At 67.6% G+C, this 41,612-nt stretch carries 38 protein-coding genes, 1 pseudogene and 1 riboswitch (1 of these 40 cut by a window edge); of the genes and pseudogenes, 11 read left to right on the top strand and 28 right to left on the bottom strand.

The features are described 5' to 3' along the window. Together AC1DRO_RS13805 and AC1DRO_RS13800 are read right to left on the bottom strand one after the other, a co-directional pair. Window positions 1–1,330 (bottom strand): annotated as a pseudogene (locus AC1DRO_RS13805) (hypothetical protein); the annotation flags it as partial. 185 nt (window positions 1,331–1,515) lie between these two features. Continuing rightward, complete coding sequence (locus AC1DRO_RS13800; protein WP_476947004.1) at window positions 1,516–1,641, bottom strand: hypothetical protein; 126 nt, start codon at window positions 1,639–1,641, stop codon at window positions 1,516–1,518. A 211-nt stretch (window positions 1,642–1,852) separates the two neighbouring features. On the opposite strand from AC1DRO_RS13800, the gene AC1DRO_RS13795 reads away from it, so the two are divergent. Then, window positions 1,853–2,275 (top strand): HAD domain-containing protein, encoded by a 423-nt coding sequence (locus tag AC1DRO_RS13795; RefSeq protein WP_476951224.1) that lies wholly within the window; start codon window positions 1,853–1,855, stop codon window positions 2,273–2,275. A 245-nt stretch (window positions 2,276–2,520) separates the two neighbouring features. After that, a complete protein-coding gene (locus AC1DRO_RS13790; RefSeq protein ID WP_476951223.1) occupies window positions 2,521–3,594 on the top strand; it encodes a transglycosylase domain-containing protein in 1,074 nt (357 codons plus the stop codon). Between the two features lie 26 nt (window positions 3,595–3,620). Here AC1DRO_RS13790 and AC1DRO_RS13785 read toward each other — a convergent pair whose 3' ends face one another. The 13 genes from AC1DRO_RS13785 to AC1DRO_RS13725 form a co-directional block, all read right to left on the bottom strand. Beyond that, the gene (locus AC1DRO_RS13785; RefSeq protein WP_018773443.1) at window positions 3,621–3,947 is read right to left on the bottom strand and encodes a DUF2469 domain-containing protein; all 327 of its coding nucleotides are present in this window, start codon (window positions 3,945–3,947) and stop codon (window positions 3,621–3,623) included. Between the two features lie 87 nt (window positions 3,948–4,034). Beyond that, window positions 4,035–4,700, bottom strand: coding sequence for a ribonuclease HII (locus tag AC1DRO_RS13780; RefSeq protein WP_476951222.1), 666 nt, complete (start codon window positions 4,698–4,700; stop codon window positions 4,035–4,037). A gap of 10 nt (window positions 4,701–4,710) precedes the next feature. After that, complete coding sequence (lepB, locus tag AC1DRO_RS13775) at window positions 4,711–5,718, bottom strand: signal peptidase I (protein WP_476951221.1); 1,008 nt, start codon at window positions 5,716–5,718, stop codon at window positions 4,711–4,713. Next, window positions 5,719–6,399 carry a signal peptidase I gene (gene lepB / locus AC1DRO_RS13770; protein WP_476951220.1) on the bottom strand — a complete coding sequence of 227 codons (681 nt, stop codon included), beginning with the start codon at window positions 6,397–6,399 and terminating at the stop codon, window positions 5,719–5,721. A gap of 132 nt (window positions 6,400–6,531) precedes the next feature. Further along, complete coding sequence (gene rplS, locus AC1DRO_RS13765) at window positions 6,532–6,891, bottom strand: 50S ribosomal protein L19 (RefSeq protein WP_018773447.1); 360 nt, start codon at window positions 6,889–6,891, stop codon at window positions 6,532–6,534. A gap of 235 nt (window positions 6,892–7,126) precedes the next feature. Continuing rightward, complete coding sequence (gene trmD, locus AC1DRO_RS13760; RefSeq protein ID WP_476951219.1) at window positions 7,127–7,990, bottom strand: tRNA (guanosine(37)-N1)-methyltransferase TrmD; 864 nt, start codon at window positions 7,988–7,990, stop codon at window positions 7,127–7,129. After that, window positions 7,991–8,608 carry a ribosome maturation factor RimM gene (gene rimM, locus AC1DRO_RS13755; RefSeq protein WP_476951218.1) on the bottom strand — a complete coding sequence of 206 codons (618 nt, stop codon included), beginning with the start codon at window positions 8,606–8,608 and terminating at the stop codon, window positions 7,991–7,993. A 123-nt stretch (window positions 8,609–8,731) separates the two neighbouring features. Further along, window positions 8,732–8,974, bottom strand: coding sequence for an RNA-binding protein (locus AC1DRO_RS13750; protein ID WP_018773450.1), 243 nt, complete (start codon window positions 8,972–8,974; stop codon window positions 8,732–8,734). 1 nt (window position 8,975) lies between these two features. Next, window positions 8,976–9,401: a 30S ribosomal protein S16 gene (rpsP, locus tag AC1DRO_RS13745; RefSeq protein ID WP_026266438.1), complete on the bottom strand. Its 426-nt coding sequence runs from the start codon at window positions 9,399–9,401 to the stop codon at window positions 8,976–8,978. A gap of 218 nt (window positions 9,402–9,619) precedes the next feature. After that, window positions 9,620–10,057 (bottom strand): hypothetical protein, encoded by a 438-nt coding sequence (locus tag AC1DRO_RS13740; protein ID WP_459385099.1) that lies wholly within the window; start codon window positions 10,055–10,057, stop codon window positions 9,620–9,622. Window positions 10,058–10,637: 580 nt separating this feature from the next. Continuing rightward, window positions 10,638–11,513 (bottom strand): VOC family protein, encoded by an 876-nt coding sequence (locus AC1DRO_RS13735; RefSeq protein ID WP_476951217.1) that lies wholly within the window; start codon window positions 11,511–11,513, stop codon window positions 10,638–10,640. Between the two features lie 75 nt (window positions 11,514–11,588). Further along, entirely contained in the window at window positions 11,589–12,695 is a 1,107-nt protein-coding gene (locus AC1DRO_RS13730) for an amidohydrolase family protein (protein WP_476951216.1), read from the bottom strand. A gap of 3 nt (window positions 12,696–12,698) precedes the next feature. Continuing rightward, window positions 12,699–13,199 (bottom strand): GNAT family N-acetyltransferase, encoded by a 501-nt coding sequence (locus AC1DRO_RS13725; RefSeq protein ID WP_476951215.1) that lies wholly within the window; start codon window positions 13,197–13,199, stop codon window positions 12,699–12,701. 74 nt (window positions 13,200–13,273) lie between these two features. Next, a riboswitch (TPP riboswitch) is annotated at window positions 13,274–13,381 on the top strand. Between AC1DRO_RS13725 and thiC the strand changes: the two genes are divergently transcribed. Further along, window positions 13,377–15,227, top strand: coding sequence for a phosphomethylpyrimidine synthase ThiC (gene thiC, locus AC1DRO_RS13720; protein WP_476951214.1), 1,851 nt, complete (start codon window positions 13,377–13,379; stop codon window positions 15,225–15,227). It overlaps the preceding riboswitch by 5 nt. Here the strand turns inward: thiC and AC1DRO_RS13715 are convergent. Both AC1DRO_RS13715 and ffh read right to left on the bottom strand, forming a co-directional pair. Further along, window positions 15,224–15,958 (bottom strand): alpha/beta fold hydrolase, encoded by a 735-nt coding sequence (locus tag AC1DRO_RS13715; protein ID WP_229992666.1) that lies wholly within the window; start codon window positions 15,956–15,958, stop codon window positions 15,224–15,226. The genes thiC and AC1DRO_RS13715 overlap by 4 nt on opposite strands. A 71-nt stretch (window positions 15,959–16,029) precedes the next feature. After that, window positions 16,030–17,619 carry a signal recognition particle protein gene (gene ffh / locus AC1DRO_RS13710; RefSeq protein WP_476951213.1) on the bottom strand — a complete coding sequence of 530 codons (1,590 nt, stop codon included), beginning with the start codon at window positions 17,617–17,619 and terminating at the stop codon, window positions 16,030–16,032. Window positions 17,620–17,771: 152 nt separating this feature from the next. Between ffh and AC1DRO_RS13705 the strand changes: the two genes are divergently transcribed. Further along, complete coding sequence (locus tag AC1DRO_RS13705) at window positions 17,772–19,160, top strand: glucose-6-phosphate dehydrogenase (protein WP_028276848.1); 1,389 nt, start codon at window positions 17,772–17,774, stop codon at window positions 19,158–19,160. Between the two features lie 191 nt (window positions 19,161–19,351). Here the strand turns inward: AC1DRO_RS13705 and AC1DRO_RS13700 are convergent, their stop codons facing one another. After that, the gene (locus AC1DRO_RS13700) at window positions 19,352–19,690 is read right to left on the bottom strand and encodes a P-II family nitrogen regulator (RefSeq protein ID WP_028276847.1); all 339 of its coding nucleotides are present in this window, start codon (window positions 19,688–19,690) and stop codon (window positions 19,352–19,354) included. Further along, window positions 19,687–21,069 (bottom strand): ammonium transporter, encoded by a 1,383-nt coding sequence (locus AC1DRO_RS13695; protein WP_243177164.1) that lies wholly within the window; start codon window positions 21,067–21,069, stop codon window positions 19,687–19,689. Before AC1DRO_RS13695 ends, AC1DRO_RS13700 begins: the two co-directional genes overlap by 4 nt. Before the next feature lie 251 nt (window positions 21,070–21,320). Between AC1DRO_RS13695 and AC1DRO_RS13690 the strand changes: the two genes are divergently transcribed. Next, window positions 21,321–22,571 (top strand): MFS transporter, encoded by a 1,251-nt coding sequence (locus AC1DRO_RS13690; RefSeq protein ID WP_476951212.1) that lies wholly within the window; start codon window positions 21,321–21,323, stop codon window positions 22,569–22,571. Between the two features lie 164 nt (window positions 22,572–22,735). Further along, window positions 22,736–24,442 (top strand): hypothetical protein, encoded by a 1,707-nt coding sequence (locus tag AC1DRO_RS13685; protein ID WP_476951211.1) that lies wholly within the window; start codon window positions 22,736–22,738, stop codon window positions 24,440–24,442. Window positions 24,443–24,520: 78 nt separating this feature from the next. Here AC1DRO_RS13685 and ftsY read toward each other — a convergent pair whose 3' ends face one another. Both ftsY and smc read right to left on the bottom strand, forming a co-directional pair. After that, a complete protein-coding gene (ftsY, locus tag AC1DRO_RS13680) occupies window positions 24,521–25,732 on the bottom strand; it encodes a signal recognition particle-docking protein FtsY (protein WP_476951210.1) in 1,212 nt (403 codons plus the stop codon). A gap of 88 nt (window positions 25,733–25,820) precedes the next feature. Continuing rightward, window positions 25,821–29,465 (bottom strand): chromosome segregation protein SMC, encoded by a 3,645-nt coding sequence (gene smc / locus AC1DRO_RS13675; RefSeq protein ID WP_476951209.1) that lies wholly within the window; start codon window positions 29,463–29,465, stop codon window positions 25,821–25,823. Between the two features lie 262 nt (window positions 29,466–29,727). On the opposite strand from smc, the gene AC1DRO_RS13670 reads away from it, so the two are divergent. Genes AC1DRO_RS13670 through AC1DRO_RS13660 form a run of 3 tightly spaced genes read left to right on the top strand, consistent with a single transcriptional unit; the run spans window position 29,728 to window position 34,447 of the window. Further along, window positions 29,728–30,750, top strand: a complete 1,023-nt coding sequence (locus AC1DRO_RS13670) for a 3-oxoacyl-ACP synthase III (RefSeq protein ID WP_476951208.1) — start codon at window positions 29,728–29,730, stop codon at window positions 30,748–30,750. Further along, on the top strand, window positions 30,744–33,479 hold the full coding sequence (locus AC1DRO_RS13665; RefSeq protein WP_476951207.1) for an alpha/beta fold hydrolase: 2,736 nt from the start codon (window positions 30,744–30,746) through the stop codon (window positions 33,477–33,479). Before AC1DRO_RS13670 ends, AC1DRO_RS13665 begins: the two co-directional genes overlap by 7 nt. Then, on the top strand, window positions 33,476–34,447 hold the full coding sequence (locus AC1DRO_RS13660) for an NAD-dependent epimerase/dehydratase family protein (RefSeq protein ID WP_476951206.1): 972 nt from the start codon (window positions 33,476–33,478) through the stop codon (window positions 34,445–34,447). Before AC1DRO_RS13665 ends, AC1DRO_RS13660 begins: the two co-directional genes overlap by 4 nt. Before the next feature lie 16 nt (window positions 34,448–34,463). On the opposite strand, the gene AC1DRO_RS13655 is transcribed toward AC1DRO_RS13660, so the two are convergent. The 7 genes from AC1DRO_RS13655 to coaD all read right to left on the bottom strand — a co-directional run bounded on the left by AC1DRO_RS13655 (window position 34,464) and on the right by coaD (window position 40,252). Next, window positions 34,464–35,597, bottom strand: coding sequence for a TolB family protein (locus AC1DRO_RS13655; protein WP_476951205.1), 1,134 nt, complete (start codon window positions 35,595–35,597; stop codon window positions 34,464–34,466). Then, window positions 35,594–36,793: an MFS transporter gene (locus AC1DRO_RS13650; RefSeq protein WP_476951229.1), complete on the bottom strand. Its 1,200-nt coding sequence runs from the start codon at window positions 36,791–36,793 to the stop codon at window positions 35,594–35,596. Before AC1DRO_RS13650 ends, AC1DRO_RS13655 begins: the two co-directional genes overlap by 4 nt. A gap of 297 nt (window positions 36,794–37,090) precedes the next feature. Further along, entirely contained in the window at window positions 37,091–38,059 is a 969-nt protein-coding gene (gene mutM, locus AC1DRO_RS13645) for a bifunctional DNA-formamidopyrimidine glycosylase/DNA-(apurinic or apyrimidinic site) lyase (RefSeq protein WP_476951204.1), read from the bottom strand. Between the two features lie 9 nt (window positions 38,060–38,068). Further along, window positions 38,069–38,791, bottom strand: coding sequence for a ribonuclease III (gene rnc, locus AC1DRO_RS13640; RefSeq protein WP_243177156.1), 723 nt, complete (start codon window positions 38,789–38,791; stop codon window positions 38,069–38,071). Between the two features lie 21 nt (window positions 38,792–38,812). Then, complete coding sequence (gene rpmF, locus AC1DRO_RS13635) at window positions 38,813–39,016, bottom strand: 50S ribosomal protein L32 (RefSeq protein ID WP_009356569.1); 204 nt, start codon at window positions 39,014–39,016, stop codon at window positions 38,813–38,815. Window positions 39,017–39,052: 36 nt separating this feature from the next. After that, window positions 39,053–39,577, bottom strand: a complete 525-nt coding sequence (locus AC1DRO_RS13630) for a YceD family protein (RefSeq protein WP_079553424.1) — start codon at window positions 39,575–39,577, stop codon at window positions 39,053–39,055. Between the two features lie 174 nt (window positions 39,578–39,751). After that, the gene (gene coaD / locus AC1DRO_RS13625) at window positions 39,752–40,252 is read right to left on the bottom strand and encodes a pantetheine-phosphate adenylyltransferase (RefSeq protein WP_028277957.1); all 501 of its coding nucleotides are present in this window, start codon (window positions 40,250–40,252) and stop codon (window positions 39,752–39,754) included. A gap of 102 nt (window positions 40,253–40,354) precedes the next feature. Here coaD and AC1DRO_RS13620 point away from each other — a divergent pair, with 102 nt between their 5' ends. Further along, entirely contained in the window at window positions 40,355–41,215 is an 861-nt protein-coding gene (locus tag AC1DRO_RS13620; protein WP_476951203.1) for an SDR family NAD(P)-dependent oxidoreductase, read from the top strand. Further along, a protein-coding gene (locus AC1DRO_RS13615) for an aminotransferase class I/II-fold pyridoxal phosphate-dependent enzyme (RefSeq protein WP_476951202.1) crosses the window boundary here: on the top strand, window positions 41,212–41,612 show its 5' end (the start). Its footprint extends 808 nt past the window's final position; the window shows 401 of its 1,209 coding nt (coding positions 1–401); the start codon lies at window positions 41,212–41,214; its stop codon lies beyond the right edge, outside the window. The genes AC1DRO_RS13620 and AC1DRO_RS13615 overlap by 4 nt, the downstream gene beginning before the upstream one ends.

Below are 41,612 nucleotides of genomic sequence, written 5' to 3'. Positions count from 1 at the left end.
TGACGACCCAGGTCCCGGGATACGTACCCGCAGCCACGACTTGCCCGTCCACAAGGTACTCGACACCGGTCGTGGCGGGAACCGTGTAGGTGTCGTCCTTTGTCCCGACCTTGTCAATGAACGTCACTGCCGCGGGAGAGACCGGGAACGGGGTCGCCTTAAACGTCATCGACCACGACGCCAAGGCACCAGGAGCCAGGGCGTAATCGGTTTTCGGCCGCGCTGTTGCCGTGACCTTGCCCATGGCCGGATACTTACCCGCAGCCACGACCCTGCCGCCGACGAGATAGTCGATGCCGGTCGTGGCTGGAACGCTGTAGGTATCCTCGTTCGTCCCGTCCTTGTCCGTGAAAGTGACGGCCGCCGGAGCGACCAGAAATGGGGTGTTCTTGAACCTCATCCACCAGGTTGCTACGGCACCAGGAGCCAGGATGTAATCGGGCTTCGCCCGCGCGCCTGCGAAGAAAATCCCGTCGGTCGAATACGAATACGAATACGAATACGTGCCCGCTGATACAACCTTTTGAAGACCGGCGCCACCGACGAGGTAGTCAATGCCGACCGTCTCGGGGATGGTGTACGTATCGTTAGCCGTGCCGTCCCTGTCCGTCATCACGATAGGGGCAGGAGTCACCTGGACCGGGGTGGCGACGGGCGTTGTGGGCGTGCTGAAACTTTCGTAGGTGACGTAGCCTCGGTTGTACGCCCGCACCCGTGCCACGATGCTGTGCCCGATGTCGGCGGCCCTAGTCATGTAGGTAGGACTACTGCCGATTAGCTGTTGCAGGGAGTCCAGATGCATCCACCCGTACTCGACTCTGGTTGGCTTAGGGTCTAGTGCTGCGAGTTCCATCTTCAACGTAAACCCCACGGAAGGCGGACCTTCTACCTGGAGCTTCGGTGAATTGGAATACTCGCGGAGAGGATCCAACCTGAAATCTAGGCTTGCCCAGTCAATCGCGACTGGGGCGGGATCCTTCATGTCCGACGGGAATTTCTCGACTCTCCCGTCACGCCAGTACACGACACGTTTGTCATCGGGCCATGACCTCACCTCGATGTGAGAGAGCGAGACAGGACCCAGCGGCCATCCATTCAGATCGCCAACTGCTGTGTTTGCATACCCCGCCCCGCACTCATCAAAGCAGACGTCATGTGTGGCGCCGAGGCTGTCTTCGTAGAAGAGGTTGCCGTAACCGATTGCCCCGACCCTGACCACGACTTGGTCTTGGTTTATGTCTTGGTCCGGGTACATCACCGCAGGCGAAAGCATTCTGATATCCGTTAGTGATGGTGACTCGCTAGTATCTACGGCTACAGACGGTGCCACTGAACCAACAATCAATGTCATTGCGGCCGCTAGGACAAATACAGCGGAACGACAGCGCTTAATAGACCTTTTCATTTATCCCCCAGATGATGATGACTAGACCCTACACGCCTCAACGCATCTAAGATCTCCAAACCGGATTCCGGCCGCACCATTAACAGATAGGCGGCAACAACCGGGGATACTCACGGAACAAAGAGTTCGCCATCAATCCCGTCGCGGCCTATCTGTTCAAGACGATGCAGCGCGAGCTGAGCCATATCGTCCACGGTCACACCACTGACGAGAAGTTGGCAGAGTACTGCAACCACCGCGGGATCTTCGAGTTAGAAGCCGAGGGATCGGCCTATCTCATCATGAACGAGCTAGCCGGCCGATCAGTTCGACGCCGACGAGAGCCTGCACCACATCCAGCAGTGGCTAAAGGGGTCACAAGCCAGATGAGAGGGGTATACGCAGCGCGTTCAGCACTGTTGATCGCATAATCAAGGCAGGACGAAAAGAACTGCAGGAGGAACAGGAATGAAAGTACTTTTCGTCGATATTGATGGAGTCGTCAACCGCGTAGGTACGAGACAGCGCTTTCGCAGCTTCATGGGCATCGATCCTTTCCTGGCGTTCAAGGTCAGAAAGATCATCCTCGACACGGACGCAGCCGTTGTTCTAACGTCCACATGGCGGCATATCCAAGGCGGCCGTGAAGAAGTCGACCGGCACGTTTACAAGACCTTTGACGTTACTCCGTCAGCAGACACAGGCTTTCGTGGCGAGGAGGTGAAAATGTGGCTGGACCGGCATCCGGAAGTGACGCGGTATGCAATCGTCGACGACGACACTGACTTCTATGCCGATCAGCCATTGTTCAAAACGAACTGGCAAACCGGGATCTCCGACGAGGTTGCGCAGCAGGTAACCGAATTTCTCAACAGTGGAGATGGCCCATGAGTGCACATCTACCACCGTTGGGAAACTTCGCCGAAGCGCCTGCCGACGCCCCGGAATCCGGGCGGATCCAGGGGGAGCACTGCCGGCGATCAATTCCGTGGCGGCATTGACAGGACGTGTTGATGCGATTGTCAGGCAACGAAACGTAGCCAATGCCCGCACGGCTCACCTAGGCTTTTCCCAACGCCCTCGAACTCCCCGGGGCGTCCGTAGTCTCTCCTGAGGATCGGCCGAAGGATCGGCGTATGGAATATCGAGCGGCCCAGCCGCTGGGAACGCAGCAGCTGACGGAACCAGGTCCGCCCGGCGGGCAGGCGGGCCCCAGCTGGCCCCCACCACCGCGGCCTGAGCCAGGATCCAGGCCCGCACAGCTGCAGCCCGAGCCCGGGCCGTCGTCAGAGCCCCACCCCGCGCCAGAGCCTGAGCCGGCGGCTCCGGCGGGAAAACGTAAGCACCGGGTCCGGCGTCTGCTCGCCAGGATCTTCAAGTTCGCCGTCGCCATGGTGGTCATCACGGAGCTGGCCGCCGTCTCATTCATCTGGTTCGCTCCCCCGCGCACTGCCTACATGCTGCAGACCGGCGGCCCGATCGCATACCAGTACGTGTCCCTGAACCACATCAGCCGCTATGTCATCGCCGCGGCCGTCGCCCACGAGGACCAACAGCTGGGAACGCGTGTTGGCGCGTTCTCCGTCGATGATTTCCGGGACAGGGCCGTCGCCTACCTGCAGGGCAGGGATGACCCGAGCGGTTCCACGGTCCCGCAGCAGCTGGTCAAGAACATCTTCCTGTGGCCTGATGCGAATGCCCTGAGGAAGGGGCTGGAGGCCGGGCTTGCAACCGAGTTCAGCCTCACCCTGACCCCGCAACGGATCATCGAGCTGTATCTGAACTACGCGCAGTTCGGCCCGCAGCTGTACGGCATCTGCGCAGCGAGCTGGTACTACTTCGACGAACCCCCGTGGAACATGTCCGAGTATCAGGCCGCGCAATTGATGGGGGTCCTGCCGCTGCCCACACTCGTCACTAGGGCGGCGGGAGGCGGCATCTATCTCGGCCCGGGGGTCCACCCCAAAGTGTGGGACTACGTCAACGGTGCGGCCAACGTGTGGGTCCCCAAGCAGATCGAGGGGCTCGGCGGATGGAAGGCGGCCGTCGCAACCATCGGCATCGGCGACACAGCGTCCGACCACGCCGCCGAGCGGGGATCCGCGAACCCGGATGGCTGCGGTTCGTATCCGGAGAGTGTGCTGGACCTGCTGCGGCAGCAGGACGTTGCCCTGGACCGCAACGGGAACCCTGCGCCACCCAGGGGCTAGGAAACCCGAAAACTAGGAAGCCAGGGTCAGTTGCCCAGGTCCTCGACCTTGGGCAGGGCGAGTTCCTCGCTGCGGGGCAGTTCCTCGACGTTGACGTCCTTGAACGTGATGACGCGGACGCTCTTGACGAACCGGGCGGAGCGGTAGACATCCCACACCCAGGCGTCCTGCAGGGTCAAGTCGAAGTAGACCTCGCCATCGGCGCTGCGGGCCTGCAGGTCAACATGGTTGGCAAGATAGAAACGCCGCTCGGTCTCGACCACATAGCTGAACAGCCCGACGACGTCGCGGTATTCGCGGTAGAGCTGTAGCTCCATGTCGGTCTCATAGTTTTCAAGGTCCTCGGCACTCATGGTTCCATCTTGCACCATCCGGCGCCGGCCGCGCGCCACAGTGCGCCGGCCGCGCCACCGGCCGCCGCGCCCGAGCGGCCAGAACAGCTAGAGCATCTGCCAGCTGACCCGGTGGTACGGCGTGGGACCGGAGGTCCGCAGCGCCTCCTTGTGCGCTGCGGTGCCGTAGCCCTTGTTCACGTCCCAGCCGTAGGCCGGGTATTGGGTATGCAGCTCGCACATCATCGCATCGCGCTCGACCTTCGCGATGATGCTGGCCGCGGCGACGCTGAGGCACTGCATGTCGGCTTTGACCAGTGTGTGCACCGGGGCATCGCACCCGGGTTCGGCGGGGGCATCGTCAAACAAGGACGGCTGCAGATCCGGCGAGAGCCAGTTGTGGCTTCCGTCCAGCAGGACAACCTCGGGCCTGATTCCGGCGGCGAGCACGGCAAACCAGGCCCTGTTCCCGGCAAGACGGAGCGCCGCGATGATCCCGAGTTCGTCGATCTCGTTCGCGGACGCATGCCCGACGGCGGAGGCGACGCTCCAGTCCCGGACCACCGGCACCAGCCGCTCCCGGTCCGCGACCTTGAGCAGCTTGCTGTCCCGGACATCGGCCAGGAGCTTCTGTTGCTGCAGGTCGACGACGGCGATCCCCACGCTGACGGGACCGGCCAGGGCGCCGCGGCCGACCTCGTCGATGCCCGCGAGGAGCCGCGCGCCGGAGCTGCGGAAGCGGCGTTCGTAGTCGAGGGTGGGGGCTGCTGACATGACGGGCGGCTTACTTTCCGGACGGGGCAGGGACGCTGCGGAAGACGTCCGGGTAGTTGTCCAGGGCCGACATCCTGTTCAACGGCCAAGCGATGACGGCGGCCTTGCCTTCAATGTCGGATTCGTTGACGAAACCGCCGTTGGTGTCCATATGGGCGCGGGAATCCGCGGAGTGGTTGCGGTTGTCGCCCATGACCCAGACCTTGCCCGCGGGCACGACGACGTCAAAGTCGCGGACCTGGGGAATCTCTGCGGAATTGATGTATTTCTCGTCCAGCGGCGCGCCATTGACGGTGAGCTGTCCGCCGGCGTCGCAACAGACCACGTGGTCACCCGGGAGCCCGATGACACGCTTGACCAGGTGCTGTTCCGAGTTGTCCGGCAGCAAACCGACGAACGTCAGCCCGTCCTGCACCCAGGTGAAGGGGCCCTTGGTCTTCGGGGCCGCGGGGGCGAGCCAGCCCTGGCTGTCCCGGAACACCACCACGTCCCCGCGCTGGAGCGCCATGGGCTCGGGCACGAGCAGGTTCACGAAGATGCGGTCGTTCACATCGAGGGTGTTGACCATGGATTCGGACGGGATGTAAAAGGCCCGGAACAGGAAGGTCTTGATCAGGAAGGACAGCACAATCGCCACGACGACCACCGTGGCAACCTCCTTCAGCCACAGGAAGAGCGGGCTGCGCCCTTCACGGGCCTTGGCCTTCCTGGCCCGGCGGGATGTCGGATCGGCGTGGGCGGGTCCGTCGGCCCGCTCCCTCCCGGTCGGCCCAGGCGCGGTCGGCCCAGCCGCGGTCGGGGCAGTCTCCGACCGGGCAGCCTCGATGCGGGCAGCCTGGATACGATCAGCGCGCTGCGCACCGGCGCTGTCGTCCTGCGCCGCAGGAGCCGACGCCGGAGCAGGAGCCTGCGCACCAGCCGGTGGATCCGCCGGCTCGTCCGCGGGGATCGCCGAGGCGGTAACCCGGGGTCGGTCCTGGCCCTGCGGATCAGGAGTGCGCGGTTCGGTCTCGGGCATCTACTGTCCGTTCGTCGTCGTCGTTGTCGCAGCCGGTTCGGGCCGCGCTACTGCTGCAAATCTATCAAGCGGCCAGATGATCTGTACCGGCCTGCCAATGACGCGTTCCAGCGGCACCATGCCCCCGCCAGGGGCGCCCAGGAGGCTCCGGGAGTCGGCGGACATCGAGCGGTGGTCCCCCATGAGCCAGAGCCGCCCGGCAGGCACCTGGACGGCGAACTTCACATCGCTCGGGGTGTCCCCCGGATACACATACGGTTCCGCAACTTGCTGGCCGTTGACTGTGAGCCGGCCGCCGGCATCGCAGCAGACCACACGGTCGCCGGGCAGTCCGATGACGCGCTTGACATACGTGGTGTCGCTGCCCGCCAGGCCAAGCCAGCGTCCGGCTTCGGCGAGGGCATCCACTACGGGGCCGTTGCCACTGTTGAGCGGGGCGAAGGAACCGCGGCCGTCGAAGACGACGACGTCGCCCCGGCCCAAGGGCTCAGCTTGGAAGCCGGTCCGCGCCACCACGATCCGGTCCCCCGTGTGCAGGAGCGGCTCCATGGAGGCGGACGGGATGAAGAAGATGTCCAGCCACAGGGAGCGGACCACGGCGCTGATGGCCACGGCGAGCACAAGGGCCAGCAACGCAAAACGCCAGCCCGGTTTCCTGGGCTGGCGTTTTGGCTGTTCCATGTTCCGTATCCCCTGGCGCTGTCGTGAACTAATGTGCGCTGTTGCGGATAGCTCCGGCGCCGCACTAGCTGACGCACCGGATACGGTCCGTGGATCCGCGGTGGAAGCCTGTCGTGGAAGACGAAAAAAGGCTTACTTGGCGGTCTGGAAGTCGCGCTTTTCCTTGATCTTCGCGGCCTTACCACGCAGGTTACGCATGTAGTAAAGCTTGGCGCGGCGCACGTCACCCTTGGAGACGAGCTCGACCTTGTCGATGATCGGGGAGTGCACCGGGAAGGTACGCTCTACGCCGACACCGAAGGAGACCTTGCGGACGGTGAAGGTTTCGCGGACGCCATCGCCCTGGCGGCCAAGGACGAAGCCTTGGAAGACCTGGACGCGGGAGTTCTTGCCTTCGATGATGTTGACGTGAACCTTGATGGTGTCACCCGCGCGGAACTCGGGAACATCGGTGCGCAGCGAGGCTGCATCTACGGAATCGAGGATATGCATTGATCCACTCCTGGTGAACGCCACAGGTCACTCACGTTGGGTTACGGCGGTCAGGGCCGGTGGCATGCGCCGCCCGGAAATTTCCGCCGAAAGTTTGTCAATCCGGCCCTGTCAGGAGTAGACGGGGCCGGGGTGCCGGGCTGTTGGTAGCGCTCCCCCTGTGGCAGGTTCGCAACCCAGCAGGCACAAGGACTAATTTTGCCACATTTTGTGCGGGTTAGCCCAATCCCGGCGGTTAGGCGTCGGGACGGCGCAGCAGGCGGCCGTCGACGACGTCGTACCCCAGGTCGGAGAAGGCCGTACGGTCCGCGCGCGGCAGCTTGCCGGCGTCGAACTCCACGAGGAGGTCGGGGCGCCGTTCGGCGGTGCGGCGGTACTGCTCGTGCCGGCGCCACTGGGCGATCTTGCCGTGGTTGCCGCTCAGCAGCACAGCCGGGACGTCCCGGTCCCGCCAGCTGGAGGGCTTGGTGTAGACGGGGTATTCGAGGAGCCCGTCCGAGTGGGATTCCTCCACGAGGGACTCGGGGTTGCCGACGACGCCGGGCAGCAGCCGGCCGATGGCTTCGACCATGGCCAGCACGGCGACTTCGCCGCCGTTGAGGACGTAGTCCCCCAGGCTCATCGGGCGCACCGTGAAGTGCTCCGCGGCCCATTCCAGGACCCGTTCATCGATGCCCTCGTAGCGCCCGCAGGCGAACACCAGCTGGTCTTCCTCGGCCAGTTCGTGCGCGGTGGCCTGGGTGAAGCGCTCCCCCGCCGGCGACGGGACGATCAGGACGGGCTTGGCGGCACCGTCCGGGCCGGCAGAGTCTGGGGTGCCGGCGTCGTCAGGGGCGCCTGAGCCGTCAGGTGCGCCGGCGTCCCCGGACCGCCCGGCGGCCACGGCGGTGAGGGCCTGCGCCCAGGGTTCGGGCTTCATGACCATGCCGGCGCCGCCGCCGTAGGGGGTGTCATCGACCGTGCGGTGCCGGTCGGTGGTGAAGTCCCGCAGGTCATGGACCTTGAGGTCCAGCAGGCCGTCCTGGCGGGCCTTGCCGATCAGCGACAGCTCCAGCGGGGCCAGGTACTCCGGAAAGATGCTGACGACGTCGATTCTCATCTACGCGTTGCCCTGCTCTTCGGAGTTCCGGGCCGCGGCACCTTGGGCTTTGGGATCCTGGGCTGCGGGGTTTTGGGCATCGGGGTTTTGGGCCTCGGGCGCCTCGTCCGTGTTGACTTCGAACAGTCCGGGCGGCGGGGTGACGAGGACGTACTTTTCAGCCACGTTAACCTCGGGCACAATCTGCTCGACAAAGGGGATCAGGACTTCCGTGCCGTCGTCCGTGGTGACGACCAGCAGGTCCTGGACGGGCAGCGTGTGCAGCGCCGAGACCTTGCCGACCACATTGCCGCCCACGCGGACCTCCAGGCCCACGAGCTCGTGCTCGTACCAGCCCTCGTCGTCGTCCTCGGCGCCGATGTCTTCAGTTTCGATGAATAGCTTGGCGCCGCGCAGGGTCTCGGCCTCGTTGCGGGTCTCGATCTCGTCAAAGGCCAGCAACAGGATGTCCTTGTTCCAGCGGGCGCTGAACACCGTCAGCGGCCCGGCCGAGGCGGGTTCCACGATGAACTGGGTGCCGGGGACAAAACGGTCGCCGGGCGCGTCGGTGAGCACCTGGACGGTCACTTCGCCGCGGATGCCGTGGGGCTTGCCGATTCGTGCCACCTGGAGCTGCATCTGTTCCTCTGTTCGGGGTTGGTGATTCTGTATTCTCTGGTGCGGAATAACGGGAAAACAGTCCGGCCCCTCCACCATTATCTGGTGAAGGGGCCGGACTCAAGACAAGTAGTGCTGAAAGCGTTACCGGCGGCGGTCGGTGTCGACGACGTCGACCCTGACCGGCTCGCCGTCCGCCAGCGCCGCAACCACAGTGCGCAATGCGCGTGCGGTCCGGCCCTGCCGGCCGATCACCCGTCCGAGGTCGTCCTGATGAACGCGCACCTCGAGGGTTTCCCCGCGGCGGTTGTTCTTCGCACTGACCTTGACGTCCTCGGGGCTGTCAACAATCCCGCGGACCAGGTGTTCGAGCGCTTCTGCCAGCAATTTACTCAGCCTCGGTGGTCTCTGCTTCGGCGGCGTCGGCGGGAGCCTCGGCAGCTTCGTCCTTCTTGGCCTTCTTGGTGATGGCTTCCGGGATGATCACGGAACCCTTTTCCGGGGTAACGAAGGCAGCCTTGGGAGCCTTGGTCTTCAAGGTTCCCTCCTGGCCCGGGAGACCCTTGAACTTCTGCCAGTCACCGGTGATCTTCAGGATCGCGGCAACCTGCTCGGACGGCTGTGCGCCGACGCCGAGCCAGTACTGGGCACGGTCCGTGTCGACCTCGATGTACGAGGGCTCTTCGGTCGGGTGGTACTTGCCGATCTCTTCGATAGCACGGCCATCACGCTTGGAGCGTGAGTCCATGACGACGATGCGGTAGTACGGTGCGCGCATCTTACCGAAGCGCTTAAGGCGAATCTTTACGGCCACTTTTGTGGTCACTCCTGTTTCTGAAACGGGGTCGAGCCCGGCGTTCTGCACCCGTGGGGCGGGCCGTACTTGGGGGTTCTAAAGGACAAGATCCAGACGCGGAGAGAGGGGCCACGCAGATCGAGTACCTGTTCATTGTGCCAGATCACCGGCAGGATTTCGACTTGACACGAGCTTGGCGCACCACCGCGCGGCCTGGAAGCGGCCTCGAGGGCCGGTCAGGACGTCCAGACGAAGAGGCCGGACCTGGTGGCGGGGTCGACGCCGGCGGCGAGCTCGGCAATCCGGCGGACGTAGTCCCGGGCCTCGTCCGGACCGAAGGGCATGTCCTCCTCGGCGGCCCAGTTGGCGGCGACATCCTCCAGGACGTCACCCTCCCCTTCGGTTTCATAGCTGAGCAGTTCCGCCAGCGTGCGGACCATTGCCGCCGGGACGCCGAGCAGCGAGTCGCTGGCCACGTCGACCATGGCCAGTTCATAGTCCGCGCCCGGGGCGTGCACGGCGACGCCGGCGAGGTCCCCCAGCCGCTCCACCTCGAAGTCGCTGATCTCCGGGATGCGGACGGCGCCCGGGGCGGCCGGGCTGCCGCCTTCCAGTGCGCCGGCGCGCTTGAGGGCTTCTTCGTGGGTGGACACAAAGAGTTCGGTGAATCCCATGCAGCTGGTCCTTAGGGTTCGGCGGTCCGCAGACCGCTGTTTTCGACGTCGCTTCAGCCTAGCCGCTTCAGCATGGCCCCGCCCCGCCCGCTGGACATGCCCTCCCCTAACCCTGAGCACTGGACATATGGCAGCTATGTCCATTCGCGACTGCGGGCACTGGGCATGTTCCGAAGTCCCGCCTGGGAACAGTGGACATGTCCCTCGCTGGCCCGGTGAACCCTACCCGGCCCGTGGACATGCCCTCCCCTAACCCTGAGCACTGGACATATGGCAGCTATGTCCATTCGCGACTGCGGGCAATGGACATGTTCCACTGTCCTGCTGGCGAAGAGTGGACATGTCCTTCGCTGGCCCGGGGAAACCGACCAGGGCCCGCTGGGCATGCCCCGTCCTGACAGCAAGGAATGAACATATGGCAGCTACGTCCATTCCCGGCGGCGAGCAATGGACATGTTCCGGAGTCCCGGTCCCGAGCAATGGACATGCCCAGCGGTCCCGCCGGCGAAGAGTGGACATGTCCAGCGGAAAGCTGTGCGCGCTGGACACGCCCAGCGACCAGCTTGCCTAGGGAGAACTTCTAGCGCACGGCGACGCGGATCCGGTTGCGCCACGGATCCTCGAAGCGCAGCTCGGCGCCGGTGTGGTGGGATTCGACGCCGGCAACCTTGAGCCGGTCGGCCAGGGCCGCGACGTCGTCGCCGGAGGGCACCTCGATGAGGACTTCACCCAGGCCCAGCGTGTCGCGCCGGGGACCCGCGCCGCGGCTGTTCCATACGTTCATGGCCATGTGGTGGTGGTAGCCGCCGGCCGAGACGAACAGCGCCTGGCCGTGCCAGCCCGCGGTCTTTTCGAAGCCGAGCGTGCCTACATAGAAATCATGCGCCGACTGGACGTCGCCGACCTGCAGGTGGACGTGCCCGACGCCGGCGGCGCCCTGGCGCTGGCCTGCCACGGACTCCTCGGTCAGGTATTGCTGCAGGTAGCGCTGCGGCGGCAGGGCGAGACTGTCCATGACGACGTTCTTGCCCTCCCAGGACCACGCCGCCCGCGGCCGGTCCCAGTACAGCTCGATGCCGTTGCCTTCGGGGTCGTTGAAGTAGAACGCCTCGCTGACGAGGTGGTCCGCGCTGCCCGTGAAGGACTGGGGCTCGTACTGGGCCGCGGTGGCGATGGTGGCCGCCAGGGAGTGCTGGTCCTCGAAGAGGAGGGCGGTGTGGAAGAGCCCGGCCTCGCCACGGGAAGGAAGAAACAGGTCCGGGGCAGGCGCCAGATGCACCAGCGGCTTCTGCTGGCGCCCAAGGTAGAGCCCGCCGTCCTGTTCGGCCACGGTCTCCAGGCCGAGGGCGCGCTGGTAGTAGTCGGTCATCAGCTTCATGTCGCCGACCTTGAGCATCACGGTGCCCATGGTGAGTTCGGCAGGAAGGAGGTCTTGGGTGCTGGCTTCTGCGGTCATGGCAACGCTCCGTGGATTTGTTAGCCGCCGGCCTTCGGCGACTCTATATAAAGCTAAATTACTTGAAGCTTCAATTTATTCCTCATGACCGCCTGGCGCCCGGTCCACCGGCAGCCCACGCAGCACGATATGCCGGATCTGGCGGAGCGTGGCCGGATTGCTCCGCGGATCCTCGGCGGTGACGAGGACATCAGCACTTGCCCCTTCACCGATGGACTCCGCGCCGAGCCAGGTCCGCGCCGACCAGCTCGCGGAGTCGAGGGCGGCAGCGGCGGTAAGGCCGGCGGCGTGCAGGGCCTGGATCTCGTCCACGATCCTGCCATGGCTGATCACGCTGCCGGCGTCGGTACCGGCGTAGATTGCCACCCCGGCCTCGTGGGCTTCGAGGATCCGCTCTGCCCGGCGCTCCCACAGCGAGCGCATGTGGGCTGCGTAGCGGGGGAACTTGGCCGCCGCCCGGGCGGCGATGTCCGGGAACGTGGCGATGTTGATCAGGGTGGGCACGATCGGAACACCCTGTTCGAGGAAGCGCGGCAGGTGCCGCGGCAGCAGCCCGGTGGCGTGCTCGATGCAGTCGATCCCGGCGTCGAGCATGTCATCGAGGGTGTCTTCGGCGAAGCAGTGTGCGGTGACGCGGGCCCCCTCATCGTGGGCGGCCCGGACGGCGTCCTTGACCGTCCGGGCGGGAAAACTGGCGGCGAGATCGCCGGCGTCGCGGTCGATCCAGTCCCCCACGAGCTTGACCCAGCCGTCGCCCGCGCGGGCCTGCTTCCGCACGGCCTCGACGAGATCCTCCGGCTCGACCTCGACGGCCAGGCCCGGCAGGTAGCGCCGGGTCCTCGCGAGGTGCCGGCCCGAGCGGATGATCCGGGGAAGGTCCACGCGTTGCTGGAGCCAGCGTGTGTTGTGGACGGCGCCGGCGTCGCGGACCAGGAGCGTCCCGGCGTTGCGGTCCGCCAGGGCCTGGAATTCCGCGGTGTCCTCGGTAACGTCCCCGCCCGGGCCGAGGCCGATGTGGCAGTGTGCGTCCACGAGACCGGGCATGACCCAGCCGTCCAGCACGAGCTCCGGCGCGGCCGCGGGCCGGCGAAAGGTCAGCCTGCCCTCCACCGACCACAACCCGTAGCAGACCTGGTCCGCCGCCGTGAGGATGGGCCCGCTGAACTCGATGATGCTGGTCATGGCCTAAAGCCTAATCCGCATGGCAATCCGCGGGCCCAGATCATCGAGCCCCAGCTGCGCTTCGTGGATCCGCAGGGCAGCCAGCGCCTGCCCGGGCCGGGCGATTTCCTCGAACCCGCAGCCCGCGTAAAACGGCGCATTGAACGGGACGCCGGCGAAGGTGCAAAGCGTCATCCATGAATAGCCGCGGCCCCGGGCCGCATCGAGGGCCGCCTCCACCAGGGACCGTCCGATCCCCCGCCTGCCAAAGTCCGGCTGCACGGAGAGTTGCTCCAGATGGGCCTGGCCGCCGAGTTCGTCAACGCGGGCAAAGCCTACGGGCGGAGTTCCGGCGACAAGTATGAACAGCGGCTCGACCGGCGCCGTCAACTGCGGAGCCGGGAGCGGCCGGTTCCCCAGTTCCTCTATGAGGACGGCGTCTGCTGCGGCCTCGAAAGCCGGCAGCGCCGGGAGATCTTCCGGCGTCGCGGTCCGGATGCGGGGCAGCGCCTTGGGCAGAGTCACCGTGCCACGTTAACACCGCGGCCCGCCGCCCGCGTCACACTCGACGGCCGGCCGGAGGTGCGTGGTAGCTTCGTCTACGACCACACGGGTGCCCCTGCAGGGGCTGAGATCGGGCTGACGCAGCCTGCGACCGTTGAACCTGTCCGGGTAATGCCGGCGAAGGAAGTGAGTATTTCCGTGAACTCCCAAGTGACACAGCACAGCCCTGCCCACAATGAGTCAGCCCCCACTGGGCCAGCCCAGCACGGGTCTGCCCCAAGCCAGCCTCCGGCCCCCACACAGTCGCTGAAGTCCCACTCGCTGGCCTTCAGCACGGACCCGGAGCACGGCATCCGCGTGCCGGTGACCGAGATAGCCCTGGAACCCTCCCCGGGCGGCGTCCGGAACCCGCCGTTCCGGGTCTACCGCACTGCCGGCCCGGGCAGCGATCCCGTCCGCGGCCTCGAGCCGTTCCGCACGCCCTGGATTGAAGCCAGGGCGGACACCGAACCCTACGCCGGCCGCGAACGGGAGCTGCTCGACGACGGCAAATCGGCGGTGCGCCGCGGTGCGGCGTCGGCCGAGTGGCGGGGCGGCCGGCCGGTGCCGCGCCGCGCCGTTGAGGGCAGGACCGTCACGCAGATGCGCTACGCCCGGGACGGCGTGATCACCCAGGAAATGCGGTTCGTCGCGCTGCGGGAGAACTGCGATGTGGAGCTGGTGCGCAGCGAGGTGGCCGCGGGCCGCGCGATCATTCCCAACAACGTCAACCACCCCGAATCCGAGCCGATGATCATCGGCAAGGCGTTCCTGGTGAAAATCAACGCCAATATCGGCAACTCCGCCGTGACCAGCTCCATCGCCGAGGAGGTCGACAAACTCCAGTGGGCCACGCAATGGGGCGCGGACACCGTCATGGACCTCTCCACCGGGGACGACATCCACACCACGCGCGAGTGGATCATCCGCAACTCCCCCGTCCCCATCGGAACGGTCCCGATCTACCAGGCGCTGGAGAAGGTCAACGGCGAGGCCAACGCCTTGACCTGGGAGATCTTCCGGGACACCGTGATCGAACAGTGCGAGCAGGGCGTGGACTACATGACCATCCACGCCGGCGTGCTGCTGCGCTACGTGCCGCTGACGGCCAACCGGGTCACCGGCATCGTGTCCCGCGGCGGCTCCATCATGGCCGGCTGGTGCCTGGCGCACCATCAGGAGAATTTCCTCTACACCCACTTCGACGAGCTGTGCGAGATCTTCGCACGCTACGACGTCGCGTTCTCCCTGGGCGACGGGCTGCGGCCCGGCGCGACGGCGGACGCCAACGACGCGGCACAGTTCGCCGAACTGGACACCCTGGCCGAACTCACCCAGCGGGCCTGGGACTTCGATGTGCAGGTCATGGTGGAGGGCCCCGGGCACGTGCCCTTCCACCTCGTCCGGGAAAACGTGGAACGCCAGCAGGAACTCTGCAAGGGCGCCCCGTTCTATACGCTCGGGCCGCTCGTCACGGACATCGCACCGGGCTACGACCACATCACCTCGGCGATCGGCGCCACCGAGATCGCCCGCTACGGCACCGCCATGCTCTGCTACGTCACGCCCAAGGAACACCTCGGGCTGCCGAACAAGGACGATGTGAAGACGGGCGTGATCACTTACAAGATCGCGGCCCATGCCGCGGACCTCGCCAAGGGCCACCCCGGCGCGCACGAACGCGACGATGCGCTGTCCAAGGCGCGGTTTGAGTTCCGTTGGCGGGACCAGTTCGCGCTGTCCCTGGACCCGGTCACGGCCGAGGCCTTCCACGATGAGACGCTTCCCGCGGAGCCGGCCAAGACAGCCCACTTCTGTTCGATGTGTGGTCCGAAGTTCTGCTCCATGCGGATCAGCCAGGATATCCGGGACGAATACGGTTCAGCTGATTCGCAGGCGGCCCTGGCGCAGATGGCGGCCGGAATGCGGGCGAAGAGCAACGAGTTCCTCGCCTCGGGCGGCAAGGTCTACCTGCCGCAGCCCTCGGTGGGAGGACGCGCAGCTTCCTAGGAGGCCCGGGCGTGCTGGTGCCGGCTGACCTCGGCGATGTAGGAGCGGATGGCCCGGTCCCCTTCGGCTGAATCCTGGGGCCGGTGCCCTCCCGGCGCCGTGCGGTGCAGGGCGCCGGTCTCGCGCAGGTAGCCGGCGATTTCCTCATACAGCGGTTCCCAGCCGCCGGTCAGGACCAGGGTCGGCACCCCCGGCACGATCTGCAGCGGGGCTTCCCACGGCGGCGCCTGCAGGCGGAGCCGGCGCGCAGCCCGGAGGGCCTCCGGCGTCGTGGCCCCGGGGGCGTCCGCCGCGAACGCGCGGCGGATGAACTCCCGCTGGAAGTCGTCGTCGCTGAGGTTGTGGCGGACGTCGAAGAGCGGCTGCATCAGGGCCCGGTGCGCGGCGGTGGCCGGGAGCTCCGCGGTCAGGGACAAGCAGGCCGGTTCCACCAGGGTCAGCGACTGGACGAGGTCGGGCCGTTCGACGGCGGCCATCATCGCCGCGATCGCGCCCTGCGAATGGGCCACCACGTGGCCGCCAGCCTCGCCGCGGCCGTCGTCTGCCAGCGAGGCGAGCACGATGGCGGCGTCGGCGGCGAAGTTGGATTCGAGCGGTTCCGCGACGGCGTCAAACCCGTGCCGCCGCAGGAACAGGGCGTCGTAGTCCAGCGCCATTCCGTGCTGTTTTGGCCACGCGGCGGCGCCGAAGCTGCCGTCCCCGTGGACGAAGACTACGCGCTGCTTGAACATTGTCTAACCCTATGGCACTCCAGTGCTGATGCCGCCGGCGACACAGTGCCGGCGGCCGTCAGCACTTATGGCTACTTGCTGCCGCCGAGGAACTTGTCGAAACCCTTGGGCAGGTTCAGCTGGGACGGATCGAAGTCGGCGCCCTGCTGGCCGAACGACGCGCCGGTGGGCAGCGCCTTGGGGCCGGCGGCGCGCCGGGCCTCGGCGTCGCGCAGTTCCTGCGCCGCCTTGGCCGGGTTGCCGGAGCGGGCCTTCTTCTTGGGCGCGGATTTGGCTCCCTTGCGGGCTCCGCCCCCGCCGCCCATGCCGGGCATTCCCGGCATGCCGGGCATCCCGCCGCCGGCGGCCATCTTCTTCATCATCTTCTGGGCCTGGGCAAAACGTTCCAGCAGTCCGTTGACCTCGGAGACGTGCACGCCGGAACCGCGGGCAATACGGGCCCGGCGGGAGCCGTTGATGATCTTCGGAGCCACGCGCTCGTGCGGGGTCATCGAGCGGACAATGGCCTCGACGCGGTCGATCTCGCGCTCGTCGAACTGCTCCAGCTGCTGGCGGATGTTCTGCGCGCCCGGCATCATCATGAGCATTTTCTTCATGGAGCCCATGTTGCGGATCTGCTGCATCTGGGCGAGGAAGTCATCGAGGGTGAAGTCTTCCTGGTCGGCGAACTTCTGCGCCATCCGGGCGGCTTCATCCTTGTCCCAGGACTTCTCGGCCTGCTCGATCAGGGTGAGGACGTCACCCATGTCGAGGATGCGCGAGGCCATGCGGTCCGGGTGGAAGAGCTCGAAGTCGTCCACGCCTTCGCCGGTGGAGGCGAACATGACCGGCTTGCCGGTCACCGACGCGACGGAGAGCGCGGCGCCGCCGCGGGCGTCGCCGTCGAGCTTGGAGAGCACGATGCCGGTGAAGTTGACGCCCTCGTCGAAGGCCAGGGCCGTGTTGACGGCGTCCTGGCCGATCATGGAGTCGATCACGAACAGGACTTCGTTCGGGACGATCGCGCGGCGGATCTGGCGCGCCTGCTCCATCATGTCGGCGTCGACGCCGAGACGGCCGGCGGTGTCCACGATCACGACGTCGTGGAGGGTGCGCTTGGCTTCCTCGACGCCGGCGCGGGCGACGGCGACAGGGTCGCCGGCAGGGTGGTCCAGCTCGGTGGACGTGGCGCCCGGGTGCGGGGCGAAGACGGGCACGCCGGCGCGCTGGCCGACCACCTGCAGCTGGGTGACGGCGTTGGGGCGCTGGAGGTCGCAGGCCACCAGCATCGGGCTGTGGCCCTGGGACTTGAGCCACTTGGACAGCTTGCCGGCCAGGGTGGTCTTGCCGGCGCCCTGGAGGCCGGCCAGCATGATGATGGTGGGTCCGGTCTTCGCCAGGCGGATCCGGCGGGTTTCGCCGCCGAGGATCTCGACGAGTTCCTCGTTGACGATCTTCACGATCTGCTGGCTCGGGTTCAGCGCCCCGGAGACCTCGGCGCCGAGGGCACGCTCGCGCACGCGGCCGGTGAACTCCCGGACGACGGGCACAGCGACATCGGCGTCCAGGAGGGCACGCCGGATCTCCCGGACTGTGGCGTCAACGTCCGCCTCGGTCAGGCGGCCCTTGCCACGCAGATTCTTGAAGGTTGCTGTCAACCGGTCAGAGAGTGAATTGAACACGCGCCGTGCACTTCTTTCAGTGGATCTACAGGTGGCGGCCGGTGCGGCACGCCAGCGTCGCGACTGGTATTCGCCTGGACGAACCGCCTCGACAACAGGACTCGACTATCTAGGGTACCAAGATGCGCCTTCAAGATGGCATGCTGGCGTAGGTGACCAGCCAAACAACTGTAAAAACCCTGCTCATCCTGGGCGCTTCCGGCGATCTCACCGGAAGGCTCCTGTTACCGGGGCTTGCCCGCCTGGTGTCCCGGGGCCGCGCCGACGGCCTCACCCTGGCGGGAGCGGGATCGGACCCCTGGACGCCGGAGCAGTGGCTTGGCCGGATCGAGGAGTCGTTCGCGGACGAGGACTCCAAGGCCGACGCCCACGGCAAGCGGGAGCTCAAGCGGATCCGCAAGGAGAGCACCTACCACCAGCTCGATGTCACAGCCGAGGGCCAGCTCGCCGGGCTCCTGGCGCAATTGGAGGGGCCCGTGGCGGTCTACTTCGCCCTGCCACCGCGGGTCAGCCAGCTCGCGTGCGAGGCCCTGGCGCCGGAGGACGTGCCCGCCGGCACCCGGCTGGTCATGGAGAAGCCGTTCGGCTCCGACGAGCAGTCGGCGCGCCACCTGAACAAGACGCTGGCGGCGCTGGTCCCGGAGGACCACATCCACCGCGTGGACCACTTCCTCGGCAAGGCAACGGTCCTGAACATCCTTGGCTTGCGCTTCGCGAACACGTTCCTGGAGCCGGTGTGGAACCGGCAGAACATCGAAAAAATCGAGATCATCTTCGACGAGGACCTCGCCCTCGAAGGCCGCGCCCGCTACTACGACGGCGCCGGGGCGCTCCGTGACATGATCCAAAGCCACCTGCTTCAGATCATGGCCCTCATGGCAATCGAGCCGCCGGCATCCGTGGACGAACGCGATCTCCGCGATGCCGTGGCCACCGTGCTGCGGGCCAGCAGCATCAAGGCCCCCTACCGGCAAAGCAGCCGCCGGGCCCGGTACACGGCGGGTTCGATCAACGGCCGGGACATTCCGGACTACGCCAAGGAGGAGGGCGTGGACGCGTCCAGGGGTACTGAAACCCTCGCCGAGGTGCAGGTGGAGATCGACAACTGGCGCTGGCAGGGCGTGCCGTTCATCCTGCGTTCGGGCAAGGCGCTGGGCCAGAAACGCAAGGAGGCCGTGGTGACCTTCCGGCCGGTGCCGCATCTTCCGAAGGGGTTCACCGGTGTGGACGCCCCCAACCAGCTGCGGATCGGCTTTGGCCCGGACACGCTGCAGTTCGACGTCGACGTGAACGGACCGGGCAATGTCCTGAGCCTGGACCGGGCCACGCTGCAGGCCGAACTGAGCGCCTCCGAACTCCTCCCCTACGGTGAAGTGCTCGAGGGCGTGCTGACCGGGGATCCGCTGCTCTCGGTGCGGGCTGACACGGCCGAGGACTGCTGGCGCATCCTGGCGCCGGTGTTGAAATCCTGGACCGCCGGGCATGTCCCGCTGGAGGAATATCCGGCCGGGACCCCGGGGCCGGAGGGCTGGCCGGCCTAGATTCGTCCCGGCAGGGCCCGCGCGGATCCGGCGGTGCGCCGGAGCCGACACAGCAGCAACGACACAGCAGCACCGACCAGGCAGCAACGACACAGTGGGCCGGATACCTTCTCAGGTATCCGGCCCACTGTGTCAGTGCCGTGTCAACGCCGCTGTGTCTGTTGGCCCTAGCGGCATGGAGCGGGGAGCAACTAGATCGCTGCCGAACCACGTTCTCCGGTACGGACCCTGACAGCTTCGAACACATCCATCGTCCAGACTTTTCCGTCGCCGGCCCGGCCGGTGTTGGAACTGGCGATGATGACATCCAGGATGTCGTCCGCCTGTTCGTCGGTGGCCAGGACTTCCACCCGGATCTTTGGCAGCAGGTCCACGTTGTACTCGGCCCCGCGGTAGACCTCGGTGTAACCGCGCTGCCGGCCGTAGCCGCTGGCTGCGCTGACCGTGAGGCCCTGCACACCGTAGGCTTCCAGGCCTTCGCGAATAGCCTCAAGCTTTTCCGGTCGGACGATTGCCGTGATCAGTTTCATGCCCCCACACTTTCCTTGCCCGTTGCGTTCTGCTTGCCGTTGGACGCGGCGTCCACCGGCACTTCGGCGGCTGTGCCTTCCTCCTGCGGCTCGCCGCCCATCGGCTTGCCCGTGATCAGTTCGTGCAGCGGCTGGAAGCTGCCGCCGTGCCCGCCGACGCCGAACTCGTAGGCGGTCTCGGCGTGCAGGCTCAGGTCCACACCGACAACTTCCTGTTCCTGGGAAACCCGGAAGCCCATGAGCTTGTGGATCGGGAAGGCGATGATGAAGGTCATCACGGCGGTGAAGACGATGGCCATCATTGCCGCGAGGGTCTGGGCGACCAGCTGCGTGGTGCCGCCGCCGTAGAACAGGCCCGCGGCGCCCTGGGTCGGGGTGGCAAGGAAGCCGATTGCGACCGTGCCGACAACACCGGAGACGAGGTGGACGCCGACGACGTCGAGCGAGTCGTCGTAGCCGAACTTGAACTTCAGGCCGACGGCGAGCGCCGAAGCCACACCGGCCACGACGCCGAGGGCGATCGCACCAAGCGGGGAGACGTTGGCGCAGGCCGGGGTAATGGCGACCAGGCCGGCGACCACGCCGGACGCGGCACCGAGGGAGGTCGGGTGACCGTCGCGGAAGCGCTCCACGGCGAGCCAGCCGAGCATGGCTGCGGCCGGGGCGGCCAGGGTGTTGATCCAGATCAGGCCGGCCTGCTCCACAGTGGCAGCGGCACCGGCGTTGAAGCCGAACCAGCCGAACCACAGGATTGCGGCGCCGAGCATGACGAACGGAATGTTGTGCGGGCGGTGGTTCGGGTCCTTGCCGAAGCCCTTGCGGTTACCGATGATCAGGACCAGGATGAGACCCGCGACGCCGGCGTTGATGTGGACCACGGTGCCGCCGGCGAAGTCGATGACCGGCGCAAACGTCTGGCCGAACCATCCATTGGCGGAGAAGAGTCCGCCGCCCCAGACCATGAAGGCCATCGGCGCGTAGACCAGGGTCGCCCAGATGGGGGTGAAGACCACCCATGCGGAGAATTTGGCGCGGTCGGCGACCGCTCCGGAAATCAGGGCCACCGTGATGATCGCGAAGGTGGCCGCGTAGCCGACCTTGAGCAGGTCGGCCGGCTCGGTGAAGTTGTGCAGGCCGAAGTGGCTGAACGGGTTGGCGAAGATCTGGTAGAAGTTGTCTTCGTTGGTCGTAGCCATCGAAGCGCCCCACAGGATCCACATGATGCCGACGGTTCCAATGGCGACGAAGCTCATCATCATCATGTTCAAAGCCGACTTGGCGCGGGTCATGCCGCCGTAGAAGAATGCCAGGCCCGGGGTCATGAACAGCACGAGTGCCGCGGCGACCAGGAGCCAAACGAGACCTGCGGTGAGTTCCATGGTCTACGTCCTCTCTTGCTATTAGGTGCGGAGTAGTCCGCCGGTCCCAACGCATTTATTTGCGTTCTAGAAAGAGTTTCGCGGGGCAGTGTTTCGCTGGCGGAGGATTTACATTGCCGGGTTGTTACAAGAACCTCCCGGACGTAAATGGTGCATCTCACATTTGTTACGGTTATGTTTCAGCGGATTATTCCCGCACTTGTTGGACCCGCCGCCAGCCCGCACCGCATCTTCCCAAGGACGAACGCATTATGAGCAAGACCTCCCGCCCCGCCGGCGACGCCGCAGCCGAGGTCCCTTCCCGGGCCCCGGGCCGTTCCCGGCTGCCCCGGGACATCAAGGTGATGCTGGTGGCGGCCTTCCTGATTGCGATCGGTTTCGGCCTCGTGGCACCGGTTCTGCCCCAGTTCGCCACCACGTTCGACGTCGGGGCGACCGCGGCGGCGGTGATTGTGAGCATCTTCGCTTTCATGCGGCTCGTCTTCGCACCGGCCGGCGGCGCCCTGATCGTGAAGCTGGGCGAACGGCCGGTCTATGTGGCCGGGCTGCTGATCGTCGCGGCGTCCACGGCCGCCTGCGCCTTCGCCCAGAATTACTGGCAGCTGCTGGTCTTCCGCGGCCTCGGCGGGGCTGGTTCGGTGATGTTCACGGTGGCGTCCATGGCGCTCGTGGTCCGGCTCGCGCCGCCGGAAAGCCGCGGCCGGGTCTCCGGGGCCTATGCCTCCGCCTTCCTGATCGGCAACGTCTGCGGCCCCATCGTCGGCGGGATGCTCGCCGGTTTCGGTTTGCGGGTGCCGTTCCTGGCCTATGCGGCGGCCCTGGTGCTGGCCGCCGTCGTGGTGCAAACCCAGCTCAGCCATGTCCCCGCCGCCTCGCGGCAGCCCGGCGCCACGGCCCCGGCGATGGAACTGCGGGACGCGCTGCGGGACAGCGCCTACCGGGCCGGCCTGTTTTCGAGCTTTGCCAACGGCTGGGCCACCTTCGGGGTGCGGATGGCCACAGTGCCGCTCTTCGCCGTCGTGGCGCTCGGCGCCGGTCCGGAATCGGCCGGCTGGGCCCTGGCGGTGTTTGCCGGCGGCAACGCGGTGGCGCTGACGTTTTCCGGCCGGCTCGCGGACAGCCTCGGCCGCAAGCCGCTCCTGCTGGCCGGACTGCTGGTCACCGGCACCGCCACGGCGGCCATCGGCTTCACACACCAGCTGCCCTGGTTCCTGCTCGCCTCCGCCTGCGCCGGGATCGGCTCCGGATTGCTCGGACCGGCCCAGCAGGCCGCCATCGCCGACGTGATCGGCAACGAGCGCTCGGGCGGCCGCGTCCTGGCCGTCTTCCAGATGGCTTCCGACAGCGGCGCGATTGTCGGACCGGTGGTGGCCGGGCTGCTGGCGGACCGGCTGGGCTACGGCTGGGCCTTTGGGGTCACTGGCGGCATCCTGTTGGCCGCCGCCGCCGTGTGGTTGCCGGCCCGCGAAACGTTCCGCCGGCCGGCCCCGGACCGCGCCTGACCTGCGGCGTTGCCGCCGGTGGTCCGGTCCGGGCAGCAGCGCCTCAGCCGTGACCTCGTCCGGGACCGTGCACGGGACGTTGTCCAGGGCCTTCCGGTCAGCGGCGGCCTCCGCCCTTGGCTAAGCTGGGGGCACGTGCCACAAACTTCCGGAGGTAATCCCCCATGGCCAAATTCGACTCTTCCCCCGGGAAAGCCGAAAGCCCCGACCCCGCCCAACCCGCCAACCCCGGTAAGAGTGCGGGCACAGGCGCGGGAAGCAGGAAGCGCGCAGGGCTGATCGCCGGCGCCGGAATAGTCGCCGTCGCCGCAGCAGTACTGGTTCCCCTCGCGCTCGGAAACCCGACGCCGGGACCGCCGGCCGCTTCTTCCCCGGCCCAGTCGGCACCGGCGCCCGCCCCTGCCGAGGTGGGACCGACCGTCACCTATTACGCGCAGCCGGGTCCGCCGGCCGGGTCGCCGCTGGAAAAGGTTGAGCCCCTCAAGGTCGATGTCTCCAATGACCTCGTGGGCACTTCCCTGAACAAGGGCATGGCGGGAATTTCCCTGGAGGCCACGGATCTGGCCGATCCCGACCTCAGCAGCGACAACGCGACGATGGTCAAGCTGCTCAAGGAGATCGACCAGCCGGTCCTGCGTTTCGGCGGCAACGCCGTGGACCGGCGTTTCTTCTGGACCTCCAGCGGCGAGGCCGTCCCCGCCGACTACAAGGGTGACAAGACGCACCCGGTCAAGGCCGTGGGCCCGGCAGACCTGGTCCGGCTCAAGACCCTGCTGGACGCCGGCGACGCCAGGGTAAGCCTCACGGTGGATCTGGGCCACTACAACCCGGCGCGGGCTGCGGACATGGCCAAGAACGCCTCGGCGATCCTCGGCAACCGGCTGCTGAGCATCACCGTGGGCAATGAGCCCAACGGCTTTGTGTTCAACGATGTGAAGTCCGGCAGCGGCTACAGCCTGGATCAGTACATTCGGGAATTGAAGGACTACGCCAACGCGATCTATGCAGTGGCGCCGAACGTGCCCATCTCCGGCCCGGGCACCTACGACCAGAAGTGGTGGCAGCCGTTCGTCGATGCGGACCTCCCGCAGAAGAAGATCTTGACGTTCCACCACTACCCGCTCTCCAACTGTGACGGCAGCTTGCCTCAGGATTCGCCTACCTTGGCAAACGCGATGAGCCGAACGATGCACGACCGTGGCGTCGACTACCAGAAGGTGGCCCTCGCAGTGGGTCGTGCCGCCGGCCTGGAAACCTGGATTCCGGAAACCGGGATCTCGGCATGCCCCGGTTCCAATGAGACCTCCCGTACCCACGCATCTGCGCTGTGGGCGGCAGACTATGCCCTCACCGCCGCCCAGCTGGGCATCACCCGAATCGGCTTCCACAGCTCGCTGCTGACGTGCAAGGGCGGCCCGCCCCTGTCCGCCATCTGCAGCGCCGGGGCCTACCCGTTCGGCAATGGCCAGATGTCCGGCCGGGCCAACTTCTTCGGCATCTCCATGGTGGCCGAGCTCGAGGCCGGCAAGTTCATGAAAGTGAACAGCACCGGAGGCGGCCCGACGTTCAGCTACGCGCTGCAGAACGCCGACGGCAGCACCAGCGTGGTGATCATCAACGAAAACGACCCCCAAAAGGCCGCGCAGACTTCCGTCACCCTGAACCTTCCGGGCAAACCGGTCACCGGGACCATGACCCAGCTCAGCGGACCCAGCTACGCAGCCGAGGACCAGACCGTCATCGATGGCGCCAAGACCGAGCCCACGCCCCTCACCAAGCGCGCCACGGTACCCGGCTTCGCGTTCAAGTCCCAGACGCAGGAGTTCAAGCTGACAGCCGGCACAGTGACGGTCCTGAACTTCAAGTACTAGCCACTCGAACAAAGAGTGCCCCGGCCCTGTCTGAACTCACAAGACAGGACCGGGGCACTCTTTTTGTTGCGGTGCGCGCTAGTTCAGCAGCGCATCCACGAAGCCTTCGGCCTCGAACGGCGCGAGGTCGTCGGCGCCTTCGCCCAGGCCGATCAGCTTCACCGGGACCCCGAGGGATTTCTGGATGGCGACGACAATCCCGCCCTTGGCGGTGCCGTCCAGCTTGGTCAGGACGATCCCGGTGATGTTCACGACCTCGGAGAACACCCGGGCCTGGTTGAGTCCGTTCTGGCCGGTGGTGGCGTCCAGGACCAGCAGCACCTCGTCCACCTCGGCCAGCTTTTCGATGACCCGCTTGACCTTGCTGAGCTCGTCCATGAGGCCCACCTTGTTCTGCAGGCGCCCCGCGGTGTCGATCATGACGACGTCGACTTCCTGGTCGATGCCGGCCTTGACGGCCTCGTAGGCCACCGAGGCCGGGTCCGCCCCGTCGATGTCCGACTTCACGGTGGGCACGCCGACGCGCTGGCCCCACGTGGCCAGCTGCTCGGCGGCGGCAGCGCGGAAGGTGTCCGCCGCGCCCAGCAGCACGTCCTTGTCCTCGGCCACGAGCACGCGGGCCAGCTTGCCCACGGTGGTGGTCTTGCCAACGCCGTTGACGCCGACAACCATCATGACGGCGGGCTTGTCGCCGTGGCGCTCGACGTTCAGGCTCCGGTCCATGGTGGGATCCACGAGCTTGATGAGTTCCTCCCGGAGCAGGGCCTTGACGTGCTCAGGGTCCCGCGTGCCCATCACCTTGACGCGTTCGCGGAGCGAGTCCACGAGCTGCATGGTCGGTTCGGTGCCGAGATCGGCCAGCAGCAGGGTTTCCTCGACCTCATCCCAGACGTCTTCATCGATCTTGTCTGCCGAGAGCAGGGCCAGGAGCCCCTTGCCCAGGATGTTGTTGGACTTGACCAGCCGCTCGCGCAGCCGCATCAGCCGCCCGGCCACCGGCAGCGGGGTTTCCACCGGCACGGTTTCCAGCCCGGCTGCGTCGTCCGGAACTTCGAGGGTTGGTTCTTCGAGTTCGACGCCGTCCGGCGAGGTCCGTGCCGGTGCCGGCGCCTGCGCGGGACGGTCCTCCACAAGGGTTCCGGCTCCCGGGGCCCCAACGGGGTCGTTTGCGTCACGCGGGCCGGTGTAGGTCTTGGCGCTCTTCCGGGTCTTCATGAGCACCGGGATCAGCACACCGAGGACCACCAGGACAGCGAAAATGGGCAGAATGATGGGGAGGATATCGTTCACTCCCCTAGCTTCTCACAAACCCCAAATGGGCCGTGGCCAGCGCTTTTGTTGCGCGCGGACGCCGTCGTGCCGGGACCTGGACGTTTGCCTAGATCTCCGCTCTGAGCCGCTGGCTGATCACCGTGGAGACGCCGTCGCCGCGCATTGTGACGCCATAGAGGGCGTCGGCGACTTCCATGGTGCGTTTCTGGTGGGTGATGACGATCAGCTGGCTGGATTCGCGGAGTTCTTCGAAGATGGTGATGAGCCGGCCCAGGTTGGTGTCATCAAGCGCGGCCTCGACCTCGTCCATGACGTAGAAGGGCGACGGCCGTGCCTTGAAGATGGCCACCAGCAGCGCCACGGCCGTCAGGGAGCGTTCGCCGCCGGAAAGCAGCGAGAGCCGCTTGATTTTCTTGCCGGCCGGGCGGGCTTCGACCTCGATGCCGGTGGTGAGCATGTCGGTGGGGTCGGTCAGGACCAGCCGGCCCTCGCCGCCGGGGAACAACCGGGCGAAGACGCGGACAAACTGCCGGGAGGTGTCCTCGAACGCCTCGGCGAAGACCTTCTGGACGCGGTCGTCGACTTCCTTGATGATGTCCAGCAGGTCTTTGCGGCTGGATTTCAGGTCTTCGAGCTGGGTGCTGAGGAACTGGTGGCGCTCCTCAAGCGCGGCGAACTCCTCGAGCGCCAGCGGGTTGACCTTCCCCAGGGCCGCGAGGTCGCGTTCGGCGCGTTTGAGCCGTTTTTCCTGTTCCGCACGGACGAAGGGCTTGCCCTCGGAAATCTCGCGTCCGTCCTCGTCCACCGGGGCGCGGAGTGCGGCCCATTTGTCCGCCGAGTCGCCGGCAGGGACCGGGACGGGCTGGTCCGGTCCGTAGTCGGCTACGAGCTGCCCGGCAGTCAGCCCGAGCTCCTCCACGCTCTTCAGTTCCAGCGCCTCGATCCGCAGCCGCTGCTGCGTGCGGGCGAGCTCGTCGCGGTGCACGGAGTCGGTGAGTTCGGCCAGTTCGCGGGCCAGCGCGTCGTTGCCGCTGCGGACCCCGGCCAGTTCACGGTCCATGGCGTCCTTGCGTTCCTCGGCGCTGTCCCGCTCGCGGCGGGCCAGCTCCACGGACACGTCGATGAATCCGATGACCTGCTGCACGGCGACGGCGACGGCGGCGGCGCGCCGGGCCTGGAGCCGGCGGCGGCGGGCCCGTTCGGCGGCTTCCTCACGGGCGCGGCGTTCGGTGGCGGCGGCCCGTTCCAGCGACGCCGCCCTGTTTCGGGTGGCCGTGAGCTGTTCCTCGGCGCTGCGCAGGGCGAGCCTGGCCTCCATCTCGGCCGTGCGGGCCAGCGATGCGGCCAGGGCCAGGGCATCCCGGTGCTCCGGGGAAGGTTCCTGCTCCGCGGGGGCCTCTGAGGCCGCGGCGAGCCGGGCCGCCACCGCTTCCAGCGCACCTTGTTCGCTGACAATCTGGGCCTCAGCCCTGGCCAGGGACGCGGCCAGCCGCTCACTTTCGGCGACGGCGCTGCGCAGCACCGCGTTCAGGTGGCCCAGGCGTTCGGCGACGGCCGCGAGTTTCGCGTCGGAGTCGTGGAGTTTCGCGAGGGCCGCGTCGGCACGGTCCTGGGCTTCGGCGCGCCGGGTCCGGGCGGTGGAGAGTGCGAAGCGGTTGCGTTCGAGCGCGGCGGTGACGGCGGCCAGCTTCGACGCGGCGTCGTCGACAGCGGCCTGGACTTCCAGCAGCGACGGCGCCGACGCGGACCCGCCGGTCACGGTCAGCGCCGTGAAGACGTCCCCGGTCCGGGTCACGGCGGTCAGCTCGGGACGCGCGGCGATCAGCTGCGCTGCGGCATCCAGGTCCTCGACGACGGCGACGCCGGCCAGCAGGGCGGGCAGCGGCAGGCCGGCGGCGTCCGGTGCCGCAGCCGACACAAGATCCACCAGATCGACAGCCCAGCGCGCGCCCGCGGGAAGCGTGCTGCCGCCGGTTAATGCATCGGCCGACAGCGCATCGGCCACCGGCGGCGGGGACCCGGCCGGGGGGCCGGCCAGCAGCAGCGCGGCACGGCCGGCGTCGTCCGCGCGCAGCAGCCGCACGGCAGCGGCGGCCGTCTGCTGGTCCCGGACCACCACGGCGTCGGATGCGCTGCCGAGTGCGGCGGCGACGGCGGCCTCGAATCCGGGATCCACGGTGATCATGGATGCCAGCGATCCCAGGACCCCGTCGGCCAGGTCCCCGGCTGCCGCGCCGAGCACATGCCCGGAGCCGTCTTTGCGGTTCAGGCCCAGCTGGAGGGCATCGCGGCGGGCCATGAGGGCACCACGTTCCCGCTCGCCTTCGCGCTCGGCCGCCTTCAGGGCGTCAATGTCGGCGATGATGGTTTCAAGGGCCTCGCTCGCGGCCTCGTAATCGGCGTCGAGCGATTCCTCGCCGTCCTCGACCCCTGCGACCTGCGCTTCCAGGGCCGTGAACTCGCTGTGCGCCTGGCGGCGGCGCTCCTCGCCGGCCTTTTGCGATTCGCGGAGACGGCCGAGCTCGGCCTGGGCAGACTCGACACGGGACCGTGCCGCGCCGACCTGCCCGGCGAGCTTGGCCAGGCCTTCACGCCGGTCCGCGGCGGCCCGGAGCAGGGCCGCGAGCCGCTTGTCCTCGGCGGCGGCGGCCTGTTCCGCGGCGTGTTTGGCGGCTGTCGCGGCGTCCAGGGCCTCGGTGCGGTCCAGGATCTGCCGTTCCAGCCCGGCCTGCTCGTCGCGGACGCGGGCGGCCTGCTGCTCCAGCTGGTCCGGGTCCCGGCCTGGGTCCGGAACCACGTCCGCGGCGCCGAGCAGGCGGCGGCGTTCCTCAGCGAGCGAACCGAGGGAACGGAGCCGTTCGCGCCCGGAAGAGAGCGAATACCAGTTCTCCCGCGCGGCGTTCAGCGCGGGCGTGGCCTCGGCCGCGAGCCCTTCGAGGATGACCTGGCGCTGCCGCCCGGCCTCGAGGTCGCGTTCGACGACGGCGCGGCGTGCCTTGAGCGCCGATTCATCCGCCACGTCCTGCGCCAGCGCGGACTGCAGCGCAACGAGGTCGTCGGCCAGGAGCCGTGAGCGGGCGTCACGGACCTCGAACTGGACGCTCTGGGCGCGCCGGGCCACCTCGGCCTGTTTGCCCAGCGGGGTCAGCTGCCGCCGGATTTCGCCGGTGAGGTCGCTGAGCCGGGACAGGTTGGCCTGCATGGCTTCGAGTTTGCGGACCGTCTTTTCCTTGCGGCGGCGGTGTTTGAGGATGCCGGCGGCCTCCTCGATGAAGCCGCGCCGGTCCTCGGGGGTGGCGTGCAGGACCTTGTCCAGCTGGCCCTGGCCGACAATCACGTGCATCTCGCGGCCCAGGCCCGAGTCAGAGAGCAGCTCCTGGATATCGAGCAGCCGGCATCCCGCGCCGTTGATGGCGTATTCCGAGCCGCCGGTCCGGAACAGCGTGCGCGAGATCGTGACCTCGCTGTATTCGATCGGGAGGGCGCCGTCGCTGTTATCGATGGTCAGCGAGACGTGCGCCCTCCCGAGGGGCGGCCGGCCCGAGGTGCCGGCGAAGATCACGTCTTCCATCTTGCCGCCGCGGAGGGTCTTGGCTCCCTGTTCGCCCATGACCCAGGCCAGCGCGTCCACCACGTTGGATTTGCCCGAGCCGTTGGGGCCCACCACGGCGGTGACGCCCGGTTCGAATTCAAAGGTCGTCGCCGAGGCGAACGACTTGAATCCCCGGACGGTCAAACTTTTCAGGTGCAAGGCGCTTCGGTTCTCCTGGTCGGCGGACTGGTCCGCTGTCCGACGAAAGCATGATTCGGACGGACACGGGGGTTCCGGGGCGGTCCCGGATACTTACAATCTACTGCGCATCTGCGGCCATTCCGCGCAGAACCAGCGCGGAGCCGCCGCAGATGGCGGAGGCCGCATATGCGGGAATTGACCTGCACGGGGCATAGTTAAGCTCTCGGGCTTGTGAGCGGCCACCGCCGGAGCGCAGGACGGACATGAACAGGGGCTTGAATTGGTAGGCAATGCAACATTCCGGCACAGCAACACCGCTCTACTTTCGGTAAGCAGCGTCGAAGCTCCGACGATCGTCAGTTCCATGGATTTCGACCGCAGGCTGGCTTCGACCCTGCGGCGGCTGAGGGTCCCCCCGAAGCTGCTCGAACGGGTCGCGGGCATCACGCACCGGCGCTGGTGGGCCCCCGGAACATCGTTCGACGACGCAGCCATCGAGGCGGGGGCAAAGGCCCTGGCCGAGTCCGGCATCGAAGCGTCCGAGATTGGCCTGCTGATCAACACTTCCGTGACGCGGCGCAACCTCGAACCGTCCGTCGCGGTGAAGATCCATCACGGACTGCGCCTGCCTTCGTCGGCCATGAACTTTGATCTGGCCAACGCCTGCCTTGGCTTCGTCAACGGCATGACGCTGGCGGCCAACATGATTGACTCCGGCCAGATCAAGTACGCGATGATCGTCAACGGTGAGGATGCCCAGGCAACGCAGGAGGCCACCCTGGCCCGGCTGCAGCGGCCCGAGACGACCCGCGAGGACTTCAACCGCGAGTTCGCCACACTGACGCTCGGCTCCGGAGCGGCTGCGGCCGTCCTGGGCCCGGCGGACGAGCACCCCGGGGCGCACCGGGTCCTCGGCGGCGTGATGCGTGCCGGCACCGAGCACCATGAACTGTGCGTGGGCAGCATTGACGGCATGGCCACCGACACCAAAGGCCTGCTCGACGGCGGCCTGCAGCTCGTGGTCGATGCCTGGCACGAGGCCCAGCCGGAGTGGGACTGGGCCTCGATGGACCGGTACGTCACGCACCAGGTGAGCAATGCCTATACCCAGGCCATCATCAACGCCATTGACCTGGACCCAAACAAGGTGCCGATCACGTTCCCGCACTGGGGCAATGTGGGCCCGGCCTCCCTCCCCATGACCCTCGCGGCCGAAGCGCAGACTCTCGCCGCCGGGGACCGCGTGCTGTGCATGGGCGTCGGTTCCGGCCTGAACACCGCCATGGTGGAAATCGTTTGGTAACCGCCGACTGGCCCGGCGTCGACCCCGAATGGTCGCGCGAAATCGATGTGGCGTCCACCTCCGCCGCGGATGAGCCGGGCACCGTGCGCCGCTGGCACCTGCTGGACAACGGTGCCCAGCTCACGCGCCGCGGCCTGACACCTGCCGGCACCCTGCTGTGCGTGCACGGCAACCCGACGTGGTCCTACCTGTGGCGGACCCTGCTGGCCGCCGGATCCGACCCCGCACATCCGTGGCGCGTGGTGGCCGTGGACCAGCTGGACATGGGCTTCTCCGAGCGCACCGGCACGTTCCGGCGCCTGGAAGACCGGATCAACGACCTGGGCGACCTCACCGCGGCGCTCGGCCTGGACGGGCCGGTCGTCACCGTCGGCCACGACTGGGGCGGCGTGATCAGCCTGGGCTGGGCCGTGGCCCATCCGCAGCAGCTGGCCGGCGTGGTGCTGACCAACACGGCCGTGCACCAGCCCTCCGGCTCCCGCATCCCGCCGGCGCTGCGGCTTGCCTTGCACCCTGCCGTGCACCGCTGGGGAACGACGGGGACGGACACCTTCCTGCGCGTGACGCATGCCCTGGCCCGCCCGCCGCTCGCCCCGGATGTCCGTGGCGCCTTCATGGCCCCCTACCGCGGCGCCGACCGACGCTCCGGCGTGGGGAACTTTGTCGCGGACATTCCCGCCGACGCGTCCCACCCCAGCTTTCCGACGCTCAGCCGCGTCGCGGAAGGGGTGCGCGGGCTGAGGGTTCCGGCCCTGATGCTCTGGGGCCCGCGCGATCCGATCTTTTCCGACCGGTACCTCAAGGACCTCATCGGCCGGCTGCCGGACGCGAAAGTTCACCGCTTCGAGGGGGCAGGCCACCTGGTCGCGGAAGACCGGGACATCGCCGCGCCCGTCTTTGAGTGGCTGGCCGAGTGCGGCCCGGACAGCGGGCCAGCCGACGGACCGGCCAACGAACTGGCCGACGGCCCCTCCGACGGACCGGCCAACCACCAGTCGCTGGAATTCGGGACCGGGCCCCTGCAGCCCGGCGCCGGGGTCCCGCCCCTTTGGGCGGCCCTCGCCGAGCTGGCGGCGGGACCAGCGGCCGGGGATACCGCCGTCGCGGAAATGGCCACGGACGGCAGCGTCGCCCGCTCGCTCAGCTGGCAGGAGCTCGAACAGAACATCGCCGCCCTCGCGGCGGGCCTGCAGGACGCCGGTGTACGGAACGGCACCCGGGTGAGCCTGATGGTTCCCCCGGGCGTGGACCTGACCGTGGTCCTCTACGCCTGCCTGCGGCTCGGCGCGGTGGTGATCGTGGCCGACGCCGGCCTGGGCACCCGCGGCCTGAGCCGTGCGGTCAAGGGCGCCACCCCGGACTTCCTCATCGGAATCGACAAGGCCCTGGCAGCCGCCTCGGTACTTGGCTGGCCGGGACGGCGCATCAGCGTGCGGGACCTGCCGGCCCGGCGCCGCCGGCTCCTCGCCGTCGAGACCTCCCTGGCTGCCCTTGCCCGCCACGGAGCCGGCCTCAGCCCCGGACTCCCTCGCCCGGGCACGGCCCCGGTTCCGGGCCCGGACGCCCCCGCCGCGGTGCTGTTCACCTCCGGTTCCACCGGGCCCGCCAAGGGCGTGGTCTACACTCACCGGCGGCTGGCGGCGATGCGCGATGCCGTGGCCGCGACGCTGGAGATCCGCCCGGGCGCACGCCTGGTGGCGGGCTTCGCGCCGTTCGCCCTGCTGGGACCGGCGCTCGGAGCCGTTTCGGTGACGCCCGCCATGGACGTCACTGCCCCCCGCACCCTGACGGCCAGCGCGCTGGCGCACGCCGCAGCAGCCATCGACGCCACGGTGGTCTTCGCCTCGCCCGCGGCGCTGCGCAACGTCCTGGCCACCCGGGCCGGCCTGAGCCGGGCCGGACACGAGGCCCTGGGGCGCGTGGAGCTGCTGCTCTCCGCCGGCGCGCCGGTCCCTGAAGCCCTCCTCGCAGAGGTGCAGCGGCTGCTGCCGCGGGCCTCGCTGCACACCCCGTACGGGATGACCGAGGCGCTGCCCGTCACGGACATCGGCCTCGAACAGATCCGTGCCGCCGCGGCCGACGCCGCCGCCGGAACCATGGCAGGCGCCGGCAACGGCGTGTGCGTGGGCCGGCCGGTGCAGGGCGCCCGCGTGGCCATCATCCCGCTGGCCGCGGACGGCACCGCACCCGGGAACGAGCCCGTCAGGGAGGCCGGTGTGAGCGGGGAGATCCTCATCAGCGCCCCGCATGTGAAAGAAGCCTACGACCGGCTCTGGCTGACCCAGCGCGAGAGCGTCCGCACGGCCGGATGGCACCGCACCGGCGACGTCGGGCATCTCGACGCCGCCGGCCGGCTCTGGGTGGAAGGACGCCTCGCACACGTCGTGACGCCGCCGGGAACTGTGGTGACGCCCGTGGGCGCCGAGCAGGCCATCGAACGCCTGGCCGATGTCGGGATGGCCGCCGTCGTCGGGGTCGGTCCGTCCGGGACGCAGGCGGTGGTCGCCGTCGTCGAGACTGTACCTCCCGTCCGCCGGGCCGGTCCCGCCGCGCCGCAGCTCGCCGGGCGGGTACGGGACGCGGCCCGTCAGGCAGGCGTCAGTGTCAACGCCGTGCTCGCCATCCCCTCCCAGCCGACCGACATCCGCCACAACGCCAAGATCGACAGGACGCGCCTGGCCCGGTGGGCCTCGGCGGTGCTGGCCGGCGGCCGTCCGGGCACGCCATGAGGGTCCTCGTCACCGGCGCCAGCGGACTGCTCGGCGGGGAAGTCGCGCGGCTGCTGGTGCGGCAGGGCCACGCCGTGAGCACGTTCCAGCGCCGTCCCACTGGCGTCGACGGCGCCGCGGACCTCTCCGGGTCCGTCACGGACGACGACGCCGTCCGGCGCGCCGTCACCGGCGCCGAGGGCGTCATCCACCTGGCTGCGAAGGTCTCCTTCACCGGCCGCGCCGCGGATTTCGAGGACGTGAATGTCGAGGGCACGCGCCGCCTGCTCCGTGCGTCCCGCGAGGCCGGCGTGCGGGATTTGGTGTTCGTCTCCTCCCCGTCCGTAGCCAACTCCGGCGCCGCCATCGCCGGCCTGGGCGCCGAGCCGGCGGACCCGGCCCGGGCGCACGGCGACTACTCCCGCACCAAGGCCGAGGCTGAACTGCTGGCGCTGGCCGCGGATATGAAGGATTTCCGCGTCGCGGCGGTGCGCCCGCACATCGTCTGGGGCCCGGGTGACACGCAGCTCGTGGAACGGGTGCTGGAACGTGCCAGCCGCGGCCGCCTGCCGCTGCTCGATGCCGGTGCGGCCCTGATCGACACGACCTATGTGGACAACGCCGCTTCGGCCATCGTCGCCGCGCTTGACCGGATGGAGTACATCCACGGCCGGGCGCTCGTGGTCAGCAACGGCGAACCCCGCCCGGTCGGTGAGCTGCTGGCGGGCATTTGCGCCGCGGGCGGCGTCCCTGCGCCGTCGCGGACGGTGCCGGGCAGCCTCGCGCGGGCTGCGGGATCGGTGGTGGAGAAGGTGTGGTCCCGGTCCGGCCGGTCCGAGGAGCCGCCGATGACCAGATTCCTCGCCGAGCAGCTCTCCACCGCCCACTGGTTCGACCAGCGCGAGACCCGTGAACTCCTCAACTGGACCCCTGCCGTTTCGCTTGACGAGGGCCTGGCGAGGCTGGCCGAGTATTACGGTTCGCTTTGAGCGGCTCACTGCCGAGCTACCGGACCACCGACGGGGACGACCCGTGCTCAATGAAGAGGACGGGCTGTGCGGCCGGTTCCGTCTTAAGGGACCAGATGTTGCTGTCCACCTCGGAACCGTCCCGGGGTAGGCCGTACACCAGGGTGGAATTGTCCAGCCACTCAATCTGGTCGTCAATGCTCTCTTTCTCCGACAACACGGTTTCCGTGCCGCTGGCGAGGTCCACGACGGCGATGCTGCGGTGGCCCGTCAGGGTGCCGGTGTCGCTCTTCTTGTAGGCGATTCGGGTGCCGTCCGGGGAAACGGACGGGCATTCAACGCCGCTGCGGACCACGGTGAGCGTCCGGCCGGCAATGCTCCCCTGGACCAGCCAGATGTGCCCCTGCGAGGACGCCGTGGCGTAAAACACGTCGGGCTTTCCTGGCGCAAACGTGACCCCCCAGATGTTCCTGTCGGTGGCCTTGATCCGGCTCCCGTCCAGCATCAGGGCGAAGCCCTCGAGGCTGCCGCTGCTCTGGCCTCCCTTGTCCCGGATGACTGTTTCGGTGGAGAACCCGGCTGCGGAGTACGAATGGCCTGACACGAAGACGGTAGTGGCCATCAGCGACCCGTCGGCGCTGGTCCTTGCCCTATTGGGGATGCCGGGCAGCGGCCAGCTGCGCGTCTCCTGCCAGATGCTGTTGTACACGGTGGCCTGGAAGTTGGTGGCCAGCCCCTGTTTGGTCTGCAGGCACAAGGTCTGGTCGTGCGTGCCGTAGACGCGGTCGCAGCTTGCCTCGCTCAAGGCACGCTGACCGCCGGGGCCAGACAGCGGCACGGTGGCGGCGGAGCCGAAACCCTGGCCTGGTGCGGTGTTGCGAAAGAGGACGAAAGGGGCCGCCGGCAGGCTTTTGGACGTGGTGACATCGACCGGCGGCGGCGCACTCTGGCTGACCTTGGCGTCTTGGAAGGCCAGTGCGGCGTAGATTCCCGCCGCCGCGATGGCGGCGGCGGTGATGAGCGACAGCGCCGCGAGTCGCTTCCTGCTGATCGTGACCCGGGTCGAGGCTTCCCTTGCGGATGTGGATCCTTTTCCGGGCGGGCGCCCGGTGGATTGTTTTCCGGATGTGGATCCTTTTCCGGGCGGCCGCCCGGTGCGTGTGGCCGTCATGCACCGGCCTCCTGTGCACTAGCGGTACGCATCAGCACGGCCGCGGCCACGAGCGCCGCAGCCAGGCCGACGGCGGCCGTCGTCATTGCGGCAGAGGCCCCGACGGCGAACCAGAGGATGCCGAAGCCAGCCGATGCCGCCATCCGGCACAGCGCCACTACTGTCTGGGCGGCCCCGATGCCGGTGGCCACTTTGTCCGGTCTGACCAGCCGGCTCGCCAGCGCGGCCAGCACGCCGTCGGTGGCGGCATAGAACACGCCCAGGAGGACCAGGCAGGCCACCGTGACGCCAAGACCGCCGAACGGCACCGCCGCCAGCAGGTAGCACGCCAGCAGCGCTCCGTGTCCGCCAAGGAACACCCTGGTCCTGCCCCAGCGGTCCGCGAACCGGCCCAGGGGAACGGCCAGGGCGAGGTAAACGACGTTGGTTCCGACATAGAGCAGCGGGAACCACTGCACCGCGAAGGAATCCCGGTCCTGGAGGACGAGGTAGATGAAGCCGTCCCCGACGGTCAGCAAGGCCAGGATCCCCGCCGTCACGAGCAGCCGGGTCAGTCCAGCATCCTTCAGCTGGCTCCACTTGAAGGCAGGGCGTGCCCGGTCCGGCCGCTGCGCCGTCCGCGGCGTCCTCCGGTCCGGCACCACCAGGACCAGGATGGCGACGCCGATCACGGCGAAGGCGAGCGAAACGACAAAGACGGTGCTGAACCCGTTGGGGATGTACAGGAGGATCAGGAACGCCAGGAGCGGCCCCGTTGCGGCGCCGACGGTGTCCAGCATGCGGTGCACGCCGAAGGATCTGGCCAGGTGCTCCGGCTGCGCAGCTGATGAGATCAGGGCGTCCCGCGGCGCGGTCCGGATGCCCTTGCCGATGCGGTCGCCTGTCACGATTCCGGTGATCGCCCAGAACCCGCCGGCGAACAGGAAGCCGATCCGGGCCAGCATGGACAGTCCGTAGCCGGCAACCGCCACCCGTTTCGGATGCCCCGTGCGGTCTGAGGCCCACCCGGCAGCAATGCGCACTACCGCGCTGACGCCCTGGTTGAGCCCTTCAATGAAGCCGAAGGCGATAGTTGATAGCCCGAGAAATCCGGTGATGTACAGCGGCAGAATGGCGGACACCGATTCCGAGGAGATGTCCGTGGCCATGCTGACGATGCCAAGCCACAGAATGACAGGCGAAAGCCGGAAGGCCACGCCCGGTCCGGACAGGGACTCCGTCCCTGTATCGGTGGAGTTCTTCTTGCCGCCGGTGCGGTCGGCCATCGAAATGTACACGGTGGCCTACCCCTGCGCACCCGGCGCCGTGTTGTCCCTCAGTGCTACCGTCCGCCGCGACGCATCAGCAGGTACGCGATCGGATTTCGGCACAGCAGTGTGTCGGCGGTTAACGCCGACGCGATAACAATTTCTATAGTCCCCAGCTCCCATGGCCACAGTTTGTCATCGGCCATGAGGGGTGCGTAAGCGTAGGACTACTTGTTTTTGGGCGCTCTACCAGCGGCCGTTACGGGGTCTGGGCTGGCAGACGGGACAGGTATAGGACGAGCGGTTCATAAACTGTTCCCGCTTCAGCAGGCTGACCCGGCCGGCGGCGGCGCAGCGCTTGCACTCCCGGCCCTCGCGGCCATAGGCGTTCAGGGACCGATCGAAGTACCCGGAGACGCCGTTAACGTTGACATAGAGCGAATCGAAGCTGGTGCCTCCGGCGGCCAGGGCATCCGCCATGACCTCGCGGGCGGCGTCGAGGACCCGCTGCGCGTCGGCGCGGCGCAGCGTGTCGGTGGGCCGGGCATAGTGCAGCTGCGCCTTCCAGAGGGCCTCGTCCGCGTAGATGTTGCCGATCCCGGAGACCAGGCCCTGGTCCAGCAGCGCCCGCTTGAGCCCGGTTTTGCGTGCCCGCAGGCGCCGGTAGAAGGTGTCGAATGAAAAGAAGGGGTCCAGTGGGTCCCGGGCAATGTGCGAGGCTTCCTCGGCGATGAGCGGCAGCGGTGTTTCGGCGAGGCCGCCGGGGCCGCCGTCGTCAGTGGGGACCAGCGACGTGAGGAACAGGCCGCCGAAGATGCGCTGGTCCACGAACCGGAGCTGCTCGGGCATGCCCTCGGCGGGGCTGAGCCGCAGCCTGACCTTGAGGTGTTTTTCGTCCGGAACGCCGGGGTCCTGCATCAGCAGCTGACCGGACATGCCGAGGTGGGCCATGAGTGCGACGGCGGGGCCCGGCTCAGCGGCCGGGAAACTCCCGGACGGGGCGGGCGTGTCCGCCAGCGGCATCCAGAGGAATTTGCCGCGGCGGACCACGTCCAGGACCCTCGCGCCTTCAAGGTTGCCGGCAAAGTCTTCCGGTCCCAGGGCGTGCCGGCGCAGGGAGCGCGGGTCCAGGACCTCGACGGAGGTGATGGTCCGGCCCCGCACCCAGCTCACCAGGCCGCGCCGGACCACCTCGACCTCGGGCAGTTCAGGCAACGCCGCCGCCTAGCTGCCGGTCTGGGACTGCAGCTGCTGCGGATCCGGCGCGGCCGGGGCGGTCAGCCGGCGCCAGGCGTCGGCGGCGGCTTCCTGTTCGGCCTCTTTCTTGGAGTTGCCGGTGCCGGTGCCGTAGTCCGTGCCGCCGATCCGCAGCACCGCCTCGAACGTCCGGGCGTGGTCCGGCCCGGAGCCGTCAACCGCGTAGTTAATGGTCCCAAGCTGCCGGCTGGCGGCGAGCTCCTGGATGGAAGTCTTCCAGTCGGTACCCGCGCCGAGGGCGGCGGCGTCCTTCAACAGCGGGCCGACCAGCCGCATGACCAGCTGCCGGGCCGTCTCGATGTCGTTTGAGAGGTAGGTGGCGCCGATCAGCGCCTCCATGGTGTCCGCCAGGATGGAGGCCTTGTTCTTGCCCTCGGTGAGCTTTTCGCCCTGTCCAAGGTAGATGAACTCCCCCAGCCCGATGCTGCGGCCGATGCCGGCCAGCGCCCGGGTGCTGACAACGGCGGAACGGCGCTTGGCCAGGTCGCCTTCGGGCAGCGTGGGGTTGTCACGGTACAGCGCGTCCGTCACGGAGAACCCCAGGATGGAGTCGCCCAGGAACTCGAGCCGTTCGTTGGTGGGGATGCCGCCGTTTTCGTAGGCATAGGAACGGTGTGTGAGCGCAAGACGAAGCGTCCCGGCGTCAATAGTGACACCGAGACGCTTCAGAAGCTCTTCAGTTGAAGACATCTTTTTCAGCCTGTTGGCGGATTAGACGTCTGCGACCTTGCGGCCCTTGTACTCAAGGAACAGCGCAGTGCCAGCCGAGTCGGTAACGACCTTTGCCTGGTGCGGCAGGCTGTACGTGACCTGGCCGTTCTCGACAGTCTTCACCAGGTGGGGGGCAGTTGCCTTCCACTGGGAGCGGCGGGCGCGGGTATTCGAGCGAGACATTTTCCGCTTCGGGACAGCCACGGCTAACTCATTTCTCTCTAGAAAAACACTTACAAATCAGTTTTGCCGGTCAGGCTTAGCCAAGTCAGCCAGGGCGGCCCAGCGAGGATCTACGACCTCGTGGTGATGCCCCGGCTCGTCTTCCAGGCGCACTCCACATTCGGAGCAAAGGCCCTGGCAGTCTTCCCGGCACACCGGCTGGAACGGCAGTATGGTGACAACTGCGTCCCGCAACACCGGCTCAAGATCGATCAGATCGTGCTCGACTCGACGTTGCTCTTCTTCGTCTTCTTCGTCGGAGAACACAGCATCCTCGTAGAAGAAAAGTTCTTGCACATCAACCTCTTGGTCATACGCAAGGGGATCCAGGCATCGGCCGCATTCGCCAGTAACTTCAACGTGCGCGGTTCCTGATACCAGAATTCCTTCGTGTACGGCCTCAAGCCGCAGGTCGAGCTCGACATCCGAGCCTTCCTGCACGCCAATGAGCGCCACGCCAAGATCACTTGGCGCGGGTACATGTTCCGTCAGCGTCCGCATGCTTCCCGGACTGCGTCCGAGGTCCTTGACGTCGAACGCCAAGGGCGAACTAGCATCTCGTTTAATGAGAACTCCTGTTGAACATATGACCGACGTACTATCTTAGCCTGAACTTCCGGACGGACTCAAACCGGGGGCACGCCGGCGGTTCACACCACAAGCGGCCTCTGATTCGGGCCTCGCAACCGGCAGCAGGCCGCCGAGTACCGGTCAAGCTTACACTTTGCGCGCCCGGTTCGGGACCGGCTCGCCCGGGGCCAGCCGTTTCAGCACGGAGCGGGGAACAAAGTCCGAGACGTCCCCGCCGAGGGCGAAGACCTCTTTGATGAGGGTGGAGGACAGGTGCAGGTAGTGGCCTTCCGCCGGCAGGAACACCGTCTCGACACCGGTCAGCTGCCGGTTCATCGTGGCCATCGGCAGCTCGTAGTCGAAGTCCGAGGACGAACGCAGGCCCTTGACGATCGCCGAGACACCGCGCTGCCGGCAGTACTCGGCCAGGAGACCCTCCCCCACGGGTTCAACCACGATCCCGCGCAAGGACGCGAACGTTTCCCTGGCCATGTCGATCCGCTCCTCCAGGCTGAAGCGGTACTTCTTGGAATAGTTCGTGGACACGGCCACGATCACCTCGTCGAAGAGGCCCGCGGCACGCGCAATGACTTCCAGGTGTCCATTGTGGATGGGGTCAAAAGAGCCAGGGCAAACAGCGCGTCTCATGCTCCGAACCTACCGTATCCGCGCCGCAGCCCGGGATAACATGGCTGAATGTCAGCATCGAACAATCGCGCGACTTCTCCTTTAACTGTGCGGCCTGTCACTGTGCGGCCTGTCACTGCGCCGCCTTTCACCGTGGACGGCGGCGTGGTGCTGGTCACCGGTGCCGCCGGCGGCATGGGCCGGCTCTACGCCCTCCGCGCCGCCCGCGAAGGTGCCGAGGTGGTGATCCTCTGGGACGTCGACGCCGATGCCCTGGCCGGCACCGCCGCTGAAGTTGCCGCTTTGGGCGCCCGCGCCGTCCCCCGCACGGTGGACCTGGCGGATCGCGCCGCGATTGCCGGCGCCGCCCGGGAGGCCAGGGCCGAGGGACCGCTGGCGCTGCTGGTCAATAACGCCGGGATTGTCCGCGGCGCGTACTTCTGGGACCACGCCCCGGACCGTGACATCGCCCTGACCATGGACATCAACGCCCTCGCCCCCATGTACGTCACCCTGGAGTTCCTGCCGGACATGATGGCCGGCGCCGGCCGCCCGCGCCGGATCCTCAACGTTGCCTCCGCCGCCGGCACGGTCTCGAATCCGCGGATGAGCGTGTACGCGGCCTCGAAATGGGCCGTCATCGGCTGGAGCGACTCGCTCCGGCTCGAGCTTGAGCAGCAGGGCTACGGCCACCTGAAAGTCACCACCTTCTGCCCCAGCTACATTTCCACCGGCATGTTCGAGGGAGCCCGCGGTCCCCTGCTGACCCCGCTCATGACACCGGAGGATGCCGTGGACAGGGCATGGCGCGCTACGACCGCCGGGCGGCCGCAGCTGATCGCCCCCGCCATGGCCACGCTGGGGAAAGTGCTCAAGGGCATCCTGCCGGTGCGGGCGTGGGACTTCGTGGGCGGAAAGGTCTTTGGGATCTACACCACCATGGACAGCTTCACCGGCCGGGACGAGAAGGCGGGCACCCGATGAGCCCCCGCATGCCGTTGCCGTGGCAGCGCGCCGCAACCGGCGCCAACCTGCTCTCCCCCGACGGCTCGCTGGGCGTGACGATCTTCGAGGAGATGACCACCCTGGCCCTGAGCACGGGCGCCATCAACCTCGGCCAGGGCTTCCCGGACGAGGACGGCCCCGTGGAGATCAAGGAGGCCGCCCAGGCCGCGATCGCCGCCGGAGCCAACCAGTATGCGCCTGGCAAGGGCATCCTGCCGCTGCGGGAGGCGATCTCGGTGCACCAGCAGCGGTTCTACGGGCTGGCCCCGGATCCGCAGACCGAAATCATCGTCACTACAGGCGCCACGGAGGCCATCGCCGCCGCCCTGCTCGCGCTGGTAGGTCCGGGAGATGAAGTGCTCACCTTCGAGCCGTT

Source organism: Arthrobacter sp. P4_F11, from assembly GCF_056401395.1.
The sequence above is the reverse complement of the archived record's forward strand: the minus strand, read 5'-3'. Positions and strand labels throughout refer to the sequence as shown.

Bases quoted from the DNA above. Each gene is read 5' to 3' on its own strand.
- AC1DRO_RS13655 (WP_476951205.1), bottom strand. From the start codon at position 35,597: ATGACGGCCACACGCACCGGGCGGCCGCCCGGAAAAGGATCCACATCC.
- AC1DRO_RS13735 (WP_476951217.1), bottom strand. From the start codon at position 11,513: ATGACCGCAGAAGCCAGCACCCAAGACCTCCTTCCTGCCGAACTCACC.
- AC1DRO_RS13700 (WP_028276847.1), bottom strand. From the start codon at position 19,690: ATGAAACTGATCACGGCAATCGTCCGACCGGAAAAGCTTGAGGCTATT.
- AC1DRO_RS13795 (WP_476951224.1), top strand. From the start codon at position 1,853: ATGAAAGTACTTTTCGTCGATATTGATGGAGTCGTCAACCGCGTAGGT.
- AC1DRO_RS13690 (WP_476951212.1), top strand. From the start codon at position 21,321: ATGAGCAAGACCTCCCGCCCCGCCGGCGACGCCGCAGCCGAGGTCCCT.
- AC1DRO_RS13790 (WP_476951223.1), top strand. From the start codon at position 2,521: ATGGAATATCGAGCGGCCCAGCCGCTGGGAACGCAGCAGCTGACGGAA.
- AC1DRO_RS13695 (WP_243177164.1), bottom strand. From the start codon at position 21,069: ATGGAACTCACCGCAGGTCTCGTTTGGCTCCTGGTCGCCGCGGCACTC.
- AC1DRO_RS13730 (WP_476951216.1), bottom strand. From the start codon at position 12,695: ATGACCAGCATCATCGAGTTCAGCGGGCCCATCCTCACGGCGGCGGAC.
- trmD (WP_476951219.1), bottom strand. From the start codon at position 7,990: ATGAGAATCGACGTCGTCAGCATCTTTCCGGAGTACCTGGCCCCGCTG.
- lepB (WP_476951220.1), bottom strand. From the start codon at position 6,399: ATGGAACAGCCAAAACGCCAGCCCAGGAAACCGGGCTGGCGTTTTGCG.
- AC1DRO_RS13685 (WP_476951211.1), top strand. From the start codon at position 22,736: ATGGCCAAATTCGACTCTTCCCCCGGGAAAGCCGAAAGCCCCGACCCC.
- AC1DRO_RS13785 (WP_018773443.1), bottom strand. From the start codon at position 3,947: ATGAGTGCCGAGGACCTTGAAAACTATGAGACCGACATGGAGCTACAG.
- lepB (WP_476951221.1), bottom strand. From the start codon at position 5,718: ATGCCCGAGACCGAACCGCGCACTCCTGATCCGCAGGGCCAGGACCGA.
- AC1DRO_RS13660 (WP_476951206.1), top strand. From the start codon at position 33,476: ATGAGGGTCCTCGTCACCGGCGCCAGCGGACTGCTCGGCGGGGAAGTC.
- coaD (WP_028277957.1), bottom strand. From the start codon at position 40,252: ATGAGACGCGCTGTTTGCCCTGGCTCTTTTGACCCCATCCACAATGGA.
- AC1DRO_RS13780 (WP_476951222.1), bottom strand. From the start codon at position 4,700: ATGTCAGCAGCCCCCACCCTCGACTACGAACGCCGCTTCCGCAGCTCC.
- rimM (WP_476951218.1), bottom strand. From the start codon at position 8,608: ATGCAGCTCCAGGTGGCACGAATCGGCAAGCCCCACGGCATCCGCGGC.
- AC1DRO_RS13715 (WP_229992666.1), bottom strand. From the start codon at position 15,958: ATGTTCAAGCAGCGCGTAGTCTTCGTCCACGGGGACGGCAGCTTCGGC.
- rnc (WP_243177156.1), bottom strand. From the start codon at position 38,791: ATGTCTTCAACTGAAGAGCTTCTGAAGCGTCTCGGTGTCACTATTGAC.
- AC1DRO_RS13740 (WP_459385099.1), bottom strand. From the start codon at position 10,057: ATGGGATTCACCGAACTCTTTGTGTCCACCCACGAAGAAGCCCTCAAG.
- rplS (WP_018773447.1), bottom strand. From the start codon at position 6,891: ATGCATATCCTCGATTCCGTAGATGCAGCCTCGCTGCGCACCGATGTT.